52 protein-coding genes (1 of these 52 running past the window's edge) are annotated in these 57671 nt (G+C 63.3%); 29 read left to right on the top strand and 23 right to left on the bottom strand.

The annotated features are described in order from the left end of the window. A partial coding sequence (locus tag P0D87_RS29325; RefSeq protein ID WP_408637099.1) for a citrate/2-methylcitrate synthase occupies positions 1-375 on the bottom strand: 375 nt, incomplete at its 3' end. Positions 376-590: 215 nt separating this feature from the next. Here P0D87_RS29325 and prpR point away from each other — a divergent pair. Continuing rightward, on the top strand, positions 591-2561 hold the full coding sequence (gene prpR / locus P0D87_RS29330) for a propionate catabolism operon regulatory protein PrpR (RefSeq protein ID WP_053859580.1): 1971 nt from the start codon (positions 591-593) through the stop codon (positions 2559-2561). 240 nt (positions 2562-2801) lie between these two features. On the opposite strand, the gene P0D87_RS29335 is transcribed toward prpR, so the two are convergent. From P0D87_RS29335 to P0D87_RS29390, 12 genes are all read right to left on the bottom strand, one after another. Then, the gene (locus P0D87_RS29335) at positions 2802-3284 is read right to left on the bottom strand and encodes a DUF6232 family protein (RefSeq protein WP_408637100.1); all 483 of its coding nucleotides are present in this window, start codon (positions 3282-3284) and stop codon (positions 2802-2804) included. A gap of 988 nt (positions 3285-4272) precedes the next feature. Next, positions 4273-4752, bottom strand: coding sequence for a helix-turn-helix domain-containing protein (locus P0D87_RS29340; RefSeq protein ID WP_321175872.1), 480 nt, complete (start codon positions 4750-4752; stop codon positions 4273-4275). Continuing rightward, positions 4749-5900, bottom strand: a complete 1152-nt coding sequence (locus tag P0D87_RS29345; protein ID WP_053859581.1) for an NAD(P)/FAD-dependent oxidoreductase — start codon at positions 5898-5900, stop codon at positions 4749-4751. Before P0D87_RS29345 ends, P0D87_RS29340 begins: the two co-directional genes overlap by 4 nt. Beyond that, positions 5897-7276, bottom strand: coding sequence for an FAD/NAD(P)-dependent oxidoreductase (locus P0D87_RS29350; RefSeq protein ID WP_053859582.1), 1380 nt, complete (start codon positions 7274-7276; stop codon positions 5897-5899). Before P0D87_RS29350 ends, P0D87_RS29345 begins: the two co-directional genes overlap by 4 nt. Beyond that, positions 7261-7575, bottom strand: coding sequence for a (2Fe-2S)-binding protein (locus P0D87_RS29355; protein WP_053859583.1), 315 nt, complete (start codon positions 7573-7575; stop codon positions 7261-7263). Before P0D87_RS29355 ends, P0D87_RS29350 begins: the two co-directional genes overlap by 16 nt. Beyond that, on the bottom strand, positions 7572-9416 hold the full coding sequence (locus tag P0D87_RS29360; protein ID WP_053859584.1) for an ABC transporter ATP-binding protein: 1845 nt from the start codon (positions 9414-9416) through the stop codon (positions 7572-7574). The genes P0D87_RS29355 and P0D87_RS29360 overlap by 4 nt, the downstream gene beginning before the upstream one ends. Next, a complete protein-coding gene (locus P0D87_RS29365) occupies positions 9416-10396 on the bottom strand; it encodes an ABC transporter permease (protein ID WP_171800007.1) in 981 nt (326 codons plus the stop codon). Before P0D87_RS29365 ends, P0D87_RS29360 begins: the two co-directional genes overlap by 1 nt. Beyond that, positions 10393-11346 (bottom strand): ABC transporter permease, encoded by a 954-nt coding sequence (locus tag P0D87_RS29370; RefSeq protein ID WP_006049130.1) that lies wholly within the window; start codon positions 11344-11346, stop codon positions 10393-10395. The genes P0D87_RS29365 and P0D87_RS29370 overlap by 4 nt, the downstream gene beginning before the upstream one ends. A gap of 126 nt (positions 11347-11472) precedes the next feature. Next, positions 11473-13089 carry an ABC transporter substrate-binding protein gene (locus P0D87_RS29375; RefSeq protein ID WP_006049129.1) on the bottom strand — a complete coding sequence of 539 codons (1617 nt, stop codon included), beginning with the start codon at positions 13087-13089 and terminating at the stop codon, positions 11473-11475. Positions 13090-13188: 99 nt separating this feature from the next. Beyond that, positions 13189-14463 (bottom strand): NAD(P)/FAD-dependent oxidoreductase, encoded by a 1275-nt coding sequence (locus tag P0D87_RS29380; protein ID WP_053859585.1) that lies wholly within the window; start codon positions 14461-14463, stop codon positions 13189-13191. Between the two features lie 63 nt (positions 14464-14526). After that, positions 14527-15195, bottom strand: a complete 669-nt coding sequence (locus P0D87_RS29385) for a haloacid dehalogenase type II (protein ID WP_006049127.1) — start codon at positions 15193-15195, stop codon at positions 14527-14529. A 273-nt stretch (positions 15196-15468) separates the two neighbouring features. Beyond that, positions 15469-16962 carry an aldehyde dehydrogenase family protein gene (locus tag P0D87_RS29390; protein WP_053859586.1) on the bottom strand — a complete coding sequence of 498 codons (1494 nt, stop codon included), beginning with the start codon at positions 16960-16962 and terminating at the stop codon, positions 15469-15471. Between the two features lie 308 nt (positions 16963-17270). Here P0D87_RS29390 and P0D87_RS29395 point away from each other — a divergent pair, with 308 nt between their 5' ends. The 4 genes from P0D87_RS29395 (at position 17271) to P0D87_RS29410 (ending at position 21227) form a co-directional block, all read left to right on the top strand. Next, positions 17271-18137 carry a GNAT family N-acetyltransferase gene (locus P0D87_RS29395; protein WP_053860770.1) on the top strand — a complete coding sequence of 289 codons (867 nt, stop codon included), beginning with the start codon at positions 17271-17273 and terminating at the stop codon, positions 18135-18137. Between the two features lie 6 nt (positions 18138-18143). After that, positions 18144-19070, top strand: a complete 927-nt coding sequence (locus tag P0D87_RS29400; RefSeq protein WP_006049124.1) for a 2-hydroxyacid dehydrogenase — start codon at positions 18144-18146, stop codon at positions 19068-19070. Between the two features lie 184 nt (positions 19071-19254). After that, positions 19255-20676: an aspartate aminotransferase family protein gene (locus P0D87_RS29405; RefSeq protein ID WP_006049123.1), complete on the top strand. Its 1422-nt coding sequence runs from the start codon at positions 19255-19257 to the stop codon at positions 20674-20676. 53 nt (positions 20677-20729) lie between these two features. Then, positions 20730-21227, top strand: coding sequence for an Lrp/AsnC family transcriptional regulator (locus P0D87_RS29410; RefSeq protein ID WP_006049122.1), 498 nt, complete (start codon positions 20730-20732; stop codon positions 21225-21227). Positions 21228-21245: 18 nt separating this feature from the next. Here P0D87_RS29410 and P0D87_RS29415 read toward each other — a convergent pair whose 3' ends face one another. Beyond that, positions 21246-22169, bottom strand: coding sequence for a LysR substrate-binding domain-containing protein (locus tag P0D87_RS29415; RefSeq protein ID WP_029966558.1), 924 nt, complete (start codon positions 22167-22169; stop codon positions 21246-21248). 145 nt (positions 22170-22314) lie between these two features. On the opposite strand from P0D87_RS29415, the gene P0D87_RS29420 reads away from it, so the two are divergent. The 6 genes from P0D87_RS29420 to P0D87_RS29445 all read left to right on the top strand — a co-directional run bounded on the left by P0D87_RS29420 (position 22315) and on the right by P0D87_RS29445 (position 27218). Continuing rightward, positions 22315-23397: a tartrate dehydrogenase gene (locus tag P0D87_RS29420; protein ID WP_053860771.1), complete on the top strand. Its 1083-nt coding sequence runs from the start codon at positions 22315-22317 to the stop codon at positions 23395-23397. A gap of 2 nt (positions 23398-23399) precedes the next feature. Beyond that, a complete protein-coding gene (locus tag P0D87_RS29425; RefSeq protein WP_408637101.1) occupies positions 23400-24383 on the top strand; it encodes a M14 family metallopeptidase in 984 nt (327 codons plus the stop codon). Between the two features lie 40 nt (positions 24384-24423). Beyond that, positions 24424-24768 (top strand): cupin domain-containing protein, encoded by a 345-nt coding sequence (locus P0D87_RS29430; protein ID WP_053859588.1) that lies wholly within the window; start codon positions 24424-24426, stop codon positions 24766-24768. Positions 24769-25092: 324 nt separating this feature from the next. Next, positions 25093-26451 carry an MFS transporter gene (locus tag P0D87_RS29435; protein WP_053859589.1) on the top strand — a complete coding sequence of 453 codons (1359 nt, stop codon included), beginning with the start codon at positions 25093-25095 and terminating at the stop codon, positions 26449-26451. A 157-nt stretch (positions 26452-26608) separates the two neighbouring features. Further along, a complete protein-coding gene (locus P0D87_RS29440; protein WP_053859590.1) occupies positions 26609-26803 on the top strand; it encodes a hypothetical protein in 195 nt (64 codons plus the stop codon). Positions 26804-26888: 85 nt separating this feature from the next. Next, complete coding sequence (locus tag P0D87_RS29445) at positions 26889-27218, top strand: hypothetical protein (protein ID WP_006049114.1); 330 nt, start codon at positions 26889-26891, stop codon at positions 27216-27218. Positions 27219-27246: 28 nt separating this feature from the next. Here the strand turns inward: P0D87_RS29445 and P0D87_RS29450 are convergent, their stop codons facing one another. From P0D87_RS29450 to P0D87_RS29475, 6 genes are all read right to left on the bottom strand, one after another. Next, positions 27247-28410, bottom strand: a complete 1164-nt coding sequence (locus tag P0D87_RS29450) for a glycoside hydrolase family 53 protein (RefSeq protein ID WP_053859591.1) — start codon at positions 28408-28410, stop codon at positions 27247-27249. Between the two features lie 95 nt (positions 28411-28505). After that, positions 28506-30470 carry a beta-galactosidase gene (locus P0D87_RS29455; RefSeq protein WP_053859592.1) on the bottom strand — a complete coding sequence of 655 codons (1965 nt, stop codon included), beginning with the start codon at positions 30468-30470 and terminating at the stop codon, positions 28506-28508. Positions 30471-30506: 36 nt separating this feature from the next. Then, a complete protein-coding gene (locus tag P0D87_RS29460) occupies positions 30507-31358 on the bottom strand; it encodes a carbohydrate ABC transporter permease (protein ID WP_053859593.1) in 852 nt (283 codons plus the stop codon). Positions 31359-31376: 18 nt separating this feature from the next. Further along, positions 31377-32282, bottom strand: coding sequence for a carbohydrate ABC transporter permease (locus P0D87_RS29465; RefSeq protein ID WP_053859594.1), 906 nt, complete (start codon positions 32280-32282; stop codon positions 31377-31379). A 63-nt stretch (positions 32283-32345) separates the two neighbouring features. Continuing rightward, entirely contained in the window at positions 32346-33599 is a 1254-nt protein-coding gene (locus P0D87_RS29470; protein WP_006049109.1) for an ABC transporter substrate-binding protein, read from the bottom strand. Between the two features lie 126 nt (positions 33600-33725). Further along, a complete protein-coding gene (locus P0D87_RS29475; RefSeq protein ID WP_053859595.1) occupies positions 33726-34865 on the bottom strand; it encodes an ABC transporter ATP-binding protein in 1140 nt (379 codons plus the stop codon). Between the two features lie 250 nt (positions 34866-35115). Here P0D87_RS29475 and P0D87_RS29480 point away from each other — a divergent pair, with 250 nt between their 5' ends. Both P0D87_RS29480 and P0D87_RS29485 read left to right on the top strand, forming a co-directional pair. After that, positions 35116-36132, top strand: coding sequence for a LacI family DNA-binding transcriptional regulator (locus tag P0D87_RS29480; RefSeq protein WP_006049106.1), 1017 nt, complete (start codon positions 35116-35118; stop codon positions 36130-36132). Between the two features lie 274 nt (positions 36133-36406). After that, positions 36407-37879 (top strand): NAD-dependent succinate-semialdehyde dehydrogenase, encoded by a 1473-nt coding sequence (locus tag P0D87_RS29485; RefSeq protein ID WP_006049105.1) that lies wholly within the window; start codon positions 36407-36409, stop codon positions 37877-37879. An 18-nt stretch (positions 37880-37897) separates the two neighbouring features. Here P0D87_RS29485 and P0D87_RS29490 read toward each other — a convergent pair whose 3' ends face one another. Then, positions 37898-38902 (bottom strand): ABC transporter substrate-binding protein, encoded by a 1005-nt coding sequence (locus tag P0D87_RS29490; protein ID WP_053859596.1) that lies wholly within the window; start codon positions 38900-38902, stop codon positions 37898-37900. 127 nt (positions 38903-39029) lie between these two features. Beyond that, positions 39030-40499 carry an esterase-like activity of phytase family protein gene (locus tag P0D87_RS29495; RefSeq protein WP_082367241.1) on the bottom strand — a complete coding sequence of 490 codons (1470 nt, stop codon included), beginning with the start codon at positions 40497-40499 and terminating at the stop codon, positions 39030-39032. Between the two features lie 1023 nt (positions 40500-41522). On the opposite strand from P0D87_RS29495, the gene P0D87_RS29500 reads away from it, so the two are divergent. From P0D87_RS29500 to P0D87_RS29570, 15 genes are all read left to right on the top strand, one after another. Beyond that, the gene (locus P0D87_RS29500; protein ID WP_006049101.1) at positions 41523-41696 is read left to right on the top strand and encodes a Flp family type IVb pilin; all 174 of its coding nucleotides are present in this window, start codon (positions 41523-41525) and stop codon (positions 41694-41696) included. A 114-nt stretch (positions 41697-41810) separates the two neighbouring features. Then, the gene (locus P0D87_RS29505) at positions 41811-41993 is read left to right on the top strand and encodes a Flp family type IVb pilin (protein WP_006049100.1); all 183 of its coding nucleotides are present in this window, start codon (positions 41811-41813) and stop codon (positions 41991-41993) included. Positions 41994-42079: 86 nt separating this feature from the next. Further along, the gene (locus P0D87_RS29510; RefSeq protein WP_035569490.1) at positions 42080-42613 is read left to right on the top strand and encodes an A24 family peptidase; all 534 of its coding nucleotides are present in this window, start codon (positions 42080-42082) and stop codon (positions 42611-42613) included. A gap of 116 nt (positions 42614-42729) precedes the next feature. Continuing rightward, the gene (locus P0D87_RS29515; protein WP_053859598.1) at positions 42730-44130 is read left to right on the top strand and encodes a DUF8689 domain-containing protein; all 1401 of its coding nucleotides are present in this window, start codon (positions 42730-42732) and stop codon (positions 44128-44130) included. Between the two features lie 35 nt (positions 44131-44165). Further along, entirely contained in the window at positions 44166-45002 is an 837-nt protein-coding gene (gene cpaB, locus P0D87_RS29520) for a Flp pilus assembly protein CpaB (protein ID WP_053859599.1), read from the top strand. Positions 45003-45080: 78 nt separating this feature from the next. Next, the gene (locus tag P0D87_RS29525) at positions 45081-46949 is read left to right on the top strand and encodes a type II and III secretion system protein family protein (protein WP_053859600.1); all 1869 of its coding nucleotides are present in this window, start codon (positions 45081-45083) and stop codon (positions 46947-46949) included. Positions 46950-46970: 21 nt separating this feature from the next. Beyond that, on the top strand, positions 46971-47315 hold the full coding sequence (locus P0D87_RS29530; RefSeq protein WP_029966585.1) for a hypothetical protein: 345 nt from the start codon (positions 46971-46973) through the stop codon (positions 47313-47315). 72 nt (positions 47316-47387) lie between these two features. Then, positions 47388-48599: a CpaE/TadZ family protein gene (locus P0D87_RS29535; RefSeq protein WP_053859601.1), complete on the top strand. Its 1212-nt coding sequence runs from the start codon at positions 47388-47390 to the stop codon at positions 48597-48599. Between the two features lie 19 nt (positions 48600-48618). Continuing rightward, positions 48619-49986, top strand: a complete 1368-nt coding sequence (locus P0D87_RS29540) for a TadA family conjugal transfer-associated ATPase (protein WP_107710753.1) — start codon at positions 48619-48621, stop codon at positions 49984-49986. Between the two features lie 43 nt (positions 49987-50029). Beyond that, positions 50030-51013 carry a type II secretion system F family protein gene (locus tag P0D87_RS29545; RefSeq protein ID WP_006049092.1) on the top strand — a complete coding sequence of 328 codons (984 nt, stop codon included), beginning with the start codon at positions 50030-50032 and terminating at the stop codon, positions 51011-51013. 39 nt (positions 51014-51052) lie between these two features. Continuing rightward, entirely contained in the window at positions 51053-52009 is a 957-nt protein-coding gene (locus tag P0D87_RS29550) for a type II secretion system F family protein (RefSeq protein WP_053859603.1), read from the top strand. Positions 52010-52088: 79 nt separating this feature from the next. Further along, positions 52089-52592, top strand: a complete 504-nt coding sequence (locus P0D87_RS29555) for a TadE/TadG family type IV pilus assembly protein (RefSeq protein WP_006049090.1) — start codon at positions 52089-52091, stop codon at positions 52590-52592. 49 nt (positions 52593-52641) lie between these two features. Further along, the gene (locus P0D87_RS29560; RefSeq protein WP_308810925.1) at positions 52642-53724 is read left to right on the top strand and encodes a TadG family pilus assembly protein; all 1083 of its coding nucleotides are present in this window, start codon (positions 52642-52644) and stop codon (positions 53722-53724) included. Between the two features lie 180 nt (positions 53725-53904). Continuing rightward, positions 53905-54486: a DUF3005 domain-containing protein gene (locus P0D87_RS29565; protein WP_053859605.1), complete on the top strand. Its 582-nt coding sequence runs from the start codon at positions 53905-53907 to the stop codon at positions 54484-54486. Positions 54487-54612: 126 nt separating this feature from the next. After that, complete coding sequence (locus P0D87_RS29570; RefSeq protein WP_053859606.1) at positions 54613-56442, top strand: ABC transporter ATP-binding protein; 1830 nt, start codon at positions 54613-54615, stop codon at positions 56440-56442. Between the two features lie 29 nt (positions 56443-56471). Here the strand turns inward: P0D87_RS29570 and P0D87_RS29575 are convergent, their stop codons facing one another. Then, entirely contained in the window at positions 56472-56675 is a 204-nt protein-coding gene (locus P0D87_RS29575; protein ID WP_258196219.1) for a hypothetical protein, read from the bottom strand. A gap of 252 nt (positions 56676-56927) precedes the next feature. Between P0D87_RS29575 and P0D87_RS29580 the strand changes: the two genes are divergently transcribed. Next, on the top strand, positions 56928-57671 hold the 5' portion of the coding sequence (locus P0D87_RS29580) for a LysR substrate-binding domain-containing protein (protein ID WP_044020952.1). 153 nt of this gene lie beyond the right edge of the window; only the first 744 of its 897 coding nucleotides appear in the window; the start codon lies at positions 56928-56930; the stop codon falls past the right edge of the window.

A 57671-nucleotide genomic window follows, 5' to 3' on the forward strand; every position in this document is an offset into this window, starting at 1 on the left:
TTCCGGCAGCACCGTGCCGAGCACCGACACGCCGGTGCGCATCACATCCATCGGATGCGCGGCGGCGGGAATCCATTCGAGTGCGGCCTTGACGTTCGCGGGCAGGCCGCGCAACGCCTTCAACTTCGTCTTGTAGGCGGTGAGTTCGGCTTGCGTCGGCAGCTTTTCATGCACGAGCAGATAGGCGATTTCTTCGAATTCGCAATTGCCCGCGATGTCGAGAATGTCGTAGCCGCGGTAATGCAGATCGTTGCCGGTCTTGCCGACCGTGCACAGCGCCGTGTTGCCCGCGGTCACGCCGGACAGCGCGACGGATTTTTTCGGTTTGAACGCGCCGGCGTTGGTGGTGCTGGTGCTGTTGTCTGCTTCGCTCATCGTTGTCTCCGGATGCGTTAGGGATTCTCGAACGCGGCCTTAAATGCAAGGAACGGGCCATCGTCGCAGGCTTGCGCTAAGTGTCTGATTTGTCACGGCGGACCGCTTTGCGCGAAACGGCGCACGTTTCGACAATGAAATCATGAAATTTCATTTTTGAAACCGACGCGCGCATAATAGCCGGACCCTGCCACTCACCTCGCGCGAGCCGCAACTTGAGCACTCCATCGTTCGATACAGCCCGACGCCCGCGCATCTGGGCGCTCAGCATCAGCCGTCTGCGCGATCTGTTTATCGACATCGCGGGCGAATACGTGGAACGCGCGGATCTGCGCATCGTCGCCCAAGGTTTCGAAGACGCCGTGCGCGAAATCGACGCCGCCGGCGCGGGTCGTCCCGACGTCGTGATTGCGGGCGGCTCCAACGGCGCTTACCTGAAAACGCGCGTCGCGGTGCCGGTCGTGATGATCACGCCGACGGGCTTCGACGTCATGCACGCGCTCGCCCGCGCGCGCCGCGACGGCGCAAAGGTCGCGCTGGTCACGCACGGCAAAACGCCCGACGAAGTGCGCCGCTTCGTCACGGCGTTCGGGCTCGACGTGACGTTCGCCTCGCATCAATCCGCGCAGGACGCCGAAAGCGTCGTGCTGGACCTGCGCGATCGCGGTATCGACGTGGTCGTCGGCCCCGGACTCGTCACCGATCTCGCCGCGCACGCCGGCATGGGCGCGGTGTTTCTGTACTCGCGCGATTCGGTGCGCGCCGGCTTCGACACGGCGCTCGAAGTCGCGCAGGCGACGCGGCGCGAAACGATACGCCGTCAACGGCTCGACAACCTGCTGCAACACTTGCGCGATGGCGTCGTCGCGCTCGACGCCGAGGGGCGCGTCGAGGCGATGAACCAGCGTCTTGCCGCCGTGCTCGGCGTCGACGCCGCGAATGCAGCGGGCCGCGCGCTGCTCGAACTCGCGCCCGATCTCGCCGGCAGCCTGCCCGACTCCGACGGCGACGCGTTCTGCACCGTGCGCGGCGCGAGCTACGTCGTGCATCGCGGGCCGCTTGCGAGCGGCGGCGCAGCCGCGGGCACCGTGCTGACGTTTCAGGAATCGCGTGCGGTCGAACGGCTGGACCGTACGCTGCGTTCGCGTCAACGGGTACAGCAGTTCAGCGCGCGTTACCGCCTGGAAGATATGGTCGGCGCGGCGGAATCCATGCAACGCGTGCGCGCGCTCGTGCAGCGGTACGCGAGGTCGGACGCGACCGTGCTGATTCTCGGCGAAAGCGGCACAGGCAAGGAAATGGTCGCGCAGAGCATGCATCAGTTGAGCGCGCGGCGCGACTTCGCCTTCGTCGCGATCAATTGCGGCGCGTTTCCCGAGGCGTTGCTCGAAAGCGAACTGTTCGGCTACGAGGAAGGCGCGTTCACCGGCGCGCGCAAAGGCGGCAAGGCGGGGCTCATCGAAGTCGCGCACCGCGGCACCTTGTTTCTCGATGAAATCGGCGAAATGCCGTTGTCGTTGCAGAGCCGTTTGCTGCGCGTGTTGCAGGAGCGCGAAGTCGTGCGGCTCGGTTCGACGGAACCGACGCGCGTCGACATTCGCGTGGTTGCCGCGACGCACCGCGCGTTGACCGAGGGTGTCGAAGCAGGCCGCTTCCGCGCCGATCTTTACTACCGGCTCAACATTCTCAGCATTGCGCTGCCGCCGCTGCGCGAGCGTCCAACCGATCTGCTGCCGCTTGCCGCCGAACTGCTGTTGCAAGCCGCGGCGCGTGAGCCGAGGCTCGCCGCGCGCCTGCCCGACGCCGCTGCCGCCGAACGCATTCTGGCCGCGCTCGCCGAGCCGTTGCGGCGTTACGCGTGGCCGGGGAATGTGCGCGAGTTGCAGAACGTCATCGAGCGGATTGCAGTGGAGCTTGCCGAGATGGAGTCAGACGCCGACTCGCCGGCGGAGACGCAACCGCTCATCACGCGAGACATGCTGCGGACCATCGCGCCGGAAATCGTCGAACCGCAGCAACCGCGCGCTCACAAAACGGCGCTGACGTTGCGCGAACGCAGCCGTCATGTCGAAGCCGATGAAATCCGCGCCGCGCTGGCTGCGCACGACGGCGACCGCGATGCGGTGTGCGACGCGCTCGGCATCAGCAAGACGACGTTATGGCGGAAGCTGAACGGGGCGCGCTAACTTTTGCGATGCTCGCGGCGCTAGAGACCGCGTTCACCTTCCGACATCTGTCAGGAAACAATCGTTTTCTGCTGCGGGAAGGTTGGCAAGGGAAAGTGCGCAGGACCATTGTGGCTCGCCCGGCCGCGCGGGGCGCACCGTAAGAAGCGTTGACAAAGGCTGTGGGTTTGAAGTCGAGTCGCTTTTTGTCTAAACGCTTCTGCGGTTGCGATTACTCTTCCGGCTATTGCCAGTTCGACGCTACCCTCTGTAAATGATCGCCTGGTTCAATGCTGCGACTATGTCCTGAATCCACTTCCGACTTTTATGTCGAAGAACTTGTGTTTCGCCTGAGGCGGAACTAAGCACAACGTAAAACGTTGGCTTCTGCAATACAAACCACAGCACACCGGTGCTAAGGGGGATTGCCACCGACCAAATCGTCGCTTTGCCAGACAAGGCGAGTGCTGCAACAATTGCGCACAGGATTGGACCTAACCGGCTGGGCTTCTTCTGCCACATCCTGACAGCAGTGATTCCGCTCATTGCGAAAGTGCGGTTGCCAGGAAGAAGAAATCGAGCTCCAGTAACCGTTACACCTCGGTTGTTGAAGAACACACGTGTGTCGGCCTCGCTCGCCGAGCCCGTTTGCGCGTAAAGGTCGACCGGTGCACCACAGTGTGGACAGCACGCTGCCTTCTGACTGACTTCCTTGTTGCATTCCTCGCATTTGACTAGGGCCACAACTTCTCCTTGATGAATTGCGTATCTTTAAATAGGCAGATTGATTAAACAGAACTATCGAAAGAATATAAAAATAGCCGCTGTCGCGGCGGGAAAATCGTTGGGTGCCTTATGCCTTCCCGGTCTTCACGACGAGAACCTCGGTGTCCTGCTGGCAGGCACGCTTTGCCTCCAGCAGTCAGTGCATGACAGAAATCGCATAATCAACTCATTTCCCTTATGCAGTCCGAAGGATTGAAGTCGCCTTCGCTCGACTGCAAATACGCGTCCTGCGGTGCGTCGTTTGGTTTGGTCCCGATCCATCCATCTCTACGGTTTGCGCAGCGCCTTTTAATGCTGCGTGCGGCGCTTCTTCCTGGATTGCGAGCACGTCCAGATTTACTGCCAGGTAGACCGTTTCGAACTTGACTCAGGTGCGCGGCACTCAAGCCTGTCTGTTAAGCAAGTGCCTCCAACGCTCCAATAACCACCAACGGCTTCCTCGAGTTTTGGCCGCCTAGGCCCTTCCACTTTGTTGGTGCCGCAATTAGATCGCAATTCGCTAACGTTGACAATGAGCGCTTTGCTATTGGGTGGCAGGTGTTTTATGGTCTCGCCCGGCAGCGATCGGAGTTTAGATGGTGTCCTTAGGAAATTTCACCGTCACTAAGCGTAAAGCCTACCGAGCCGGTGCGCCAGCGAACGAGTTCGTGATCGACTGCTTCGGGTTCACGTCGGCGAGCCTTTGCATCAAGTCAAGTCGCAACCTTCGATTCATTTTCATGAGGATTCCTCCCAGCTGGGAGTGAAAGGTTGGGGTGACTGCATCGCTCGCGAGAGCCGGAACAGGTCGTAGGCACAAAATCTGGCACGATCTCGCACGGCGATGCCGGCCGACGAGGCAGCGCAAAAAACAATGCACCCTCAACCCTATGTGCGGACGGCGCCGGACACGCCGTTGACTCAGCCAGGTTCCGCTATCCAATCCTTGCTTGAGTTTCGACAGCGCCTAGATCGTATCGCGCGTCAGTTCGAGCGCCTGAATCCGACGCTCGGCGAGAGGATCCGTGTGCCCAAGCAGGACCGCGGACGTCTGTTCGCACTGCGCGGCGAAGTTTTCAGCGACGGCTTGTCGCCTGGCAGCGCCGTGCTTGCCCGCATTAACCGCCGCGCGCTGCTGGATGAACATGCTCGGCGTCATGCCGCAGCATCGCTTGAAATGCCGGCCAAAATGGCTCTGATCGAAGAAGCCGACCTCGGTCGCGACCACCGAACCAGGCACGCCTTCGAGCAACAGCATCTGTGCCCGCTGAATCCGCACGCCGCACAGATAGCGATACGGCGACGAGCCGTACTGCTGCCGGAACACGGTCGCAAAGCGCGACACGCTGAGCGCGGACAGCGCCGCGAGTTGCGCGAGCGTCACCGGCTCGTTGAAATGCGCTTCGATAAAAGCCCGCGCGGCGTTGAGGCTGACGGACTGTTTCATGACGTCGCGATGGGCTCTTTTGCAAAGCGCTGGATGGAGAACCTGTCGAGCGGAATCGGCGTGCTGCCCGTATCGACGAGTTCCGCCATCGTCTCGCCGACGCCCGGCCCGATCTGAAAGCCCGAACCGCTGAAGCCGAACGCGTAGAAGAGTCCGTCGACCTTGCTGCTCGGGCCGATCACCGGTTCGCTGTCAGGCAGATAACTTTCCACGCCGCTCCACACGCGGATCACATGCAACGGCGCGAGCGCGGGCACGAGCCGCCGCATCTGCGCGAGCTGGCGCACCGTGTTCTGCGGCAGCACCGACGCGCGGCTCGTCGCGGCATCGGCCGGACCCGCGGGACCGCCGCCGACGATGATATTGCCGCGCGGAATCTGCCGGAAGTAAATGCCCTCCTGCTTGATCGACGTGAACACGCCCATCGACGATTTGAAGACGTACGGCACCGGCTCCGTCACGCACATTTGCGGTCCGCTGACGACGAGCGGCGCGCTTTCGCCGAACTGTTCGGTCAGACGCGTGGCCCACGCGCCCGCGCAGATCACGAGTTGCGCCGCGCGATACACGTCGCCGCGCGCGCTTTCCACGCGAAAGCGATCGCCCTCTTTTTCGACGCGCACGATCTCCGTGTTCTCGATCACCTGCGCGCCGAGCCGCGCGGCCGCGCGTCCGAACGCGGGCGCGGCGAGCCGCGGATTCGCGTGGCCGTCGAGCGGCGAACTGGACGCCGCCAGCACTTCGCGGCTCAGAAACGGAAAACGCCGGAACAACGCGTCGCCATGCAGCACTTCGAGTTCGAGCCCGTAGGCGCGCGCGTCGATTGCATATTGGTCGAAATTCTCGACGTCCTTCTGGTGATAGCACACGCGCGTATGGCCGACCGGCAAAAATTCGACGTCCTCGCCGAGCAGTTCCGCCGAACGCTGCCAGGTGCGCAGCGCGCGATTGGCCATCGCGAGTTGCGGCAATGCGCGGCCTTGCCGCCGCACGCCGCCGAAGTTCACGCCGCTCGCCTGCTGCCCGGTCAGCCCGCGTTCCAGCAGAATCACCGAGCGATTGCGCTGGCGCAAAAAGAACGTGGTCGTCGTACCCATGATGCCGCCGCCGATCACGATGACATCCGCTTCGTTGCGAGTCGCGCTCATTGCGCTGCCTCCTCGGTGAGCGCCACTGGCAGCGGCTTGACCGGCGCCTGGCCGCGCAGGCGTCCCACGGAAGCGAGCGGCACGCACGCCGCCGCGGCAATGACTTCCGCGCCCGCATGTCCGCAATAACGCCCTTGGCAACGTCCCATGCCGACGCGCGAAAACGCCTTCGCGCGATTGGCTTCCTGCGCGCCGGTTTCGCGAACGACGCGGCGCAATTCGCCCGCCGTGATCGCTTCGCAGCGGCACACAATCGTCTCGTCCGGCAACGCGGCGGCGAATTGCGCGGGCCACGGAAACGCTTCACGCAAGCCCGCGGCAAAGCGCGAGAAGCGCGCGAGCTCGTCGCGCAAACGCTGCATATCGCCGATGCCCGCCGCTTGCACGCCGTGATCCTGCAGCGCGGCGAGCGCGGCGAGACGGCCCGAACGTTCGGCTGCGTCCGCGCCGCGCACGCGCGCGCCATCGCCCGCGAGATAGACGCCCTTGACGCTGCTGCGGCCGTCGCTGTCGATTTGCACGAGCCACTGCTGCGCGGCGTCGTCGAAGATAAAACGGCAGCCGGCGAGATCCGCGAGCTGCGTTTCCGGGCGCAAGTGATAGCCGAGCGCAACGGCGTCGCACGCGAACTCGATGCGCTTGCCGCCGGCCAATGCGACTTCGACGCCGCTCACACCCGTTTGCGGCGAACCTTTGATTTCGATGGGCTGCACGCCGCGATAAACCGGCACGCCCGCCTTCGACAACACGCGCGTCAACGCAATGCCTTTTTTCAGCGCGGCGGGAATCGCCAAGAGACGCGGCAACGCGGCGATGCGCTGCATGAACGTCGACGTATCGAGTACCGCCGCGATCTGCGCGCCGGCCTTCACGTATTGCGCGGACACGAGGTAGAGCAGCGGCCCGCTGCCCATCATCACGATGCGCGAACCGATCGCGCAGCCCTGCGATTTCAGCGCGACCTGCGCGCCGCCGAGACTATAGGTGCCCGCCTGATGCCAACCCTTGACGGGCATGAGCCGGTCGGTTGCGCCGCTGCACACGATGAGCGCGTCGAACGGCAGCGTGCCGTAACGCGTGCCGCTCACCGTATGCACCGCGTTCGCCGAAATATTCCACACCAGCGTTTCGGGCAAATAGTCGATGCTGCGTTTCAGCGCATCGAAGCCCGTATGCAACGACGCCGCGCGCTCGGCCTCCGTGCCGTACAGCGTGTCGTAGCTGCGCGAAAAGCCTTCCGGTTGACGCCGGTAGATCTGTCCGCCGTCGCGCCGGCCTTCGTCGATCACAGTCGGGCGCAGACCCGCTTCGACGCATGCCTGAGCGGCGCGCACGCCCGCCGGCCCCGCACCGATGATGACTACACGCGGGGCCATACGCCCTCCCCGGCTTCAGCGAGACTCGTGACGATCGACATGCCCGGCGCCGCCAGCGTGCTGCACGCGCGCACGCGCTCGCCTTGCGCGGTCCACACCCAGCAATCCTGGCACGCGCCCATCAGACAGAAACCGGCGCGGCGGCCGTCGCCGAATTCGGAGTCGCGCAGCGTGGTGCCGTTGGTGAGCAGCGCGACCATCAGCGTGTCGCCTTCGGCGGCCTCGCGCACTACGCCGTCGACGGTAATCGGAAAGGTCTTGCGACCGGTTTCCGCGAGCCGCACAAATCGCTGGTTCATGCCGGGATCGTCTCCAGGTTTTGCAAACGGCTCAACTCGGCCGCCGAGTGATGACAAAGAATCTCCGCGCCCGAAGGCAGTTTCTTCAGCGACGGCGGCGTCATGTTGCAGATACCGTCGATGCGCACGGGACAGCGCGAGCGGAACGAACACAGCTCGGGCACGGCGGCGCTCTCGCCCATCGCGGGCAACTTGCAGGCGGCGACGTGGCGGCGCGCATCGAGCCAGCCTGGTTTTAGTTCGGGCACTGAATCAACCAGCAAGCCCGTGTACGGGTGATACGGCGGCGCCGCGAGCACGTCGCGCTGTCCGGCTTCGACACGCTGCCCGGCGTACAGCACGATCACTTCGTCGCAGATCGCGCGCACCGTCGAAATGTCGTGGCTAATGAACATGTACGAGACGCCCAGCTCGCGCCGCAATTCCGCGAGCAGATCGAGGATCGCGGCGCCCACTACCGTATCGAGCGCGGACGTGACTTCGTCGCAGAGAATCAGCGCGGGATCGGCGGCAAGCGCGCGCGCGAGGTTCACGCGCTGCTTCTGGCCGCCCGACAGGCCCGCGGGGGTGCGCGTTGCAATCGAAGCCGGCAGCTTCACCAGATCGAGCAACGCGAGCATGCGCTTCTTCGCCGCCGCGCCACGCAGATGGTGATAAAACGCGAGCGGCCGGCCAAGAATATCCGCGATCGAATGGCTCGGATTCAGCGCGGTATCCGCGTTCTGGAACACGATCTGAATCTGCCGATACTGCTCCGGCGTGCGGCGCGATAGCTGCGCGGGCAACGGCTCGCCGTTGAACAGCACATCGCCGCGCGCACGGTCGACGAGACCCGCGACCACGCGTGCCAGCGTCGTCTTGCCCGAGCCCGATTCGCCGATCACGCCGAGCGCGCTGCCGCGAGCAATGCTGAGGCTCACGTCGTCGAGCACGCGCACGGCGGGCATGCCGTCACGGCCGATGCGTCCATAGCCCGCCGAGAGGCCGCGAATCTGCAGCAGCGGCGGCACCTGTCCCGCGCCGTCCTGCAACGCGGCCGAGGGCGCTTCCGGGCGGCGCGTCGCGGCGAGCAACTGGCGCGTGTAGGCATCCACGGGCGCATCGAGCACTTGCGCGACCGCGCCGTTTTCCTTCACCGCGCCGCCGTTCAGCACGACGATGCGGTCGGCCATCTGCGCGACGACGGCAAGATCGTGCGACACGTACACCGCCGTCGTGCCGAGTTCGCGCACCACCTTCTTGAAGGCGGCGAGCACTTCGATCTGCGTGGTGACGTCGAGCGCCGTGGTCGGCTCATCGAACACGACGACCGCCGGATCGGTGATCAACGCCATCGCCGCCATCAGACGCTGCAATTGCCCGCCGGAAACCTGATGCGGATAACGCTCGCCAATGGTATCCGGCGCGGGCAGCGCGAGCGCGCGAAACAGTGCGATCGCTTTGGCGCGCGCGGCGTCTTTCGTCATCAACTGATGCAGCAGCGCGGGCTCGGTCACCTGATCCATGATCGTGCGCGCCGGATTGAAGCCCGCCGCCGCGCTCTGCGCGACATACGCGACCGTGCGCGCGCGCAACGCGCGGCGTCCTTTGGCATCGAGCGAGAGCACTTCCACCTCGCCGATGCGCACCGAGCCGCCGCTGATCGAGCAGCCCGCGCGCGCATAGCCGAGCAGCGACAGCGCAATCGTCGTCTTGCCCGAACCGGATTCGCCGATCAGCGCGAGCACCTCGCCCTTCTTCACCGAAAAGCTGACGCCCTTGACGATCTCCGTCACCGGCCCGTGCGCCGCGCCCGCGACGACACGCAGCCCTTTCACTTCAATCATGTCCCGGTCGGCCATCATGCGTCTCCGTGGCTACGGCTGCGACGCCGCAAGTTGTCGATCAGCAGATTCATGCCGATGGTCAGCGTGGCAATCGCGACGGCCGGCATCAGCACCGCAGGCGCGCCTTCCGATAAGCCGCCGATGTTCTCGCGCACGAGCGAACCCCAATCGGCGTTCGGCGGCTGCACGCCGAGGCCGAGGAAACTCAGCCCGCTCAGCAGCAGCACGATGAACACGAAGCGCAGGCCGAAATCGGCGAGCATCGGATGGATCATGTTCGGCAATACCTCGACACGCGCGATATATAAGAGCCCTTCGCCGCGAGCCCGCGCGACCTGCACGTATTCGAGCCCCATCAGGTTCAACGCGAGCGAACGCGAGATGCGAAACGCGCCGGGAATGTAGGCGAGCGCCGCGACCGTCGTCAGCATCGGGATCGACGATCCGAATGCCGCGATCACGACGAGCGCAAGCACCTTGCTCGGAATCGAAATGAGCGCGTCGAACAGGCGGCTCAGCACTTCATCGACCCACTTGCCCGACACCGCGGCAAGCAGACCGAAGAACGTGCCGATCACGCTCGCGAGCACGGCCGCCGCGAGCGCGAGGCCGACCGTATAGCGTGCGCCGTACAGAATGCGGCTCAGCATGTCGCGGCCGAGGTAGTCGGTGCCAAGCGGATACGCCGCGCTATAACGCCCGAAAATTTCCGTCGACGTCAGCGCGCCGCCCTGGTACGGCGCGACGAGCGGCCCGACGAAGGCGACCAGCAGCCAGAACAGCACCATCACGAGGCCGAGCAGGCCGAGCACCGAAAAGCGGTGGACGAGGCGTTGCAGCGGGTTGTACTTCGCCGGTGCGCTCGTGGTTGCGGTATCGGCGGCCAGCGTTTCAGCCGCCATGTCAGCCGGTATATCGGCGACGAGTTCGTCGCGGCTCACGCCGTACAACTCGGTGCCCGCGTGAGGGACGTGGTGATCAGGTTGGCTCATCATCGACGTAGCCTCGGGTTGGATACGATTTGACACAGGTCCGCGATCAGCACGAGCGCAAGATACGCGGCGCAGAACACCATCACGCAGCCTTGCACGAGCGGCATGTCGCGGTTCGTCACGGCGTCGACCATCAGGCTCGCGAGGCCCGGATAGTTGAAGATCGACTCGACAATCACCACGCCGCCGAACAGGTACGACAGACTCAGCGCGACCGCATTCGCAATCGGCCCGATGGTGTTCGGCAGCACATGCCGCAGCACGACGCGCACGGGCGACGCGCCCTTGAGCATCGCCATTTCCACATACGACGAATTGAGCTGGTCGAGTACTGCGGCGCGCGTCATGCGAGCCATCTGCGCGACGATCACGCAGCACAGCGTCATGACGGGCATTGCATAGATGCGCAACAACGCGCCGAACGAATTCACTTCGGACAGGTAAGACAGCGCGGGCAGCCAGCGCAGCTTCACGGCGAAGATCAGCACGGCGATGGTCGCGACGAGAAACTCGGGCACGGCTACCGTCGAGAGCGTCAGCACGTTCAATGCGCGATCGAGCAGCGAGCCGCGGAACATCGCGGACGAAATGCCGATCAGCAGCGCGAGCGGCACCGAGACCACCGCGGTCAAACCGGCGAGCACCAGCGAGTTCGGCAGACGCGTCGCGATCAACTGACTAACGGGCAGATTGTTCGACATCGACGTGCCGAAGTTGCCGGTGACGATATGAAAGAGCCACTGGCCGTAGCGCTGAAGCGCCGGCTGATCGAGCCCGAACTGATGCCGCAATGCGGCGACGGCCTCGGGCGTGGCGGCCTGGCCGAGCGCCTCTTGCGCGGCGTCGCCAGGCAGCAGCCCTGTCACGCCGAACACGATGGCCGACACCAGCAGCAGCGTGAGCAGCGCGAGGCCGAGGCGCGCGGCGATGAGTCGTTGCGCGTGTGCTTTCATTGAAAGTCGCCTCCAGTTGAAGCATGCGCGCGGCGTCGCGGCGCCGCGCCAGTGCATGTATTGCGTGTATTGCGCGCAGGTGCGAAGTCGTGGCGCTCCGGCTCAATGAGCCGGAGCGCCTTCGCGTTACGCCTCTAGCCAGACGTTTTCCGCGAACGCAAAACCCATCAGACCGGCAAGCGGAATCGAACCGAGTCCCTTCAGCTTACTCGTATAGCCATCGAGCGAGCTATGAAAGAGCGGAATGCCGATGCCGCCGTTTTCATGCACGAGCACCTGCATGTCGCCGTAGATCTTCTTGCGCTTCGCGTCGTCCGGTTCGCCGCGCGCGGCGACGAGCATCTGATCGAACTTCGGGTTCTTCCAGTTGGCTTCGTTCCACGGCGCATCGGACTTGAAGAACTGCGTGAACAGCACGTCCGCGCTCGGGCGCGCATTGATGTTGCCGAAGCCGAGCGGATGCTTCATCCAGTGATTCGACCAGAAGCCGTCCGAGGGCACACGGCTCACCTGAAGGTTCAGGCCCGCGCGCGGCGCAGCCTGTTGCAGCAGCATCGCCATTTCGACGGAACCGTCGGCGGCCGGAGAGGCGAACACTTGCAGCGGCGCCGAGCCGAGCTTGGCCTTCTGGAAATAGAACTTCGCCTTGTCGGGATCGAAGCCGCGTTGCGGCAGGCCGGCGAGATAGTATTTGTTGGTCGGGTCGATCGGCTGATCATTGCCGATCGCGCCGTAGCCGCGAAACACCGAGCGGCGGATCTGTTCGCGGTCCATCAGGTACATCATGCCGCGGCGGAAATCGTCGTTGCCGGTAATGCCGCCCTCGTCGCGAACGATCAGGTCCGTGTAGCCGCCGGTCTTCGTCTCCAGCACCTTGAAACCCGGCGCGGTCTTCAGGCGTTCAGCCGAATTCGGCGTGAGGCCGTTGATCAGTTGCACGTCGCCCGACAGCAACGCGTTCACGCGCGCCGATTCGTCGCCGATACCGATCAACTCGATCTCGTCGAGATACGGCATGCCCGGCTTCCAGTACTTGTCGTTGCGCACGCCGACCGTGCGCACGCCCGGCGAGAATTCCTTGACCTTGTACGGACCTGTGCCGACGGCCGTTTTGAAATCGCTCGTGCCGTCCTTGATGATGAGGAAGTGCGACGTCGCGAGAATCACCGGCAAGTCGGCGTTCGCGCCGTCGAGTGTGATCGTCACTTCGTTCGGGCCGGTGGCCTTCACTTCCTTGATCTGATCGGCGATCGTCTTTGCCTTCGAAGCGGTGGCCGGATCCTTGTGGCGCATGATCGAATAGACGACGTCGGCGGGCGCGAGCGACTTGCCGTCGTGGAATTGCACGCCGTTGCGCAGCTTCACAACCCATACGGTCGCGTCCTTCGTCTCGATGGATTCGGCGAGCGCCATCTTTGCGCCGAGATGGGAATCGAGTTCGGTCAGGCCGTTGTAGAACATGTTGCAGCGGACGTAATCGGTGCTGAGCGCGCCCTTCGCCGGATCGAGCGTGTCGGCCGCGGAGGCCGACTGCGTCGCCACGCGAATCTTGCCGCCCTGCTTCGGCTTCGCTTGCGCGAGCGCGGAACCGCTTGCGGCCATCAGCCCGGCGCCCGTCAGCGACATCATCCCGGCCGCGGTCAGCGCGCGCAGCACGTCGCGCCGCGACGCGCCTCTCGCTGTCAATTGCTCGAGCCCGTTGTCGAGGCCAGGAGCGCCGTGGGGTGAGTTTTCCTTATTCATCGAACTTCTCCGCGAGGTAAGGCAGTTGTGGGGGCTGCGTGGGTTTGTAGTTGTCGACTGCAACAGCGGGACTTCAATAGCGAGTGCAACAGCGGGACTTCAGTAGAAGATGTCCTTGATACGGTAGTACGTGCCGACCAGCGGCAAGAACCAGGGCTTGCCGGTGTGCCCAGGAATCGCGGCCCATTCGGACTCGTCCCACGGGTTGCGCTCCGCGCGGCCGTCCATCACATCGGCCATCACCTGACCCATGTGCGTCGACATCTGCGTGCCGTGGCCGCTGTAGCCCATCGAAAAATAGATGCCGTCGTGCTGCCCGGCATGCGGCAGGCGATCGGCGCTGATGTCGACGAGACCACCCCAGCAATAGTCGATGCGCGCACTTGAGAGCATCGGAAACATCGCGGCGAGACCTTGCTGCAGGATGCGCCCGCTCTTGGCATCGGATGGCCGCTCGGACGCCGTGAAGCGCGCGCGTCCGCCGAACAGCAAGCGCGAATCGGGCGTCACGCGAAAGTAGTTGTGCATCAGCCGCGTGGTCGTGTACGCGCGCCGGTTCGGCAACGTCTGCACGAGCAAGGCGGGCGGCAGCGGCTCCGTCACGACGATGAACGAGCCAACCGGCGCAAGCCGCCGCCGATACCAGCCGAACGGTCCATGCCGCGACGGCCCGGTCGCGATCAGCACCTGCTTCGCGCGCACTTCGCCGCGCGCGGTGACGACGCGATGCGCGCCGCCGTCTTTCACGATCGACGTAACCGGCGCGTGTTCATACACCTTGGCGCCGCGCCGAACCGCCGCTTCCGCAAGCCCGACCGCGAACTTGCCCATATGCATCTGGCCGCCGTGACGATGCAGCAGCCCGCCGTAAAAACTGTCCGACTGCACTTCGCCGCGAATCCGCTCGCCGTCGATCAGTTCGATGTCGGGATCCACCGCGCGACGGATCAGATCCGCCGTCTTTTCCAGATGCGCAAAATGATGCGGCTTCGACGCGAGCTTGAGCTTGCCGGTCGCGGCGTAATCGCAGTCGATCTGTTCTTCGTCGATCAGACGCTCGACCGTATCGACCGCATCCGAATACGCGCGATAGCACGCGCTCGCACGCTCGAGGCCGAGTTGCGCGGCGAGCGCGACGAAGTCTTGCGCGACGCCCGTGTTCACCTGGCCGCCGTTGCGGCCCGACGCGCCGCCGCCCACGCGTCCCGCGTCGACCACCACGACCGACGCGCCGCGTTTGCCGAGCGCCAGAGCCGCCGACAAACCCGTGAAGCCCGCGCCGATCACCACCACATCGGCGTCACCGTCGAGCGGGCCTTCGCACGCCGACACAAAGGGCGGCGCAGTGTCGAGCCAGTAAGAGTCGAGCTTCATCCTGTGCGGGTCCATGATTGCAATCAGCGAGGCAACGTCGCGGGCGGCGGGTTCGTCGCGCGCTTACAGGCCGAGTTCGGCGGCCAGTTCCGGAATGCCCTTCACTTCGTAGTACTGGTAGTACGGCGTCGACGGTTCATGGCCGCGGTTGATGAACGCCTTGTGCTTGACGCCCATGTCGTGCACGGTCATCAGGTCGTAGCGCAGGCTCGACGACACATGCAGCACGTCTTCCGGATTGCAGCCGAGCTTGTCGAACATGTACTCGAAGCCTGGCATGCGCGGCTTGTACGACTGCGCCTGCTCGGCGGTGAACACCGCATGGAACGGCGCGCCGAGTTTGTCGACGTTGCTCTGGATCTGATCGTTCGACGCATTCGACAGAATCACGAGCTTGTACTTCTTCGCGAGCCGCGACAGACCTTCGGGCACGTCGGGATGCGGGCCCCACGTCGGCACCGCTTCATAGATCTTTTGCGCGCCGGCTTCGTTGAATTCGACGTTCATGCGCGCGCACGCACGGCGCAGCGCATTGACCACGACGTCGCGATACGGCTTCCATGCACCCAGCACTTCGTCGCGGCGATAGCCGGCGTAGAACGCGACCAGCTTTTCGAGGTCGTCGCTCTTCAGAATGTGGCCGTACAGTTCGCGCGTCATGTCCGCCATGCGGAACTTGGTCAGCGTGCCGTAGCAGTCGAAGGTGATGTATTTCGGTTCGAATTCGATCATGGTGCAGTCGTCCTATCGTGGTAAGGAACTCGGCGTCGAGCTCATTGGCGAAAAGTAAAAGCTGATTCCTGTAAAAGATTTAATCAGCGCAAAAACATAGATGTTCCTGATTCGCGCGCTGCCTGTGACACAAACCATGCGTTTTGAGGCCGTTGCGCAGCAGAGTCTGCCGTGATCCGGCGCAACCCTTAGCCGGCGTGGGTTTGCGACGTTTTGAAGGGAATCTGTCGGGCGTCGGTCAGGCTCCAGGGCGGCTGCAACACCGCCCCTGCATCACTGCCGCAAATCGATCAGCACGCTTTTGAAGCGCAGGTTCGCCTCGTAAGCCTGGCGGCCGAGATCCTTGCCGATGCCGGAGCGCTTGTAGCCGCCCGTCGGGATCATGAAGTCGGACGTGCGGCCATAGCGGTTGACCCACACGGTGCCCGCTTCCAAAGCGCGCACGAAGCGCAGCGCGCGGCCGAGATCGGCGGTATGCACGCCCGCGGCAAGCCCGTAGTCGGGATGCTGCGCGAGCGCGAGCGCTTCTTCTTCGCTGTCGAAGGTTTGCAGCGTGAGCACCGGACCGAAGACTTCCTCGCGCACCGCCTCGGACTGAGCGGTGACATCGGTGAGCAAGGTCGGCGTATAGAACGCGCCCGCCGATGCGCCGCGAACCTCGGCACGCTTGCCGCCGTGGCGCAAGGTCGCGCCCGCGTCGAGCGTGCGCCCCACGATGCTTTCGATGCGCGCCGCCTGCGGCTCGGAGATGATCGGCGAGAGCGTCGTGCCCGCGGCCCACGTCGCGCCCGGCGTCAGCTCCGCGAAAATCCTGCCGATGCGTTCGGCCAGCGGCTCGGCAAGACTGCGCTCGACCAGCAGCCGCGAGCCCGCGACGCACACCTGCCCTGCGTTGCCGGTGATCGCGCCCGCGATGCGGCGCGCCACATCGTCCAGACGCGGCGCGTCGGCGAAAACGATTTGCGGGCTTTTGCCGCCCAGTTCGAGCGTGACCGGCTTGGTGCCGCTCGCCGCGCAGGCCGCCATGATCGCGGCGCCCGTGCGCGTCGATCCGGTGAACGTGACCTTGCTGATCTTCGGATGACGCACGAGTTCGTCGCCGGTCGTGCGTCCGTCGCCCTGAATCACATTGAAGATGCCGGCGGGCACGCCGGCCTCGACAGCCAGTTCCGCGAGGCGCAGCACGGAAAACGGCGTCATCTCCGAAGGCTTGAGGACGACCGCGTTGCCCGCGGCGAGCGCCGGGGCGATCTTCCACGAAGCCATCACGAGCGGGAAATTCCACGGCGCGATGGCGCCGATCACGCCGTACGGCTCGGCGATCGTCATGCCGAGATGATCGTGGTCGGTGGCCGCGACGTCGCCGCCCAGCTTGTCGGCGAACTCCGCGTAAAAGCGGATGCCCTCGGCGGTGAACGGCACGTCCCACGACACGGCCTGGGCAACCGGCCGCGTCGAGCCGAGTGCTTCCAGGCGGCCGAGCGCGGGTGCGTCGGCTTCGACCAGATCGGCGAAGCGCCGCATGATCCTCGCGCGCTCGCGCGGCGCCATGCGCGCCCAGCCGCTCGTGCGAAACGCCTGCCAGGCGTTCTCAACCGCGCGGTCCACCATGTCCGCGTCGGCCACCGGCACGCTCGCGTAGACGACGCCGTCGGACGGGCGCGCCACATCCATGCGGCGCGTGCCCTGCCCGCTGCCTTCCACCCACTCGCCGCCGATGAAATGGCCGCTGCGAATCGCGACGTCGTCCGGATTGAAGCTGTCCATGAGAAAGTGTCCTGAGTGAGTGACGCTGGATGGAAACCGCCTGCGCGGCGCCGTCGCCGCGACGCCCGCCATAAGTAAAATCGTAGAGCCGCGCGCCTGGCATATGTCGCCGACAAAAATCGCCGCGCAGCAGAACCCGCCTGTAATGCGGGCGCATACGGCATGTTTTGCATCGAATTGCGATGCGGCCTTGCGCGGCGCGCCGGATAGAAAGATCGTCCTAGTCACACCGCGCCGTGGATGACACAGTGACGCGTAAGCCTTTAGCCATTCAGGAGCACGGCGTGCCCGATTCGAAGACAGATCCGATAGCTGATCCGATCACATACAGACGCTTCACCCTCGACGACGTTGCCGCGGCGCATGCGTTGACGGTCGAACTCAAATGGCCGCATCGCGCGGACGACTGGAAGTTCGTCGCGCAACTGGGCGTGGGTTTCGTCGCCGAAGATGCGAGCGGCGTGATCGGCACCGCGCTTTGCTGGAAGTACGGCGCGGATTGCGCGTCGCTCGGCATGGTGATCGTGTCGCCGGCGCGGCAAGGGCTCGGCATCGGCAGAAAGCTGATGGAACTGCTGCTCGAGGAACTCGGCGGCCGCATCACCTTCCTGCACGCGACCGCCGCCGGTCAGCCGCTCTATGAAAAGCTCGGCTTTCGCGCGACGGGCACGCTCGATCAGCATCAAGGCGCGGCGTTCCAGCCGCCGCTGGTGTCGTTGCCGGCGGGCGAACGCTTGCGGCCGCTAGGGTCGAGCGACACGGCACGGCTCGTCGAACTGGCCTCACAGGCAAGCGGCCTCGATCGCGGCGAAGTGCTGCCCGCGCTGCTGGAGAACGCCGATGGCATCGCGCTCGACCGCGACGGCGAACTCGTCGGCTTCGCGCTCTTTCGCCGTTTCGGACGCGGCTTTGCGATCGGCCCGGTGGTCGCGCCTGCCTCGGAAGGTTCGAGCCGCGCGAAGGCGCTGATCAGCCACTGGCTTGCGCTCAACGAAGGCGTGTTCGTGCGCGTCGACACGCCGGGCGACAGCGGCCTGACCGAATGGCTCGAACAGCTCGGGCTGCCGCGCGTGGACACGGTCGTCAGAATGGTGCGCAATGCGCAACCGCAGAGCGTGGCGGCCAACGCGACACCTTATGTGCAATACGGCATCATCAATCAGGCGATTTTCTGACCCGTCATGGCCCTACTCTATAAAGCCGACCCGGCGCGCGGCCTGCAATGGGCGAGGCTCTTCGCCGAAAAGGCGCCCGGTTTGCCGTTCCATATCTGGCCCGATCACGGCGATCCCGCTGCGATCCGCTATCTGGTGGCATGGCAGCCGCCCGAAGACCCGACCCGCACGTTTCCCAATCTGGAAGTGGTGTTCTCGGTGGGCGCGGGCGTCGATCAATTCGATCTGTCCGGCGTGCCTGAGCATGTGCCGGTTGTGCGGATGATCGAACCGGGGCTCGTCGAAGGCATGGTCGAATACGTGACGCAGGCAGCGCTCACTATTCATCGCGATCTGTTCGACTACGGGCTTCAGCAGCAACAGCAGGTATGGCGCGAACTGCCGCTGAAGCCAGCCGCGCAACGGCGCATCGGCGTGCTGGGACTCGGCGTGCTCGGCACCGCGGTATTGGAGCGGCTGCGTCTCTTCGGCTTTGCGTGCGCGGGCTGGAGCCGCTCGCCGCGCGAGATCGAGGGCGTCGAATGCTATGCGGGCGAAAGCTCGCTCGATGCTTTCCTCGCCCGCACCGACATCCTGGTTTGCCTGCTGCCGCTCACGCCGGCCACGCGCGGCCTGCTCGATGGACGCCTGTTCGCGAAGCTGCCGCGCGGCGCCTCGCTGATTCAAACGGGCCGCGGCGCGCATCTGAATCAGCAGGACTTGCTGACGGCGCTCGACAGCGGCCAATTGCAGAACGCGATTCTCGATGTGACCGATCCCGAGCCGTTGCCCGCCGGTCATCCGCTGTGGACGCATCCGCGCGTGCGCATCACGCCGCATATCGCCAGCGCGACGCGGCCCGACACCGCCGTCGACGTCGTGCTCGATAACCTGCGCCGCCATCGCGAAGGCCTGCCGATGCTCGGCCAGGTCGACCGCACGCGCGGCTATTGAGCGCTCCCGCATTCCACCGGATACGCGCGCGCCACGGCTTTTCAACGTCCGCAGCACAAAATGCTAAGGGCGTGCATCAAAACGCGTCGCGCGCGCTTTTCAGGCAATTGTTTAGGTAAGCGGACCATCGCCGTGGATCAGTAGTATGGAACCGTCAACAGCCCTTTCGCGACGAGAACCCACCATGCCGATCCAATCGCTCATTGAAGCCGACCGCCAGCACCTGATCCATCCTGTCATCAACTACCGTGCGCACGAGGCGCGCGGCGTCACGGTGCTCGAATCCGCGAGCGGCGCCTTTCTGCGCGACGCCGCGGGCAACGAACTGCTCGACGCCTTCTCCGGCTTGTGGTGTGTGAACGTGGGCTACGGCCAGCAGAGCATTGTCGAGGCCGCCACCGCGCAGATGCAGAAACTGCCCTACGCGACGAGCTATTTCCATTTCGGCTGCGAGCCGGCTATCGAACTCGCGCAAAAACTCGCGCAGGTCGCGCCGGCTTCGCTGCAACACGTGTACTTCACGCTCGGCGGCTCGGACGCGGTCGACTCGGCAATCCGCTTCATCACGCATTACTTCAATGCGACGGGCCGTCCGTCGAAGAAGCACATCATCGCGCTGCAACGCGGCTATCACGGCTCGTCGAGCATGGGCGCGGGGCTGACCGCCCTGCCCGCGTTCCACCGCAACTTCGATCTGCCGCTGCCGAACCAGCATCACCTGCCGTCGCCGTATGCGTACCGCAATAATTTCGCCGACGACGCCGCGTTGATCGCCGCCTCGGTCGCCGCGCTCGAAGCGAAGGTCGCGGAACTCGGCGCGGATAACGTCGCCGCGTTTTTCTGCGAACCGATTCAGGGCTCGGGCGGCGTGATCGTGCCGCCGGTCGGCTGGCTGAAGGCGATGCGCGAGCGTTGCCGCAAGCTGGGCATTCTGTTTGTCGCCGACGAAGTCATCACCGGCTTTGGCCGCACCGGGCCGCTGTTCGCATGTCAGGGCGAGAACGTCGAGCCGGATCTGATGACGGTCGCCAAGGGTTTGACCGCCGGCTACGCGCCGATGGGCGCCGTGCTGATGTCTGACGAAATCTATCAGGGCATCGCCGATGGCGACGCCGAGGCGATTGTCGGCCACGGCCATACGTATTCGGCGCACCCGGTGAGCGCGGCGATCGGTCTGGAAGTGCTGCGCCTTTATCACGAAGGCGGCTTGCTGGCGAACGGCGTGGCGCGCGCGCCGCGTTTCGCGCGCGGCCTTGATGCATTGCTCGCGCATCCGCTCGTGGGCGATTCGCGTCACCGCGGCCTGCTCGGCGCGCTCGAACTCGTCACCGACAAGGACACCAAGGCGCAGTTTGACCCCGCGCTGAAACTGTCGGAGCGCATTGCCGTCGCGGCCTATGAAAACCGCCTGATTTTCCGTGCGTTCGGCGACAATATTCTCGGCTTTGCGCCCGCGCTTTCGTACACGGAATCGGACTTCGACCTGATGTTCGAGCGGCTCGAGAAAACCCTGGACGACGTGCTTGCACAAGCCGACGTGCGGGCCGCGCTGCGCGGCAAAACCACGGCTAAGCACCAGGCCAAAAGTACCGCCGCTGCATGCTAGAGTAGAGGGCCGCCTGAGTCCCTTTTCTCAACCGCCGGAGCCACAACGTTACGATGAGCAGCGACTGCAAGCTAGACCGTATCGACCTGCGCATACTTTCGCAGTTGCAAAAGAAAGGCCGTATCACCAACGTCGAGCTTGCCGATGCGGTCGGCCTTTCGCCGAGCCCCTGCCTGATTCGCGTCAAGCGGCTGGAAAAGGCCGGCTACATCGTCGGCTATGGCGCGCAGATCCAGCTCGAAAAGCTCGGTGACGTGCAGATCGTGTTCACCGAAGTCACGCTCGCCGATCATCGGCGGGAAGACTTCGTGAAGTTCGTGAATGCGATTCGCGACGTAGACGAAATCGTCGAATGCCATCTGGCGAGCGGCGGCTACGATTACCTGCTGAAGTTCGTCACGCGCAGCGTGAGCCATTATCAGAGCATTATTGAAGGCTTACTGGAACGCGACATCGGCATTGAAAAGTACTTTAGCTACGTGATCATCAAGTCGCCGTTCGTGAAAAGCCACTATCCGCTCGAAACGCTGTTCTCGCAGAATCACCACTAAAGCAGTAACCACTAACGGCTAGGCGGTGTCGTCCGGCGGGTTCCACTGCGCGAATTCTTCGCTGAGAAAGTCCACGCAAACCCGCACTTTCGCCGACTGCGCGAGTCGCGCCGGATACACCGCCCACAGGTTCGCCGGCTGCGTCACCTCCGGCAACACCTGCTGCAACTGGCCGCTTTCCAGCAGCGGCCGCACGTCCCACATCGAACGCAGCACGATGCCGCGCCCGGCCAACGCCCACTGCACCGCGACCTCGCCGTGATTGGTCGACAACGGTCCCGTGACCTTGATCGACGCCGCCTCGCCGCGCACGGTCAAACGCCACAAACCGAACGGATGATCGCGCTCCTTGATCGCGAGGCACGCATGCGCCGACAGATCCGCCAGTTGACGCGGCGCGCCTTCTCGCGCGAGATAATCGGGCGACGCGCACAGCACGCGATGATTCGACGCGAGCCGCCGCGCGATCAGATGCGGCGCGATGTCGTCGCCGATGCGAATGTCGAGATCGAAACCTTCGCCGGCGACATCGACGAGACGGTCGAACAGATCGAGCCGCACGCTCAATTGCGGATAACGTTCGGAAAAGCGCGCAAGCGCGGGCGCGACGAAGCGCCGGCCGAAACCGAAGCTGCTCGAAATGCGCAGCTTGCCGCCCGGAATGCGGCGCGTGGTGGAGACGTCTTCAACGAGCTGATCGACGTCGTCGAGAATTTTTTCGGCCCACGTGTAGACGCGCTCGCCCGCCTCGGTGATCGCGACGCGGCGCGTGGACCGGTGCAGCAGGCGCGTGCCGAGCGTAGTCTCGAGCACGTTGATACGCTTGCTGACATACGCCGCGGACACCGACAGCGATTCGGCCGCCGCGCTGAAACTGGCTTTGCGCGCGACTTCGCAAAACACGCGCAGGTCGCCGAGATCGGGTGACGGGACGGCATTCATAGGTTTCTCGATGAGGCTCTGTGGCGTCCGGCTTTGTACACGAATCGTGCACAGTGGCTTAACTAAAGCGACCATTTTATGACCAAACAGCAGGAATAAAATAACTGTTATCGGATCGGTACAAGCCCTAATGGAGGAGCACAGCATGTCGAAGAAATATCGGATCGCAGTCATTCCCGGCGACGGCATCGGCGTCGAAGTCATGCCCGAGGCGCTGCGCGTGCTCGACGCGGTGAAGACGCGCTTTGGCATCGAACTCGAGTATCAGCACATCGAATGGGCGAGCTGCGACTACTACGCAAAGCACGGCCAGATGATGCCGGACGACTGGAAAGCGCAACTGCAATCGGCCGACGCCATTCTGTTCGGCGCAGTGGGCTGGCCCGACACCGTGCCCGACCACGTTTCGCTGTGGGGATCGCTGCTCAAATTCCGCCGCGAATTCGATCAGTACATCAACCTGCGTCCGGCGCGACTCTTCGCCGGCGTACCTTCGCCGCTCGCGGGCCGCAAGGCGGGCGACATCGACTTCTGGATCGTGCGCGAGAACACCGAGGGCGAGTATTCGTCGGTGGGCGGCGTGATGTTCGAAGGCACCGAGCGCGAGTTCGTGTTGCAGGAATCGGTATTCACGCGCCACGGCAGCGAGCGCGTGCTGAAGTTCGCGTTCGATCTCGCGCAGCGCCGCGAGCGCAAGAAGATCACGGTCGCGACGAAGAGCAACGGCATTGCGATCAGCATGCCGTGGTGGGACAAATGCGCGGCCGGCATTGCCGCGCAATATCCCGATGTGACGTGGGACAAGCAGCACATCGACATTCTGTGCGCGCGCTTCGTGCTGAATCCCGACCGCTTCGACGTGGTGGTCGCGACCAATCTGTTCGGCGACATTCTTTCCGACCTCGGCCCTGCATGTACCGGCACGATCGGCCTCGCGCCGTCGGGCAATCTGAATCCGGACCGCAAGTTTCCGTCGCTGTTCGAGCCGGTGCACGGCTCGGCGCCGGACATCGCCGGCAAGAACATTGCCAATCCGATTGCGATGATCTGGTCCGCCGCGATGATGCTCGACTTCCTCGGCAACCACGAAGGCAAGGAGCGCGAGGCGCACGACGCGATTCTGGCCGCCATCGAAGCAACGCTCGTTGAAGGCCCGCATACCGGCGACCTGGGCGGCAAGGCGAACACCACACAAGTCGGCGAGGCGATTGCGGCGAGGCTCGGCTGAACATGGAAACCTATCCGATCGAAGTCGCGTTTCCCGATATTTCGGTGCACGAACAATCTACGTCGGGCATTGCCTACGTTCACACGTTCGACTCCGGCGTAGACGGTCCGCACGTCATGATCAACGCGCTCACGCACGGCAATGAGGTGTGCGGCGCGATTGTTGTCGATGAACTCTTGCGCCTGAAGCTGCGCCCGCGCCGCGGACGGCTCACGCTCGCGTTCGCCAATGTCGATGCCTACCGGAGCTTCGATCCCGCGAAGCCGGACGCGGCCCGTTTCGTCGATCAGGACTTCAACCGCGTGTGGACCGCGGCGGTGCTCGACGATGCCGCGCGCAACTCGAGCGAACTCGCGCGCGCACGGGCGATGCGGCCGGTGATCGACAGCGTTGACGCGCTGCTCGATCTTCATTCGATGCACGAAAAAAGCAAGCCGCTGATCGTGGCCGGGCCGCTGCAAAAAGGCATCGACCTCGCCGTGCAGCTCGGCACGCCTGCCACCGTGATCTGCGACGAAGGCCATCCCGAAGGCCGCCGCATGCGCGACTACGAAGGCTTCGGCGACCCGGCGAGCGCAAAGAACGCGTTGCTGATCGAATGCGGGCAACACTGGGAGGCGAGCGCCGTCGCAGTGGCGCGCGACACCACCGCGCGGTTTTTGCTGCTCGCCGACGTGATCGACGAAAGCGATCTGCCGCCGGACTGGCTCGCGCCGTTGCCGCCTGTGCAGCACATCGTGCGCGTGACGCAACCGGTCGTCGCGACAAGCATGGATTTTCGTTTTGCCGGTCCTTATACCGGGCTCGAAATCTTTCCCGAAGCCGGCGCCGTGATCGGCTGGTCGAACGGCGAAGCCGTCGCCACGCCTTACGACAACTGCATGCTCGTGATGCCTTCGTTGCGGCAATTGCGCCCCGGCGTCACCGTCGTACGACTCGGCAAGGTCGAGCAGACCGTTGCGAACTCATCAACCCGCGGCCTGTGAGCAGGCTGCGTGCATTCATCGGATAAAGGCGCTGAAAGCCATGAAGGTTCAACAAATCAAACAGAGCGTGAATCTGCCGAATCTCGAGGATTGGGGCACGGCCGGCCTGCCGGGCACCACGCCGATCCGCGTGTCGGGTGTGCAGCGCGTGCTCAATAGCGCCGAGGCGATCGACACCGGCATCTTCGAATGCTCGGCCGGCACGTATCGCCGCTCGGTGAAGCAGGCGGAGGTGATGCACATTCTCGCCGGACGCGGACGCTTTACGCCGGACAATGAAGAGACGGTCCATTTCGCGGGCGGCGACACGTTGTTTTTCGAAGCGAATACTGAGGGTCTCTGGGAAGTCGAGGAGACCATGCGCAAGGTGTACGTCATTCTCTGATTTAAACCGCTGTATCTGCTCTTCAGTCTTACCCGGCGCGCGCGAGCGCGCGCCGCGGCTGCCTTCCTCCCCTTCCCCATTGTCCTTTCGACGCCAACCGGCCACAGTGTCGGGTAATCCCGCGTTGACCCTTCGTCGGTAAATTCCTTACAGTGTCGCTTGTTCGCTGAGAGAATCACAGTTCTATATACGAACAAATCAAAACTCATGGCGACAGGCACACCGTCCGCATACCATGCATGAATGAAGCGGACCGTGCGACGCGCATCGTAAGGTAAGACAAGGCTCGCTCCGACGAGCCTTTTTGCAGTCAGGAGACCCATCATGAATCGCAGCGACGCTGTGAACGTTCAGACCTTCCTCAACGAGCATCCGTTTTCGCCGTTCCAGTGGCTGGTCTTTGCCATGTGTTTCGTGATCGTCCTGCTGGATGGTTTCGACACGGCCGCCATCGGCTTCATCGCGCCGTCGCTGCTCGCGGAATGGGGCATCACCAAACCGGCGCTCGCGCCCGTGCTGAGCGCGGCGCTGTTCGGCCTCGCGTGCGGCGCACTGGCCTCCGGGCCGCTGTCCGACCGGCTCGGGCGGCGCTCGATGCTGCTCGGCTCGGTGCTGCTGTTCGGCGCCGCGTGCCTCGGCTCTGCGTTCTCGACGAGCATCGAATATCTGACGGTGCTGCGCTTCGTTACCGGCGTCGGTCTCGGCGCAGCCATGCCGAACGCGGTCACGATGATGGGCGAATACTGCCCGGACAGCCGCCGCGCGACGATCATCAATCTGATGTTTTGCGGCTTTCCGCTCGGCGCGGCATTCGGCGGCTTCCTCGCCGCGTGGATGATTCCGCACTTCGGCTGGCGCAGCGTGCTGTTGCTCGGCGGCATCGCACCGCTCGTGCTCTTCGTGCTGTTGCTGATCAGGATGCCGGAATCGGTGCGCTACATGGTCGCCAACAATCAGCCGGTCGCGCGCATTCGCGCGGCGCTCGGGCGCGTCTCGAGCACGGCCGCCGACGCAGAAGCGTTCACGATGACCGAGACCGCGCCGGCAACCGGCGGCAAGGGCGTGGCTGTCGTGCTGTCGCGCGCGTACATCGTCGGCTCGGTGATGCTGTGGATCACCTACTTCATGGGACTCGTGATTTTCTACGCGTCGATCAACTGGATGCCGATTCTGCTGAAGGACGCCGGCCTCACGCCGCAACGCGCGACGCTCATTTCCGCGTTGTTCCCGCTCGGCGGCGTGGGCGCCGTGGTGTGCGGCGTGCTGATGGACCGCTTCAACGCGAACCGGATCATCGCGGCCTGCTATGCGCTGACCGCCGTGAGCGTGTACTTCATCGGCCAGGCCGCGGGCAATGTCGGCGCGCTCGTGTTCATCGTGTTCGTCGCGGGCGTGCTGATGAACACCGCGCAATCGTCGATGCCCGCGCTCGCCGCCGCGTTCTACCCGACACAAGGCCGCGGCACGGGCGTCGCGTGGATGCTCGGCATTGGACGTTTCGGCGGCATTGCGGGCTCGTTCCTCGTGGCCGAACTGACACGCCGTCACTTCACGTTCGCCGGCATCTTTGCGACGATCGCGGTCGCCGGCATCATCGCGTGCATCGCGTTGCTGATCAAGCAGATGGCGCGGCCGTATGTGGCGAACGCGCCGGTGTCGAAGGCGGAATCGTTTGGGCATTGATTGAGGAGCCCAGCGCGCGAGAGCGCGTGCCGGTTTGCTCGCTTCGAGTTTGTTCAAAGCCGCCTTTCGAGGCGGCTTTTTTATTTGGCGGATCAACGTGCGTGAGCGGGCTCGCGGTTTGCTGAAATCATATGGACTCTCCTTTGGAGCGCACGTCATGAACCTGAATCCGATTGCCTATACGCTGCCCGCTCGTCACATTCTGTCGATGATGACAGCCACCGAATCCGACCCGCCCGCCGGCGAAAACGACGACGACCTCGACGACGAACTCGATGAGACCGGCGCCGTCACGAACAGAAGCAACGGCAAAAGCGGGACGAACACCGAAGCCGAGCCCGACAAGAAATAGCAGCAGCCAGCGACGAATCGACGCGGGCAGCTATCGCTTGCTCGCGCGTAAACTGCGGGCTTTGCGCCCAACAGGATTCGTCGTCATGAAACGCGTAGTCGTATCGGCATTGCTTGCAACGTGTCTCGCACAAGCGGCGACTCAGGCCGCGGCACAAACGGTCAGCAATCAATGCTTTGCAATCGGCGATATTGCCGGTCAGGTGGCGTCATGGCGCGCGCACAAAAAGACCAAAGCGCAGGCGCTCGATCAAGCCGCAAAGTACTATCGCGACGATGCGGACCGCCAGACCTTCGCCGCGATCATCGAGAAGATCTATGCGCCGAACGCGCCGCGCATGACACCGGATCAGGCCAGCATGGCGTTCACATCCGACTGCGTGAAGGCGCGCACGCAGCAGACGTCAGCGCGCTAACGCCTGCCGTGGGTGGCTCGATCAACGTTTAAAGTTTGCGAAACGCATCCAGCGAACTCAGCACGTTGCCGTGAAAATCGAACAACGTGTTGTTGTCCCACTGATCGCCCGCGCCGACTTTCCAGCCGACATTCGGCGTCGGAATCCATTCCGGCTCCCACCAGAACACGCCTTTGCCGTGCCCGTCGGGTATTGCCTTCACGATGTCCGCAACAGCCGCAAGAAACTGCGCCTGGCCTGCGGGCGTTTGCGGGAAAGTCGTTGAACCCGTGTTAGTCATCGCATTCGGCTCGGAGTCGCCGTCGCTCGTCGTCCACGGATACGCGGTTTCCACCACCATCACATCCTTGCCGTAGCGCGTCGCGAGATCGTTCGCATTGTTTTGCAGATCGCTCAGCGCGCCCTGCCATTGCGGGTAATACGACAGGCCGATCATGTCGAAGCTCACGCCTCGCTGGATCGCGCTGTCGAACCACCAGCGACTCGTCGCGTTGTTGCCGCCGCTGTCGATATGCAGCATGACCTTGATGCGCTCATCGACCGATTTGACCGCATCATGCCCGGCCTTCAGCAATTGCGCGAGGTTGTCCCACTGATCGTATTTGCCGAGCGGCCACAGCATGCCACCGGTGATCTCATTGCCCACTTGTACCCACTCGGGACGAACGCCGTCGCGCTTGAGCATATTGAGTACATTCGACGTGTACTCGGACAGCAACGCACAAGTCTCCGTAACGTTCTTGCCGGCCCACGCATGCGGCGGGTACTGCTTGCCCGGATCGGCCCACCAGTCGCTATAGTGAAAGTCGATCAGGATGCGCATGCCGAGCGCCGCGGCACGCCGCGCCAGCACACGCACATGCTCCGCGTTGTTGTAACCGGCGCGCGGGCTTTGATCGGCGGGAAAATAGTTCGGATTGCCAGGATCATTCCAGACCTTGATGCGAATGGAGTCGACGCCGTGACTCCTCAGAAGCAGCAGACAGTCGTGCGGCACGCCATGATCGTAGAACTTCGCGCCGTTCGCTTCGAGTTCGAGCAGCGTGGAAACGTCCGCGCCCTTTGCAAACCGGCCGCTACGTGAAGCCGTTTTGACGTCGTCAGCGGCCATTGCCGGCGTGCCGATCATCGAACCCGCGCCGGCCGCTGCCGCCGCGGACGCGAGCCATCCCAGCATTTCTCTTCTGTTCATCTGTCATCCTCCATCTATCGGATGGCGACTCGTCCTGGCTCGCCTGGTTCAGATTGAAGCTGCTCAATGCCACTACTGACTTGCTGCTCGGTACTTCATGCGTCTTTCCATGCGCAGACATCGCCGGTGCGCAGTTGCGGCTGTCCAAGCACGAACGTTGCATTGGCCGGCGCCGGAACCCGCACCTGCTGCGCGCCGAAGTTGAACGCGAACGTCAAATCCGCGCGACGCCGAATGCGCAAGCCCTCCGGCAGCAATTGCGTCGCAATGCCAGCTTCTTGCGCCGCCCGCTGCAATACCGCGCGATGCAATTCGTGCGAAAGCCAAGCCGCCACGTAACTAACGCGCCCGTGAGTGAGAATGGCGGGCCACGTGTCCGCGAATTGCGCATCGACGCGTGTTTCGCTATTAGCGCGCACATGCTCGCGCCAATGCATTGCGATACCGTCGACACCATCAATGGAAATAGCAGGTGCGAGCGATGCACGCAGCGACTCGACTTCGAGCACTTGCATCGGCAGTACACGTTGCAGCGCGCCGGGCGGCAGTTCTTGTGGAATTGCAAACGCCTCGGTCTTTGAGCCGCTGCGCGGCCCGAATACCCATTGCGCGGAACCGCGCTCGATTTGCACGACCAACGCATCGTCGATCACAGCGAGACTCGGCACAACCACGAGCCGGTATGACGACAGATCGGCCTTACTCGAAACAATGTCCACGTCGAGCCCAAGCTCGCGCAGCGACTCGTAGTAGTCGAACACGAGCGCCTGATAATCGAAGCCCTTGCCGTGACGCTGGATCTCGAACATCCACTGCGTTTCGTAATCGAATACGACCGCAGTAGCCGCCTGTGTCGGAGCGTCCAGTCGTGCGAACTCCGGGATAGAAGCAATCTCACGCGCCGCCTGTTGCACCTCCATGCCGCCCGGCGACAACTCGTTATTCGGCAGATTGAGGCCCGAATGCATCTGCTCCTGTGCATACGGGCACTGACGCCAACGGAAATACGACACCAGTTCGGCGCCGTGCGCGAACGCCTCATAGGCCCAGAGTCTGACCATGCCTTTCGCGGGCACCGGATTCCACGGCGCCCAGTTCACAGGACCAGCCTGCTGCTCCATCACCCAGAAACGCCCGCGTCCGATTGCACGGTAACGGTCGTGATCGAATGCGGATACATCGGGATGCGCAGTGCGCGCGTAACGCGCTTTCTGCTCTTCAGGCAACGCGATCGATTCGGTGCGCGCAATCGGATAGCTGTCCCACGCTGCGACATCGAGTGAATTGTTTTCGGCGAAACGATAGTGATCGAACGTGGTGAAGAAGCCCATGAAGTTATGCAGTACATCGGCCGTAGGTGCATAACGGCGCAATACATCGACTTGCTCGCGATGAAAACTCGCCACTTCGTCGGACATGAAACGGCGAAAGTCGAGAAGATGAATCGGGTTCGCGTCCGTCGGCGTGAGATTCGGCAATTCGATTGCTTCGAACGACGCGTACTCCATGCTCCAGAACACGTTGCCCCATTCACGGTTGAGCGCATCGACCGTTTCATAGCGTCGACGCAGCCATGCGTGAAAGCGTGCTAAAGCAGCCGGCGAATAGCTCGGCACGGTTTCATGACAACCGAGTTCGTTATCGGTTTGCCACGCAATGATCGACGCATGCCGTCCGTAACGCTCCGCCATTGCACTGACAATACGCAAGCACTCTCGCCGATAAATCTCACTGCAAACATCGTAATGACGGCGGGAGCCGAAATTCCAGCGCGTGCCGTCAGCGCGTACAGGCAACACGTCCGGATGCGCATCGATCAACCACTTCGGCGGCGACGCGGTAGGCGTGCCGAGCACGAGTTTCAGTCCGGCATTCGCGAGCGTGGCGACCGCTTCGTCGAGCCATTCCCATACGAATTCGCCCGCGCGCGGTTCCATCCGGCTCCACGCGAATTCAGCGATACGTACGTGCGTGATGCCGAGTTCGACCATACGCTTCGCGTCGTCGGCCCACATCGTGCGCGGCCATTGTTCGGGGTAGTAGCAAACACCAAGTTGCATGTGAAAGTCTCTTTATGAGTGACGTCGAATAGCCGGTTAGCCCTTGCTTGCACCAAAAGTCAGGCCGGCGACGAAATGCTTTTGCATCGCGAAGAACATCAATACCGAAGGCAGCGCGGCAAGCACCGAGCCGGCCGCGACCAGATTCCATGCGGTCGTCCATTGCCCCTTGAGCGCGGCGACGCCGACAGTGATCGGCGCGGCTTCATCGCCTTGTGTGAGACATAGCGCCCAGAAGTAGTCGTTCCAGACGAACGTGAACACCAGAATGCCGAGTGCGGCGAGCGCGGGACGAATCAGGGGCAACACAATGCGCCAGTAGATCGCCCATTCGCTCGCGCCTTCCACTCGTGCGGCCTCGATCATTTCAAACGGCAACTGCTTGATGAAATTGCGCAGAAAGAGCGTGCAAAAGCCAGTCTGAAATGAAACGTGAAAGATCACGAGCGCCCATACGCTATTGAAGAGGCCGAACTTCAGGGCCATGTCGCGCACCGGAATCATCAGGATCTGGATCGGTACGAAATTGCCGGCGACGAAGCCGAACAGGATCACGGTATTGCCCGGGAAACGATAGGTGGCCAATGCAAAGCCCGCCATCGACGCCAGCACGATCGCACCGAGTACTGAAGGCACCGTAATGAGCACGCTGTTCGCGAAGTAATGCAGCATCGGCGTTTGCGTAAGCGCGGTGCCGTAGTTTTCGATCAGCGCAAAATGCTTGGGCCAGGTCCAGTACTCGCCTTGCGAAAGTTCGTCGGAAGAACGAATCGACGTGACGAGTACAGCAAGCATCGGCAATAGCCAGATCAGCAATGCAATCGGCAAAGACGCTTTATATAGCGTGCGATTCAGGGGTTTCCAGCGTTGTACGGGAAGTGGATACATGACGCGTGACTCCGGTAATCAACGTTCTTCGCGCAGCATGCGGCGCAAATGGAACACGATGTAGACGAGCATGATGGCGAACAGCACGACGGCAATCGCCGCGGAATAGCCTTCGCGGTAGTACTTGATCGCCTGGTCGTACATGTAATAGGCGAGCACGGTGGAACTGTCGAAAGGACCGCCGCCGCTCATCACGGCAATCAGATCGAAGCTGCGCAGCGCGCCGATTACCGTCAACACCACCGCCATGAAAGTGGCGGGCCGCAATTGCGGCAAAATCACGTGCCACAAAAGACGCAATCCTTTTGCGCCTTCCATGCGCGCGGCCTCCACTACTTCCGGGTTAATGCCGGTGAGGCCGGTGAGATACAGCACCATGCAAAACGGCGTTTGCGGCCACAACGCGGCGAAGATAATGCCGAACGTCACGGTCTTCGGATCGCCGAGCACAGGAATGCCGTGACCGACAATCAGTCGCAGCAGGCCGAAGCCTGGGTCGTAGAACCAGCTAAACACAAGACCGACCACCACGCCCGACAGCACGAACGGCGCGAAGAAAAGCGACTTCACGACACGCATGCCGCGAATGTGCTGATTCAGATAAAGCGCGAACAGCAGGCCGAGCGGCGGGGCCAGCAGAAACAGCGCGAGCCATAGCAAGTTGTTCTTTAGCGCCGTATAGAAGGTATCCGCGTGGAATAACTCGACGTAGTTGTCGAAGCCGGCGAAGGTCTTCGGCGTCATGCCGTCCCAGTGATAAAAGCTGAGCGATATGCTGCTGATAATCGGATAAATCACGCATAGACAGAACAACGCACAGCCCGGCAACAGGAACAGCAATGCGGCGCGATGCTGATGACGGCGCGTCGTGGAGACGTGACGATGCTGGGCCGCGGGTAGGCGGCGCGCTGCGGAATGAGACATGGATCGAGCCTCGTCGAAAGTCGAAGGCGTACGCCGGCGCCGCATGGCGCCGGTGCGGTGGACTTACTTCTTGTAGATACGCTTGCGCGTCGTTTCGAGGCGCGTGAGTATCGCGTCGAGTTGCGACGGATCGCTGTAGAACTGCTGCATCGCTTTCATGCCTTCGTCGGCCATTTCTTTTTGCATGTCGCGATCGTAGAACTGTGCAATGCCGCCTTTCGTATTCGCGAGCGTCTGAAAGCCAACTTTGGAAATTGGGTCTTCCGGCTCCGCTGCCTGACTATTCGAAGGCAACTGGCCCCAGCCGCGCGCGAGATCCGCATTGATCTGCGGCTGCTCCATGAAAGCGAGCAGTTTGCGTGCGTCGGTCTTGTTCTTCGCTTTTGCCGGAATCAACAGTACATTGACGGGACCGTCTTCGGCCATTGGCACATTGGCGTCGATCACGGGGAAGCGGAAGAAGCCCGTTTGCGGCTTCACGGATGCGGGAATGCTCGCCGAGAAGAATGTGCCCATCAACATCATCGAGGCTTTGCCGCTCACGAGAAACGGTGCAATGGAATCGAGATCATAGGAGAGTGCGTTGTCGATGTAGTAGTGATCGTCGATCAAGGTTTTCCACGCGGTGTAGACCTTTTTCACGCGCGCGTCCGTGTACGGAATCTCGCCCGCCATCAGCTTCTGATGAAACTCGTTGCCGTTGATGCGCAAATCCAGATAGTCGAACCATGCGGCGAGTGTCCAGCTATCGCGAGCAGCAACTGCAATAGGCGCGACGCCACTCGCCTTCAGCTTCTTGCAGGCATCGAGAAATTCATCCCATGTCTTGGGCTCGCTTTTAACGCCCGCCTTCTCGAACAGATCCTTGCGATAGAAGAAGCCATACGCGTCATAGCCGAGCGGCGCCGCGTACTGCTTGCCCTTATAGGTCGATGCTTCCTTCACCGACGCATATTGCTGGGACCAGCCGTTCTTGTTCCAGTCCGGCGTGAGATCTTCCAGCAGGCCGCGCTGCGCGTAATAGGCCATGCGCTCGCCGTCATGCCAGGACACGACATCCGGCGGATCGGTCGCGAGCCAGCCGCCCATCTGCACCTTGTACGCTTCCTCGGTGATGTAAGTCACTTTCAGATCGACATCGGGATTGGCTTTCTTGAACTTGTCGAACGCGTCCTGCCATGTCGAGCGCTGATTGCCGCGCGCTGACACGTTGACGGTGAGCGTAGCGGCGTCGGCTGTCACGTAGCCGAGCGTGCCGGCAACGAGCGCGGCTGCAAGCGACACGCGCGCTAGACGGCGAAGGCGAAGAGCAATCATCTTTTGTCTCCTTGACTACCTTGTTGGCTGGCAGCGATTCACTGCCAACGTGGTGAACCGCTCTGTGGCGGCATCCTGCTTTAAAAATCGACTACTGTTCGGGGCAAAACATGGATCGCGGCCCGTTCACGCGGCAATGCGCTCAGGGTCGAACGTGCTACGGCGCAGCGCGATACCTTGCGCGTCGAACAGATGGCACGCCTGAGGCGGCACGTGAACGCGAATGCGCTCGCCGGAACCGATCGGCGTATCGCCCGGTGCCTTCGCGACAAGCGAGCCGCCTGCATGGTCCGCGTGAATGTAGCTGTGTTCGCCGAGTCGTTCCGATAGAACGGTTGCGCACTCAATGAACTGATCGTCACCATCGAGACGCAGATGCTCGGGGCGCACGCCAAGCGTGACCGGCTGGCCGCGCTGCAGGCGACGGCCATCCACGTAAGCGGTCAACTGCTCGTCTTGTCGAGCGAGTGTCACTGACACTTTGCCTGGCTCTATCGAGTCGACGACACCGTCGATAAAGTTCATGCGCGGCGAGCCGATAAAGCCCGCGACGAAACGCGAATTCGGGTGGTGGTACAACTCGCGCGGCGCACCGCTTTGCGCGATGCTGCCGAAGCGCTCGGCATCCGCGCCCGCATGCAGCAGCACGATTCTGTCCGCGAGGGTCATCGCTTCGACCTGATCGTGCGTGACGTACACGACGCTCGCGTCCGCAAACCGCTGATGCAGGCGCGCAATCTCAACACGCGTTTGCCCACGCAATGCGGCGTCGAGATTCGACAGCGGTTCGTCGAAGAGAAACACACCCGGCTCGCGCACGATCGCGCGGCCAATCGCAACGCGCTGACGTTGGCCGCCGGACAGCGCTTTCGGATAGCGGTCAAGCAAGCTGTCGAGTTGCAGAATGCGCGCAGCTTCGCGGACCTTGCTGTCGATCACGCTCTTCGGCTGCTTCGCGAGCTTGAGACCGAACGCCATGTTGTCGAACACCGTCATGTGCGGGAACAGCGCGTAGCTCTGGAACACCATCGCCACTCCGCGGCCGGCTGCGGGCACGTCGTTCATCAGACGGCCGCCGATGCGCAGCTCGCCCGCGCTGAGATCCTCGAGACCCGCGATCATGCGCAGCAACGTCGACTTCCCGCAGCCCGACGGGCCGAGAAACACGCAGAACTCGTGCTGCGCGACTTCGAGGTTGACGCGCCGGATCACCGGCGCGTGGTCGCCGTATGCCTTCTCCACGTCGATTAAACGAATCGTAGCCATCTTGTCTCCCCTTGATTTAACCGCTTAAATCGCGCGAAAAAATAATTCGCCGGGTCTTGCGCACACGGCATTTAATCGCTTAAATTCGAGGTCGAGCGGGAAAGCCATTGACTGTCTCCTTGTTCACCGCGGTTCGTGTGGAAGGCGGCGCTGCGGGTTATCGAAGTTGTGTTTTCCAGCAAGTTATCAACGTCGCTCGCTGCTTGCAACATTTGAAGCGCGCTCCCTGAATTTGGGATAAACGAGAAAAATGGTCACCCTGTCCGAAGTCGCGAAGCGCGCACATGTCACTGCCGCGACGGTCTCCAACGTGTTGCGCAACCGCGAGAAGGTGCGTCCGGAAACAGCGGAGCGCGTGCTGAAGGCCATCGCGGATCTCGGCTACCGGCCGAATCTGAACGCGCGCGCGTTGGCCGAGGGCCGCTCGTCGACACTCGCGTTGATGCTGTCGAACATCTCGAACCCGTTCTACCCCGAGTTCGTGCTGGCCGCCGAACGCGCGGCGCGTAAAGCCGGCCATTTCCTGATGGTCTGCAATACCGACGACGACGCCGAGATAGGCCGCGCGTATCTGAACCAGATCGCTGGCACGTTGGCGGACGGCGTGCTCGTCATGAACACGGACATCGCGATCAACGACTTGTGCGCGTCGGCCACGCATAGCGCGCCGATCCTGCTGGCGATGTGGGAGCACCCCGAGACGCCGCCCGCGCTGCCGTGCATCGCCGTGGATTTCGCACGCGCCGGCGAACTCGCCGCGCAGCATTTGCTGGAACTGGGCCATCGCGAGGTCGGGCTGCTGGTCGGCGACGGTTGCGGCGGCTTGCAGGACGCGCGCTCCAATGGTTTTCGCGCGACGATGCGCGCCGCCGGCGTGGAAGCGGATACGGCCGCGGTACTGCAGGTGCGCGACTCGATCGACGCCGGCTACACCGCGTGCATGCAGTTGATGGCCGTGCGGCCGTTCGTCACCGCGATCTTCGCGACCAACGACCTGCTCGCGATCGGCGCGGCGCAGGCCTTGATCACGCTCGGGCGCGCGGTGCCCGACGACGTGTCGGTTATCGGCATCACCGACATTCAACTCGCGCATCAGGTGCACCCCGCGCTGACCACCGTCGCGATCCAAACGGCGCAGATCGCGGAGTTATCGATCAACAGTCTGATCCGCCTGATCCAGACGCCCGAGCGGCAGCCGTCGATGGTGCTTGGGCCGCCGCCTCAACTCGTCGTGCGCGCGTCGACAGGACCGCGCCGCCGCCGCTGATTGCAGCGCTGATTGCAACGCTCCTTGCAGCGCTCTTTGCAACGCTCGCCTCCAACGGCGGGCAACGCATTCAGCAGAAAATGCTGTAGCGGCCTGAAAAAAACCATACGCACACCGTGGGCCGCTTTTTGAGGCGATTCATTGATCGCGCGACACGCGTAGCATCGATCTATCGCATCGCCGTGCATGACCGCATGCATGCCGCCGCGCCGCCCGGCGCAATGGCGAAAAACGCACGCCCGATTCCGTCAAAAGGCCACCAAGGAGCAACGCAATGTCTCTCGCATTGACGCGCAATGAACTGATCCGTCCGCTGAATTTTATCGACGGCAAATGGATCGCCGCCGCGAACGGCGCGCGCTTTCCCGTCACCAATCCTGCGACGGGCGAGACGATCGTCGAGGTCGCGAACAGCAGTGCCGCGGATGCGCGCGCCGCCACCGACGCCGCCGCTCGCGCGCTGCCCGCATGGCGCGACACGCTGCCGCGCGAGCGCGCGGAGATTCTGCGCCGCTGGCATGCGCTGATCGTCGCGAACACCGAAGATCTCGCGAAGCTGATGTCGACGGAACAAGGCAAGCCGCTCGCGGAAAGCCGCGGCGAAGTCGCTTACGGTGCGTCGTACGTCGCGTGGTTCGCCGACGAAGCCACGCGCATTTACGGCGACATCATTCCGCAGCAGCAGCGCGGCAAGCGCATGAGCGCGGTGAAGGAGCCGATCGGCATCGTGGCCGCCATCACGCCGTGGAATTTCCCGCTCGCGATGATCGCGCGCAAGATCGCGCCCGCGCTCGCGGCCGGTTGCACGGTGATTGCCAAGCCCGCCGAAGACACGCCGCTGACCGCGCTCGCACTCGCCGCGCTCGCGCAGGAAGCCGGCGTGCCCGACGGCGTGCTGAACATGCTGTCGGCTTCGCGCGAACAAGGCATTGAAGCCGTGGCCGACTGGCTCGCCGATGCCCGCGTGCGCAAGATTACATTCACCGGTTCGACACCGGTCGGCAAGCATCTTGCGCGCGAGTCCGCGGCCACGTTGAAGAAGTTGTCGCTCGAACTGGGCGGCAACGCGCCCTTCATCGTATTCGACGATGCGGACCTCGACGCGGCCGTCGCGGGACTGATGGCCGCCAAGTTTCGCAACGGCGGACAGACCTGTGTATGCCCGAATCGCGTCTACGTGCAGGCCGGCGTTTATGAACGTTTCGCCGATCTGCTCGCCAAACGCGTTGGGGCGCTGAAGGTTGCGCCCGCAACGGACGAGGGCGCGCAAATCGGCCCGATGATCAACGAGCGCGCGATCGACAAAATCGCGCGTCACGTAGAAGACGCCGTAAAACAAGGGGCAAACGTGTTGACGGGCGGCAAGCGCCTGACCGAGCTGGGCCCGAATTACTATGCGCCCACCGTGCTGACCAACGCGCAGGACGACATGCTGGTGTGCTGCGAAGAGACCTTTGGACCGGTCGCGCCGCTGTTCCGCTTCAACGACGAAGCCGAAGCGATACGTCTCGCGAACGACACGCCGTTCGGTCTTGCCGCTTACTTCTATACGCAGGACGTGCGGCGCATCAACCGCGTGGCCGCGCGGCTCGAAGCAGGCGTGATCGGCATCAACGAGGGCGCGGTGTCGAGCGAAGCCGCGCCGTTCGGCGGCGTGAAAGAATCAGGCTATGGCCGCGAAGGCTCGAAGTACGGACTCGACGATTATCTGTCGATCAAGTACCTGTGCCAAGGCGGCCTCGATTGATAAGCCGGGCGTAATGCGTCAGCCGGTGGCCGACTGCGCAATGCGCGTCTCGGAGATCGCGCGAACGTCGATGCGGCGCGGCAAAATCGCGTCCCGGCTCGCACTGTCGGCCACTTTCTGAAGCGCGGCGATATCGGCGTCGCTGACGAAATGCTGCTTGAGCGACGCGCGGCGCGTGATAGTTCTCGCCGCATCGAGCGGAGAGCGCGTCAGCGTTGCATAGATCTGCGCGTAGGCGTCCGGGTTCGCAAGCGCCCACTCGCCCGCGCGTTGCAGTCTCAACAGAACGTCGGCGATTGCCGCGCGCTTGCGCGTGTCGGCAAGCGACGCGCCCGATGCCGTGATAAAGCCAAGTCCGCTATTGATGCCCGTGCCGTCGCGCAAGATGCGCGCGCCGCGTTGCACGGCGATGCCGTAGTACGGATCGAACGTCGCCCATGCTTCGATCGAGCCTGACGCGAACGCCGCAAACCCATCCACCGGCAAGATGAAGCGCACGGTCACGTCGTCTTTCGACAAGCCTGCTTCAGCAAGCGCGCCGTATAGCTGGAATTGCGAAATGCTGCCGCGCGCCGACGAAACGAACACGGTACGCCCTTTCAGTTGCGCGACGCTGCGTATCGTCGAATCCGGCGCGATCAGAATGCCGAGTTGTGCGCCGGAGCCCACGCGCGTCGCTACGATTTTCAACGTGGGGTCGCCGACCGCTGCGGCGAGCACGGGCAAATCACCTGCGGGCGCAAGATCGACGGCGCCCGCGCGTTGCGCTTCGAAGAGCGGCGCCGCGCCCTGAAAATTAGCCCATCGATACGCATACGGCGCACCGTCGAGCACCTTGGCGGCCTCCACGAGCGCGCGCGTGCCGCCGGCCTGGTCGCCGAGTACAAGCGTGGTCGACGCGAGGTCCGCGGCCTGCGCAGAATGCGATTGAAAGAGGCTCGCCGCGGCGAATGCGGGCGCGGCGCCGAGCAGCCTGAGTGCGCGCCGCCGCGTTGAAAACGATGTGGGAACAGACACTGCGATAAGCCCTCGCGTTCGGTTGATGCGTCAGCGTACCGAGCCGCGAGAGCCAAGGGAATGAAGCGATTTTTATAACGTTATCTAGCGACGCTCTTTAGCGTCGACGGACGCGCCACGCGCGCCCATTGCGTTAATGATCGTCGTCGTCGCGCTCGGCTTCGCACACATGCTCATCGTGACCGCGCCCTTTGCCCGCCGCAGCGCCCGTCAGTTTTTGCGCGACGTAGGCCGGCAGTTCGCTCGCGTCCCATGCGAAGACGAAGAACTGATTCGGATTGGCAATGCCCGCCGGATGATTCGAATCGGTGACCGTGCCGATAAAGTCGTTGTCGTTAGCGATAAAAAGCGTGTGCTTCTTGACGCCGCCGACCACGACGTCCGGCCCAAATGCGAGCCCTTCGAGCTTCGCGGGAATGTCGTTCGCGCTGTAGCCGTGCGCAGTCAGTTGCGCGACGACATCGAGGAACAGCGTTTTTTGCACCGCATACGGCGCGAGCCCGGCTTGCCCGCTCGTGTTGCTCACGTCCTGCGCGTTCGCCAGATCGATATGGAAAACACGCTTGAAAACAGCGGTCGAATTGTCGCCGAGACCCTTGCCGTCACGCTCGTCCACCAGCAGTTCATGATCGTTCACGGCGACCACGTCGCTGATTGTCGGATACTTCGGTTTCGCGCTCGTGCCGATGTTCGTGAGCGGATACGCGAACTGCGTGGTTTTACCGCTGCGCACGTCGATCCTCACGATGCGCGTGAACGCGCCGTCCGTGCCGCCGTCCTGAATCAACGGGCTTTGCATCGCGCCGAACAGCGTCTTGCCGTCGGGCGAAATGGCGAGACCTTCCATGCCTTTGTTCGCGACGCGCCCCGTCGTGTTCTGCGCAATTTCATTGCTGCCGATCGGGCTCAGCGTGGACACCGCAAACGTGTCGGGCAGCTTGTAGGTGTCGATGCGCCGGCCACTGCGCCGATCGAAACGATAGACGTACGGACCGTATTCGTCGGAGATGAACACGCTCTCGCCGTCATTGCTCACGCGCACGCTTTCGGGATCGAAGCGCGCGTCGCGGTCGTTGGTGGACAGACGCGTGGGATCGAAATTATCCGAACGGCCGGTGAAGTAGTACGTGTGGTTACGGCTGTTGAGCGCGGGCGCGCCATCGGGCACACCCGCGGCGGCGCCCGTGCCATAGACCAGTTTGTCCGACGTATGCAGGAGCGTCGTGGCGATCAGCTTCGGCGTGAGCGAATACGGCAAGGCGGAGCCCGCTGCGTTGTGCTGCAGACGCAGGCGCAAGGTCTGGAAACGGTTGATGTACGACGCCGTGTCGTCGATGGCCGCGTTATACGACACCGCGTTCGGCCCGCGATCAGGCACCGCGACGAACGTATGGCAGCCCGCGTACGCAATGCCCGAACCGAGGCCGCCGAGCAGATTGCCCGCCACGCCGTTCTCCAGCGGCGCCGCCGTTTCCTTCGACAAGTCGCCGGTGAGGCCGCTCAACTGACCGACCGCAATGAGGTCGACCGCGGCGTGTGCGGCCGTCGCGAATAGAAGCGACGAAGCGATTGCCGTCAGTGCAAACAGTCTTGAACGAGACACGATGTCATCCTTAATGGAATGCTTGTTGTAGACGTGTCTGGCGCCGGGCCTCATCCAGAAACTTGCCGGCATGGATGTTCGCAAAACGAGAGCAATACCCGGCGCGCAGCCGTTGGCCGAGGGATGGCCGTCGGCAATATTGCGCGACGCATGTGACGCAACGGTGACGCAGCAGTGACCGCATGTGTTGTATGTGCGTGCTGCAGTCCACATGCAAAACCGCCAGCAGGTCGCGATGAATGCCGCTTTCGGCTACCTGTGTTTCAGGCTTGCAACGAATCGGTCCGAAGCGAGCCGAAAAAACCACCGCAAATTAACGGCAGCATTCACTTTCGGCTCACCTGGGTTAAATCCCTAAGTCTGGGTTTGAAGTCATGCCCATAGCCGACGAGCGCCATATTCCGCAGCGGCAACGATGACCGGCCGATGATGCAGTTCTGAGCCAAGTCGGTCAGATTTCCGCGGGCTGTCATTCGAAAGAAGGCGCTTGTCGGGCTACAAGTCCGATGGCTCCGTGAACCTGACGACGCTGGCCTACTCCTTGCCTTTACCTTTTCACGCAGCCGGCGACATGACACATGACCAGGTCGATGCCGTCGGGGGCTTCTCCGATACATGCCCGCCAACGGCACGGAGAAGAACAATCCGGCTGCGAAAGAAGAAAACAAGGAGTAGTGGAAGATGCACTCTTTCATTCGGATTCAAATGGGGTTGCAAACGCGGTTGCAGACGCGCTTGCGGTACGCAGTGCGTTTTGCGCAGCGCCTGATGGCGCTGCATGCCGAAGCGCTCTTCGACGCGATGTTCCCCGCTCTGGCTTGGCGCCAGCTCATCCCGCTGCGTGTCACGCAGCACCATCCTTTGCACACGAATCGCAGCGAGCCGCTTATGGCTCCTGCCCGGCCGCGCTCTCACCGGGCGTCCGCGCGCCATTTCCTGTAGCCCCCTGTAGTCAAGCAGCACGCAGTACCCACCGTCGTCATCCGATGACACTTAAGTTAGCCATCCTAAGGGAGATAAACCATGAAATCCATCATCAACAGCACGAAAGCATTCATTCGCGACGAAGACGGCGTGACCGCCATCGAGTACGGCCTGATGGCCGCCCTGATTGCAACGGCAATTCTCGCCGGCTACACCACGCTCGCCAATGCAGTCAGCGCCAAGTTCACCGCAATCGCGGGGAAGCTGGCTTAACCCCGAGCGATGCGACAGACGACTTGGGCCTGCCTGCCCGTCTGTCGCATCACGGCTTTTTGCAACACGCTGCCGCGCTCAACACGCCGTGGCAAGTTCAAATGGAGAGTAATGATGCAATCGTTCATCAACAGCACTGGTGCATTCATTCGCGATGAAGACGGCGTGACTGCCATCGAGTATGGCCTGATGGCCGCACTGATCGCGACGGCAATCCTCGCAGGGTACTCGACCCTCGCGACGGCGGTCAGCGACAAATTCACTGCTATCGCTGGGCACGTGACCTCAGGAACCTGAGAGGAACGGCGGGCGAACCGCCACGCTGGTTCGCCCGCCGCATCCGCGCTTGTCCTGACGGCTGCCCACACCAACGAGGCCTTGTCATGTTCATTGCCGCAACTGCACCACTACCGCCGATCATTCCGTGCGTCATTGCACTGGTGATCGCTGCCGCAAGCACAGACATCCAGTGCCGCCGCATTCCCAACGTACTCGTCGGCGCCGGTCTGCTCGGCGCGCTGCTTGTGCAGTGCTGGCTGCAAGGATTCGCGGGCGGCGTTGTGGCATGGCTCGCGGGCGCTGTCGTCGGACTGCTTCTGTTCCTGCCGCTCTATCTGCTGCGCGGAATGGCTGCGGGAGACGTCAAGCTGCTCGCGATGGTAGGCGCATGGATCGGACCCCTACTGGTTTTTGAGGCCGCACTGGCGACATGTCTGATTGGTGGCGTGTGGCTGCTGGCACTGACTGCGCGACGCCGGCAGTTCAGGAAGGCGCTGGGCAACGTGTTGAGCCTGGTCCATCCGGCGATGCGCGGCGGCGGCGCCGCTTCAATCGAGTCGGTCGGATCCGTGCCGTACGGAGTCGCGATTGCGACAGGAACCGTAGTCGTGCTGCTCGCGACGGCGGCACAGCTATAGAACGAAACGTAGAACAAAACGCACAACGAAAGTAAGCCGGCCACATGCGATCCGGCTATCAGAATCACATACCGTGCCGCACCGAAATCGGTGGCGCTGCACCCGGGGAGCGACAGATGGACCAGCACAGCACACAGCAGTCCAAGGCAGAGGGCACGACACGCCTCGATGATTCTGCCGCAACGGGCGCCGACCGGGCGCAAACGCCGGCACTTCAGCTACGCGCGCCGCGCACTGTCGCAGACACCGGCCTGCCCGCGCTTTTCATCGCGCATCTGCTACTCAAATCGATTCTGCAGAACGGCAAATCGTCGCTGGGCGATCTCATCGCGAGACACTGTCTGACGGCCGCGGTACTCGACGAAACAATCGGCTTTCTCGTGCGCGAGCATCTCGTCGAGATCGCGCATCGCGGCGCGGCCGATGTCGATATGCATCTGCGCCTCACCGAAGGCGGCCGCGAGCTCGCCGCCCACGAAGCGCGCCGCTCGACGTATTGCGGCCCCGCACCGGTCTCGCTCGAAGCGTATATGAGCGTGATCGGCGCGTACTCGGTGAAGCGCATCCACGTCGCGCAATCGGACGTGCGCGCGGCTTTCGCAGACTTCATCGGCGATATGTCGCTGCTCGATTCGGCAGTGGCCGCGTTGAATGCCGGGCGACCCGTCATGCTGTACGGCCCGGCGGGCAGCGGCAAAACCTATCTCGCCGAACGCCTCGGCAGCTTGCTGCGAGGCGCGGTGCCCGTGCCTTACGCGCTTTATGTCGCCGGCGACGTGATCCAGTTGCACGACCCGCTGATTCACAAGGACGCGGAACCCGGCGCGCTGCCCGCCGCGACGGATCGACGCTGGCGCGTGTGCGAACGGCCTATGGTGATGTCCGGCGGCGAACTGACATTGGCGATGCTCGATCTTCAGTACAACGCCAATAGCGGCTTCTATCAGGCGCCGCCGCATATGAAGGCCAACATGGGCCTCTATGTCGTCGACGACCTCGGCCGTCAGCGCGTCGCGCCAGGCGAACTGCTCAACCGCTGGATCACGCCGCTCGACCGCGGCGTCGATCAGTTCGCGCTGCAATCCGGCGCGCGCTTCGTGAGCGCATTCGACGTGTGGCCCGTCTTCTCGACCAACCTCACGCCCGCCGAACTGAACGACAACGCGTTCCTGCGCAGGCTCGGCTCGAAGATCCATATCGGCGCGCTCAGCGCTGAAGACTATCGACGCCTCTTCGAAACGCAATGCGCGGCGCTCGGTATCGAGATCGCGCCCGGCGCATTCGAGTATCTGCTGCATCAATTGCATCTGCGCAATCGCACGCCGTTTCTCGCGTGTTATCCGGCGGACCTGCTCGGCGTACTGCGCTCGTTCGCGCTGTATCACGGCGACGTGCCGGCCGTCACCGAGTATCAGCTGACGCATGCATGGCACAGCTACTTCGGCAGCGCGCCGGAGCTTGACCAGACGTATTCCTCACACAGCGGGCAATCCGACAAACGATTTGCCGGCGCTTGATCCGCAGCCGCCTAGCACCTGAAAGGAGTCTCACCATGAAAACCAGTCGCGCAATTGTGATGTTAGGGATGGCCTTGCTCGCGGGGCTCGCCGCTGTCGGCTTCGCGTCGCGATGGCTGTTGCAGACGTCGTCGTCGGCTCTGACGCCGGTTGCCGTCGCGACCGCCGAGGTGAGCCTCGGCCAGCCGCTCAATTCGACCATGATCCGCACGGTGAACTGGCCCACCGCGAGCGTGCCGCCCGGCGCGTTCAAGGACCCGAAGGCGCTGGATGGACGCGTCGTGCGCGCGAGCCTCGAACCGGGCGAACCGGTGATCGAGTCGAAGCTCGCACCGCAAGGCACGAAGGGCGGGCTGTCGGCGGTTATCGGCGAAGGCAAGCGCGCGATCACGGTGCGCGTGAACGATGTTGTCGGCGTGGCGGGTTTTGCGCTGCCCGGCAACTACGTCGACGTGATCGTCAACACTCAGGAACCCGAAGCAAAGACGGCCGATCCGCAGCAAAGCATTTCGAAGATCGTCCTCGAAAAGATTCTGGTGCTAGCGGTTGCGCAGCAAGTTAGCCGCGACGACACGCAGCCCAAAGTGGTCAACGCGGTCACGCTCGAAGTCACGCCGGACCAGGCGGAGAAGCTCGACCTCGCGCGCAGCGTCGGCAGCCTGTCGCTCGTGCTGCGCAATCAGATCGACGACCGCGCGTTGCCCACCGGCGGCGCGACCAAGTTCACGCTGCTCGGCAAGCCCGCTGCACCCGCCTCGGCACCGATTGTCGCGGCGGCGCCCACGCGCGTGAAATACACGGCGCGGCCGGCGCCGAAGCGCGACTGCGTCGGCGTACTGTCGGGCACGCAAGGTAGTCAGGAATGCTTTTAATTACACACACCATCACGCGATGCCGCAGCGTCTGACGCACGACGGTTCGCTCGCAGCGGGCTACGGGGAGACACGGAAATGAAATCGAATCGGATAAAGATCAAGCAGGGTAGCGCGATGCGCACGGCGTTGCTGACCACAACGGTATGCGCATCCCTGCTCGCCGCAAACGGCGTGCGGGCACAGGAAGCGGTAGAGAACGCGAGGGCCGGCGCGGCGCCCATGCCGCACGGTCCCGTGCAAATGACCATCAGCATGAATGCTGCGCCGGCTCAGCCGACGAGTGCGATGCAAAACGCCGCAGCGCGCGGCCCGGCATGCACACGCACGCAGAGCGAACAGAGCACGGTGGTGGTCCCCGTCGGCAAGTCCACGCTGATGCAAACCGCCGAACCCGTGCGCAACCGCACGCTCGGCAATCCGCTGATTGCGCAGGCAACCATGGTCTCGCCGAAAACGCTCTACGTGGTCGGGATGGCCGTGGGCACCACCAACATGATCGTGCAAGGCAAGAGCGGCGCGTGCGAAGTCATCAACGTCGTGGTGAACGCGGACGCCGGCGGCCTGCAAACTTCGTTATCCCAACTGATGCCCGATGAGCCGAACATCCGCGTGTCGACGGTCGCCGGCGATCTCGTGCTGGCCGGCCGCGTATCGAGCGCGCAGGCCGCGGCCCAGGCGCAGGAAATCGCCAAGGCGTATGCGCGCACCACACTGCCAAACCCGAACGGCGCTGCGAACGGAAACGGCAACGGCAAAAGCGCGACCGTGCTGAACATGATGAGCGTCGACTCGCCGCAACAGGTGATGCTCGAAGTGAAGGTCGCCGAAGTCTCGAAGACGGTCCTCAACCAGTTGGGCGCGGCGATGAACATCCAGGGCGGCTTCGGCTCGTGGAGCGGGGCGCTCATCAGCAGCCTGCTCGCGGGCGTGTCGAGCATCGTCGATGTGAACAAGGCGAACAACCGTCCGTTCAATGTCGCGATAGACGCCCAGCACGGCGACAACCTCGTGAAGATTCTCGCCGAGCCGAATCTTGTCACGCTGAGCGGACAGGAAGCGACGTTCCTCGCGGGCGGCAAGGTGTTCATTCCGATTCCGCAGAGCAACCTGAACGGCGTGTCGACCATCATCCTGCAGGAAGAGGAATTCGGCGTCGGCCTGAAGTTCACGCCGACCGTGCTCGCGGGCGGCCGCATCAACCTGAAGGTCGCGCCAGAAGTGTCGGAGCTGTCGTCGACCGGCGTCACGGTCGGCGCGACGAATACCAACAACCTCACGGTGCTGCCGCTCATCACCACGCGCCGCGCATCGACCACGGTGCAGATGAACGACGGCGAGACCTTCGCGATCGGCGGCCTCATCAAGAGCAATGCGGCGGGCACGCTGAAGGCAATACCGGGTGTCGGCGAAGTGCCGGTGCTGGGCGCGCTCTTCAGAAGCACGTCGTATCAGCAGGACCGCACCGAGCTAGTGTTCATCATCACGCCGCATCTCGTGAAGCCGCTGCAAACGGCGTCGAATCTGCCGCTGCCCACGGACCATCTGAAGACGCCTAACGAAGCCGACGTCTATCTGATGGGCAACATGGAAGGCCGCGATCCGGCCGGCAGCAAAAAGCCCGCGCCGCCGATGCCTGCCCCGGCGCCCTCGCCCGCAATGGCTCCCGCACCGTCGCAACCGCAGGCTCCGGCCACGCCGAGCGCTGCTGAACCGCCCGTCTCCGCGATGGTGCCGACGCCCGCTGCAAGCGCCGCGCCGCTGCCCGAGCCGCGAGCCGTCACGCCCGCGGATACCGGCAAGCCCGCCGACAAACCCGCCGAGAACGCCGCCGACAACGCCACCGCTCGCGCCGCACAAATAGAAGCACGAGCCGCGCAGATCGCCGCACGCGAAGCGCCGCCGTCCGACAAACCGCGCTCGCCGTCCGCACGCGCTCACAACTAATGCACTCCTCGGGAGAACGTCATGACCAATCGCATCCTCTTCTTTTCGCGCTGGACTGCACTGCTCGTGCCGGCGTGCCTCGCGCTCAACGGCTGCATGTCGACGACGCCGAACTTCGACCGGCACTTCGGCGAATCCGTGAAGAGCTTCACGGCGGCGCAGATCATCGATCCGGACGCGGCGACCAAGAATCCGTCGACGCAGGGTGTCGACGGTAAAGCCGCCGTCGGCGCGATGTCGAACTACAACGCGTCGTTCAAGGCGCCGCCCGCAACCGCTAACGCCTTCGTGATCGGCGTGGGCGGCAGCGGAGCCGGCGGCGCGGGCGGAGGCGCGGCGATGCCTGCGCCTGCGAACGGCGAATAGCCAACGTGGGCGACGCGACGGCGCGAGCCGTCGCAAGACCAACCCCGCAACGATTCCGCGGATGACAACATCATGATCAATATCCTCATCAACTCCGAGCACGCGGGCCGAATGTCCGAGATCGTTCGGCTCCTGACGGACTGCGGCAATTGCACGACGACTCGCACGCAAGGCGCGCCTTCCGCGCTGCTCGAGCGGGGCGACAGTCTCGATGCGTTCGATGTCCTGATCATCGACGCGTCGTCGCCCGAACGCGCCGGACTCGATTCGGTCAACGCGCTCGTGCATCGCTATCCGCGCCTGACGTGTTTGCTGCTGTTGCCGCAAACATCGCCCGACACGCTGATCGCCGCGATGCGCGCCGGCATCCGCGACGTGCTGAACTGGCCGCTCGACGCGCGCGCGCTCGGCGCCGCCGTGCAGCGCGCGATGGCTCCGCATGCCGGCGACGCGCGCCACGAAACGCATATGGTGTCGTTCATTTCGTGCAAGGGCGGCGCGGGCACGAGCCTGATCGCGGCCAACGTCGGCCACGCGATCGCGACGCTGCACGGCAAGCGCGTGCTGCTCGTCGATCTGAACCCGATGTTCGCGGACGCCGCGTTTCTCGTCAGCGACCAGGAACCGCCGTCAACGTTGCCGCAAATGTGCGCGCAGATCGAGCGCATCGACGCCGCGTTTCTCGATGCATCGCTCACGCACGTCACATCGGGTTTTCATGTGCTCGCGGGCGCGGGCGATCCGTTGAAGGCGCTCGAGATTCATGAAGAGCAGCTCGAATGGATTCTCGGCGTCGCGGCGCCGCGCTACGACGTCGTGCTGTTCGATCTCGGGCAAAGCATCAATGCATTGTCGATCGTCGCGCTCGATCGCAGCGCGGAGATTCACATGGTGCTGCAGGCGAGCATGCCGTATGTGCGCGCGGCGCGCCGTCTGCAGGACATGCTGGTGTCGCTCGCGTATTCGCCGGAACGGCTTCGTCTCTTGCTGAACCGGCATCGCCGTCACGACGAGCGGGCCGCGAGCGCGCTCGAACAGGTGCTCGGCAAGCGCCCTTCGCATGTGATCGCCGACGACCCGCACGCGGCGAGCGAAGCCGTGAATCTCGGCGAACCGTTGTTGAAGGTCGCGCGCAACAGCGCGCTCTCGCGCGGCGTGCAAGCGCTCGCGCAAAGCATCGTCAATCAGTCGACGGGCGTCGTGCCGCAGAAGAAACAGGGCGAGCCACTGCTCGGCCGGCTATTCGGCCGCTCGGCCACGCAGCGCCAGTCGGCGGCGTCATAACGTCAGCGAGGAGAATTTCATGTCACTACGCGAACAGATGTCGTCACAGGCGGTGCATGCGCTGCCCGACCGCCAGTCAGGCATGCGCGCGCCGTCAGGTCTCGCGCGCGCCGCCTACCAGACGCTCAAGCGCAAGGTCCACGAGGCCGTGCTCGACCGCGTCGAACTCGAACGTCTCGCGCGGCTGCCCGCCGAACAGGTTCGCCAGGAAATCGGCGGACTGATCGCGCGCATCCTCGAAGAAGACAAGGCGCCCGTCAACGATCTTGAACGTAGGCAGTTGACCACCGACATTCACGACGAGATGTTCGGCTTCGGCCCGCTCGAAGCGCTGCTGCGCGACCCGACCGTGTCGGACATTCTCGTCAACACGCACCGCACGACTTACGTCGAACGGCGCGGCCGTCTCGAGTTGACGGACGTGACCTTCTACGACGACGCGCATCTGATGAAGGTGATCGAGAAGATCGTCTCGCGCGTCGGACGGCGCATCGACGAGTCGAGTCCGATGGTCGATGCACGGCTGCCCGACGGCTCGCGCGTCAATGCGATCATTCCGCCCTCGGCCGTGGATGGACCGCTGATGTCGATCCGGCGTTTCGCCGTGAATCCGCTGCAAATGAGCGACCTGGTCGCGTCGCAAAGCCTCACGCCGCCGATGGCCGAACTGCTCGACGCGCTCACGCGTGCGAAGGTCAACGTGCTCGTCTCGGGCGGCACAGGCAGCGGCAAGACCACGTTGCTGAACATCCTGTCGGGTTTCATTCCGGAGGGCGAGCGCGTGGTGACCATCGAAGACGCGGCCGAACTGCAATTGCGCCAGCACCATGTACTGCGCCTCGAAACGCGGCCGCCGAATGTCGAAGGACGCGGCGAAGTCACGCAACGCACGCTTGTGCGCAACGCGCTACGGATGCGCCCCGATCGCATCATCCTCGGCGAAGTGCGCGGCGCCGAAGCGCTCGACATGCTCAACGCGATGAACACCGGTCACGAAGGCTCGCTCGCGACGATTCACGCGAACACGCCGCGCGACGCGTTGACGCGCCTTGAAAACATGATCAGCCTCGCCGGCCTGTCGTTGCCGCCGAAGAACCTGCGCCAGCAGATTTCGTCGGCGATCTCGGTGGTCGTGCAGGTCGCCCGCCTGACTGACGGACGCCGCAAGGTCGTCAGCATTCAGGAATTGACCGGCATGGAAGGCGAGATGGTGAACATGCAGGAGATCTTCACGTTCAAGCGAACCGGCGTCGATCAGAACGGCGCGGTGCGCGGCCACTTCTGCGCGACCGGCGTGAGACCGAAGTTCACGGAGCGGCTGCAGGCGTTCGGCATCGTGCTGCCCGATCAGCTATACGACCCAAACCGGCACTTCGACACCGCATGACGCCAGCCGCCGGCGGCACGCCGCTCACTTTTCCGAGGCTTCCATGAATCCGATCTTCTACGCCTTCGCTTTCCTGCTGTTCATTGCCGTGGTCCTCGGGATCGAGGGGATTTATCAGTGGTGGAACAGTCATCACGGGCCCGCCGCGCGACGCCTCGATCAGCGCATTCGCGCGCTGTCGGCCGGCGCGCATGCGAACGGCGAGCGCCTCTCCATCCTCAAGGAGCGCATGCTGAGCAACTCGGCGTCGGTCCATGCGCTGATGATGCGCGTGCCGCGCATCCATCTGCTCGATCGCATCATTCTTCAGTCCGGCTCGAGCCTCACGGTGGGCCGGCTCGCGACGCATAGCGTGGTGGCGCTTGTGCTCGTTCTGCTCGCAGCGAACTTCTCGCCGGTGCAGGTGCCGACGCTCGTGACCGTGCTCGCCGCCGTTGCAGCTCTCGCCTTTCCGACGCTGCGCATGCTGCGCGCTCGCCGCAAACGTCTGCGGGTTCTCGAACGCCAGTTGCCCGAAGCCGCCGACATGATCAGCCGCGCACTGCGAGCCGGGCATTCGTTCTCAAGCGCGCTCGGCATGCTCGGCAGCGAGTTCGCGGAGCCGATGGCCGGCGAGTTCCGCATCGTCTTCGACGAGATCAATTACGGCGTCACCCTCAATGAAGCGCTCCTGAATCTGGCGACGCGCGTGCCGGTAGGCGACCTGCGCTACTTCGTGATCGCGGTGCTGATCCAGCGCGAAACCGGCGGCAACCTTGCGGAGATTCTGGACAGCATCGCGTCGCTGGTGCGCGCGCGTCTGCAGTTGTTCGACAAGGTGCGGGTCCTGTCCGCCGAGGGACGTCTGTCCGGCTGGATTCTCGCGCTGTTGCCGTTTGCATCCGCTGGCGCCATGCAGGTGGTGAACCCGACTTTCTTTTCGGTGCTGTGGGAAGACCCGGCCGGGCTTCAGATCATCGAAACGATGCTTGTCTCAATGGTATTGGGAATCCTGTGGATGCGGCGCATCGTGCAGATCCGCGTGTGAACGCGGGCCCCTCGCGCACCAACGAACCGGAGAACCGTAATGGAAGCGTTCTATTCAACAAACATGCTGTTGCTTGCGGGTCTGTTTGCAGCGGCATTCTGCAGCGTCGTCGCGCTGATGTGGTGGTTGATGCCACGCGACATGCAGCGGCGCATCGAACAGGCGGGCGGCGTGTCGCTCTCACCGGAAGCGCGGCCTTCGGCCGTGTCGGGATGGGCCGAGAGAATCGCCGACATTTCGCGTCCGATCTCGCAGTTGTCGATTCCGAAGGAAGGTTGGGAAGACTCGCCGCTGCGGCTGCGTTTGATGAATGCGGGCTGGCGTTCGTCGACGGCGGCCGGGCTCTACTTCGCGGCGAAAACCGCCCTTGCGCTGCTGCTGCCTTTGCTCGGCCTCGTCGCGTTGACGCACATGCCGTCGATCAACACAGAGTACACGGTTGTCGCGCTGATTCTCGCGCTGCTTGCCGCGTTCGGCTACTACGTGCCCAACGCCGTGCTCGCACGCTGCCGCGCGCGGCGTCAGCGCAGGATTGTCGAAAGCTTTCCGGATGCGCTCGATCTGCTGACCGTCTGCGTCGAAGCGGGCCTCGGCATGGACGCCGCGCTGATGCGCGTGGCCGACGAAATGACGCTCGCCAGTCCTGAAGTCGCAAACGAACTGCAATTGATGCTGCTCGAACTGCGCTCGGGCTTCACGAAGGAAAAGGCGCTGCGCAACTTCGCGTTGCGCACGGGCGCTGAGGACATCGATACGTTTGCGTCGATGCTGGTGCAGGCGGAACGCTTCGGCACAAGCATCGGCGCTTCGCTGCGCGTGATGTCGGACACGCTGCGCACGCGCCGCAGAATGCGCGCGGAAGAACGCGCCGCGAAGATCGCATTGAAGCTGCTGTTTCCGCTGATCTTCTGCATCTTTCCGGCATTGATGACGGTGCTGATCGGACCGGCCTTCATTCACATCTACCGCGTGCTGTTGCCGACGATGGGAAGCTGATGGTCAGCGGTATTGAGGCATAGAACGCGGCGCTCACCAATCGGATGACCGAACGAGCAGCGCCCAGAGGGGAATAGAAATGAGCCACACAACGAGACCGTTCGCCGGGCATGCCGCATCGAAAAGTTCGGCTGCATCACGTCATGCGCCTGCGCTGCACGCGTCGGGCCGGCGACGATCGCGCCGTCAGGCAGGCGTGGCCGCAGTGGAATTCGCGTTGATCCTGCCGCTGTTGCTGCTGCTCATTTTCGGAACCGTCGAACTGGGGATTGCGCTTTACGACAAGGCGGTGATTACGAATGCCAGTCGCGAAGGAGCCCGTGCGGGGATTGTGCTCAAGAGCCCGAAGCCTACCAGCGCGGACATTAAAAACGTCGTCCAGAACTACACGTCTTCCTTTCTCGTGACATTCGGAACGGCCAACACGCCGACAGTCACGCAGACAGGTCAGGGCGGCGCCTTTGGTACGCCACTCTCGGTGACGGTTTCCTATCAGTATGCCGGGCTAGGACTGGGCGCAATGCTATCCGCGGTGACGGGGCCGATCACGCTGACCGCCACCACGGTCATGAACAACGAATAAGGGGACTGTCATGCGCACGGGAAAAAGCAGACGGAAACAGGAAGGGGCAGTGGCCGTCACTGTCGCGCTTTGCATGCTATTCCTGTTGGGGATTGCAGCTCTTGCCATCGACATCGGCAATCTGCTGGTTGCACGCAGCCAGCTTCAGAATGCGGCTGACGCCGCGGCGATGGCCGGCGCCGGATGCCTGATGCGGCGCACGGAATGCGGGAACACCACTGCCACGCAGCCGGATTGGATCACGGCATCCGCAAAGGCGTCGTCGTTTTCGACGTCGACCGCGACAAACCAGGTGCAAGCGGCCTACGTAAAAGCCAGTACGGTAGCGACCGGCTACTGGAACGCCACGGGGACGCCATACGGTCTCGAGTCGCTGCCGTTCACACCCGGCGCGTCCGACCTGCCGGCGGTTCAGGTGACCATTCACAAAGACGGATCGAACGCGAACGGAGCAGTGCCGGTGTTTTTCGGCAGCGTGCTTGGCGTCCAGATTCTGAAAGCCAGTGCGGTGGCGACGGCGGTGCTTTCCACGCCCGGTAATGTGGGCCCTGGCGGATTGTTTCCGTTGGCCATGTCCAAGTGCCTATATGACAACTACTGGAACGCGGCCACCAGTTCCCCGAAGTTGTCGCCGAACAATAATACGTTGCCTGGGACAAGCGTTGCACAACAACAGGGCCAACCTTACTTCTTTCAGATCGGATCGAGTTATCACTACGGCGCCTGTGAGTCGGGACAGTGGACCACGTTTAATGTCAATGACCAGAGTGCCAGCTATGCCAGAGGACTCTTGACGAGTGGCAACAGTACGACTTTCTCCATTGGGGCTTCACCGGGTACGTGGATCCAGAGCGGCACGGAAAATACGCTCTTTAAGGGCGCGGGCGACTGTAGTGCCGCCGGCAATGGGCAGTGCGCGTGGGCGACCGTGGCGGTGGTGAACGATCCGGCGACCAGCGGATTTCAGCCCGTCGTGGCGTTCGCCTGCGTGCACATTCTGGATGCGAAGAATGGCTCGAGTCCCTACGTTCTCGTGCAGATGTCGAACGACATGAGCCATTGCCGCACGCCCAACTCGGGAGGAGTGGGACCGAATTACGGCGCCTACACTCCCCCAAGGCTGGTGCAGTAGGAGTGACACGTTTGCAGCGAACCCACCTGCCGGGAACGTTCGCTGCGGAGATCAATCAGGAACCCGCGTTCGCGACGGCGCAAGCCGCCCGCGAACCCCAGGCGCCAGTCACTTTTTTCAACGCTTCATGTAAGGCTTTCACGGGCGCTTTGGCGTGTCACTAACGGCAGGAGTATCGATATGCAAAACGCGGAACAGAATCCCACCCAGAAGCAGCAGAACGAGATGGCCGCAAAAAGTCCGGCGCGAACGCCCGCAACCGGCACGGCTTCTCCCGACGCCCGCACCCAGGCGAAGGAGTTCGGCAGCACGAGCAACGCCGGCGCGGCCGAGCCGACGGGACGCACGAACAACGCGGCGAATCTGCCGCCCATCGATCTCGATGCAATCACCACCGATTCTCCCGATCCGGTGCAACGCGCGAAGAGCCGCACGGTTTCCGTCGACGCCGCGAACACCGCTTCGACCGACAACACCGTCGACACCGACGGCAAGAGTCTCGAAGCCGCCAAAGAACAGTCGTCGTGGCACGACAACGTGATTTCATCGAACGCGACGCTCGAGAACAATGTGCCGGCACCGGCGGCAGGACTTGGCGGCATCGACAGCCGCCCCGGCGGCAATTTTCCTCTCGTCGCGCCGCGCGACGGCTGGCGCGTCAGCTATCACGGCACGGTGTATATCGAGCGAAGAAACGGCTCGTTGGCGGAGCACGTCATTCAGTTCGACGCAACGGGCGCGATCGACGATACCGCCAGGTAAGCGCACGACTCACGCCCCGCCCCAAGGCATGCCCCTTGCGCAACTCCTTCGCCGGACACATGGAACCCTTTCCCGCATGGAAGGAAAACCTGTCGCCTGCCGGCGCGCAAGTTCGGGAAGGGCACCATGGAACTCGTCGACCACAGCGATCGGGGCCGCGCGAGCCGCGTGCGCGGGCGGCGGCATTCGCGCGTTCTGTCGCGCTACGCCGGCCGGCCGATTCGTCTCATCTGGCGCTACATCGCGCGCCGTAAAACGGCTCACGCCATCGTGCTCGCGAGTGTCGTCGCCGCGGTCGGCTTCGCGCTGGCGTCGCAATACGGCATCCGCAATCTGATCGACGCACTGCCTCAGGGACGCGCGCATCCGCAGACGGTCGCGTATGCGTTCGCCGTGCTCGTCGGGCTCATTTTTGCGGACAACCTGATGTGGCGCGTCGCCGGCTGGGTCTCCTCGCGCGCGTTCGTGCGCGTGACGGGCGACATTCGCCAGGACATGTTCGACTATCTGATGGGCCACGCGCCGACCTTCTTCGCGGACAAGCAACCGGGCGTGCTGTCGAGCCGCGTGTCGGCCACGGCGAACGCGGTCTACGTAATCGAAAACACGGTGGCGTGGACCGCATTGCCGCCGACGCTCACCGTGATCGGCGCGATCGTCATGGTCGCAACCGTAAGCCTGCCGACGAGCATCGCGCTCGTCGCCATCTCCGCGCTGCTCACCGCGTGTCTGTTCTGGCTCGCGCGCAAAGGCACCTCGCGGCATGAGGCGTTCGCGAGCCAGGCCGCTTCGGTGGACGGCGAACTCGTCGACGTGATCGGCAATATGGGCCTGGTGCGCGCGTTCAGCGCGGTGCCCGCGGAGTTGCGGCGCTTCGACGGCCATCTCGAAGCCGAAGCCGTGGCACGCAGGCGCAGTCTGTTGTATCTGGAGAAGCTGCGTCTCGTGCACGCGTTCGCGACTGCGTTGCTGTCGGCGGCGCTGCTCGGCTGGACGATCTGGCTGTGGACGCAAGGCCGCGCGACCACCGGCGATGTGGTTCTCGTCGGCTCACTAGGCTTTGCGATTCTGCACGGTTCGCGCGATGTCGCCGTGGCATTCGTCGATTTGACGCAGCACGTGGCGCGTCTCGCGGAAGCATCGCAAACCTTGCTGACGCCTCATGCGATGCCCGAAGCGCCGAAAGCGATACCGCTGATCGTGCGCGAGGCGACCGTCGACTTCGACAACGTTTCGTTCGCTTATCCGGGGCGCAGGCGTGTATTGAGCGACCTCACACTGCATATCGAAGCAGGCGAGCGCGTGGGACTGGTCGGGCCGTCCGGCGCGGGCAAGTCGACGGTGCTCGCGCTGCTTCAGCGCTTCTACGATCCCGCCAACGGATGCGTGCGCATTTCGGATCAAGACATCTCTTACGTGACGTTGCAGAGTCTGCAGGCGGCGATTTCCGTCGTGCCTCAGGACGTCACGCTGTTTCATCGCTCGCTGCTCGATAACATCCGCTACGGCTGTCCCGATGCAACGGAAGCCGACGTGAAGCGCGCGTGCGAGGACGCGAGCTGCATGGACTTCATCGCCGCATTGCCGGACGGCCTGAACACGATAGCGGGCGATCGCGGCACGAAGCTGTCCGGCGGACAGCGTCAACGCATTGCGATTGCGCGCGCGATCCTGAAGGACTCGCCGATCCTGCTGCTCGACGAGGCAACGTCCGCGCTCGACACCGCATCGGAGATCGTCATTCAGGCCGCGCTCGAACGCCTCATGAAAAATCGCACGGTGATTGCGATCGCGCATCGACTGTCGACGTTGCAGTCGTTCGACCGGATCATCGTGATGAATCGCGGCCGCGTCGTTCAGGAAGGCACGCCCGCGAAACTGGCGATGGTGCCGGGCATCTATCGCGATACGCTTGCGCGCCATAACCGCCGGACACCCGCGCCTACGATGAATTGACTGCCGCGCATCGGGGCTCGCGGCGCGCATTAATCGCCGATGCGTTCGCCCTCTGTCCTGATCAACTCGATCAGGCGTTTCGCAGGCATCCGGTAACTGGTCTGCTGCTGCACGCCCCATTCGGAACGCTCGGTTTCCACGAGCAGAACGAACTCGCCGTCCGGGCTCGCTTCGAGATGCTGCATGTTGAGCATTTCCTCGCCGGCAACGTCTTTTTCGTGCCCCAACGTCATGACACCCTTCGCGCCGCATCCCATGTCACGCCTCCATGCCCGAGGTTCGGCTTGCCGCCCGCATCGACCCGAACTGAAGGCAGCAAAGCGCGTACCGGCGAGGCACTTTCCGACGATTGACGGATAATCGCGGCTGCGCTCGCGCACTTGCTGCACCGCACGAGGCGCTTCATGGTTTACCGCACTACTGCCCTCGTGTGGCCGGGGTCAGCATCGGGAACACTTCACAACGAACAGCGAACCAGACTTCACATGCGCATTCCGCCCGTCAAAGCCATCATCGCTTTCGAGAGCGTGGCCCGCACCGGGAGCGTCAACCGCGCGTCGGAAGAACTCGGCCTGACTGCTTCGGCGGTGAGCCATCAGATCAGCAATCTCGAGTCGGTCATCGGCCAGGCGCTGTTCTATCGCTCGGGCCGCGGCCTCGTGCTGACACCGACGGGCGAGCGCTATCTATCCGACGTGACCGGTTCTCTCGCGGATCTGAGCCGCGCGACCGAACGCGCATCGAGCCGCACCGAGGTCGAGATTCTGCGCGTGCATTCGAGCCCGAGTTTCGGGCTCATGTGGCTGCTGCCGCGGCTCGCATCGTTTCAGGAAGCCAATGGCGATATCCAGTTGAATCTCGCCTGCTCGTATGAAGACGTGTCGTTCACGAGCGGCTATTACGACATCGACATACGGCACGGCTACGCGAACTGGCGCGATCTCGAAGTCCGCACGCTGCGCAACGAATTCATCGCGCCGCTCGCGTCGCCCGCTTATCTGCGCAACCATCCGGTCAACGCGCCGGAAGATCTGCTTGCGCATCGGCTGATCTACTCCGAGACACCGCTCGTTCAGTGGAAGCAATGGTTCGGGCGCACCGGCGTGCCGGCCGCGCATAAGACCTTCGATTTCTCGTTCGACCGCTCGTATATGTCGCTCGAAACGGCGGCGCTCGGCCTCGGCATCGCGCTCGAAAGTCTGATGCTCGCGTCGGTTCGCATCCGCGAA

Source organism: Paraburkholderia sp. RL17-368-BIF-A (genome assembly GCF_046054045.1).
In the GTDB taxonomy this organism is placed as follows: domain Bacteria; phylum Pseudomonadota; class Gammaproteobacteria; order Burkholderiales; family Burkholderiaceae; genus Paraburkholderia; species Paraburkholderia graminis.

Excerpts from the sequence above, each read along its gene's own strand:
- P0D87_RS29340 (WP_321175872.1), bottom strand. The coding sequence starts at position 4,752 with ATGAAACAGTCCGTCAGCCTCAACGCCGCGCGGGCTTTTATCGAAGCG.
- P0D87_RS29345 (WP_053859581.1), bottom strand. The coding sequence starts at position 5,900 with ATGAGCGCGACTCGCAACGAAGCGGATGTCATCGTGATCGGCGGCGGC.
- P0D87_RS29350 (WP_053859582.1), bottom strand. The coding sequence starts at position 7,276 with ATGGCCCCGCGTGTAGTCATCATCGGTGCGGGGCCGGCGGGCGTGCGC.
- P0D87_RS29355 (WP_053859583.1), bottom strand. The coding sequence starts at position 7,575 with ATGAACCAGCGATTTGTGCGGCTCGCGGAAACCGGTCGCAAGACCTTT.
- P0D87_RS29360 (WP_053859584.1), bottom strand. The coding sequence starts at position 9,416 with ATGGCCGACCGGGACATGATTGAAGTGAAAGGGCTGCGTGTCGTCGCG.
- P0D87_RS29365 (WP_171800007.1), bottom strand. The coding sequence starts at position 10,396 with ATGATGAGCCAACCTGATCACCACGTCCCTCACGCGGGCACCGAGTTG.
- P0D87_RS29370 (WP_006049130.1), bottom strand. The coding sequence starts at position 11,346 with ATGAAAGCACACGCGCAACGACTCATCGCCGCGCGCCTCGGCCTCGCG.
- P0D87_RS29375 (WP_006049129.1), bottom strand. The coding sequence starts at position 13,089 with ATGAATAAGGAAAACTCACCCCACGGCGCTCCTGGCCTCGACAACGGG.
- P0D87_RS29380 (WP_053859585.1), bottom strand. The coding sequence starts at position 14,463 with ATGAAGCTCGACTCTTACTGGCTCGACACTGCGCCGCCCTTTGTGTCG.
- P0D87_RS29385 (WP_006049127.1), bottom strand. The coding sequence starts at position 15,195 with ATGATCGAATTCGAACCGAAATACATCACCTTCGACTGCTACGGCACG.
- P0D87_RS29390 (WP_053859586.1), bottom strand. The coding sequence starts at position 16,962 with ATGGACAGCTTCAATCCGGACGACGTCGCGATTCGCAGCGGCCATTTC.
- P0D87_RS29400 (WP_006049124.1), top strand. The coding sequence starts at position 18,144 with ATGGCCCTACTCTATAAAGCCGACCCGGCGCGCGGCCTGCAATGGGCG.
- P0D87_RS29405 (WP_006049123.1), top strand. The coding sequence starts at position 19,255 with ATGCCGATCCAATCGCTCATTGAAGCCGACCGCCAGCACCTGATCCAT.
- P0D87_RS29410 (WP_006049122.1), top strand. The coding sequence starts at position 20,730 with ATGAGCAGCGACTGCAAGCTAGACCGTATCGACCTGCGCATACTTTCG.
- P0D87_RS29415 (WP_029966558.1), bottom strand. The coding sequence starts at position 22,169 with ATGAATGCCGTCCCGTCACCCGATCTCGGCGACCTGCGCGTGTTTTGC.
- P0D87_RS29420 (WP_053860771.1), top strand. The coding sequence starts at position 22,315 with ATGTCGAAGAAATATCGGATCGCAGTCATTCCCGGCGACGGCATCGGC.
- P0D87_RS29425 (WP_408637101.1), top strand. The coding sequence starts at position 23,400 with ATGGAAACCTATCCGATCGAAGTCGCGTTTCCCGATATTTCGGTGCAC.
- P0D87_RS29430 (WP_053859588.1), top strand. The coding sequence starts at position 24,424 with ATGAAGGTTCAACAAATCAAACAGAGCGTGAATCTGCCGAATCTCGAG.
- P0D87_RS29435 (WP_053859589.1), top strand. The coding sequence starts at position 25,093 with ATGAATCGCAGCGACGCTGTGAACGTTCAGACCTTCCTCAACGAGCAT.
- P0D87_RS29440 (WP_053859590.1), top strand. The coding sequence starts at position 26,609 with ATGAACCTGAATCCGATTGCCTATACGCTGCCCGCTCGTCACATTCTG.
- P0D87_RS29445 (WP_006049114.1), top strand. The coding sequence starts at position 26,889 with ATGAAACGCGTAGTCGTATCGGCATTGCTTGCAACGTGTCTCGCACAA.
- P0D87_RS29450 (WP_053859591.1), bottom strand. The coding sequence starts at position 28,410 with ATGAACAGAAGAGAAATGCTGGGATGGCTCGCGTCCGCGGCGGCAGCG.
- P0D87_RS29455 (WP_053859592.1), bottom strand. The coding sequence starts at position 30,470 with ATGCAACTTGGTGTTTGCTACTACCCCGAACAATGGCCGCGCACGATG.
- P0D87_RS29460 (WP_053859593.1), bottom strand. The coding sequence starts at position 31,358 with ATGTATCCACTTCCCGTACAACGCTGGAAACCCCTGAATCGCACGCTA.
- P0D87_RS29465 (WP_053859594.1), bottom strand. The coding sequence starts at position 32,282 with ATGTCTCATTCCGCAGCGCGCCGCCTACCCGCGGCCCAGCATCGTCAC.
- P0D87_RS29470 (WP_006049109.1), bottom strand. The coding sequence starts at position 33,599 with ATGATTGCTCTTCGCCTTCGCCGTCTAGCGCGCGTGTCGCTTGCAGCC.
- P0D87_RS29475 (WP_053859595.1), bottom strand. The coding sequence starts at position 34,865 with ATGGCTACGATTCGTTTAATCGACGTGGAGAAGGCATACGGCGACCAC.
- P0D87_RS29480 (WP_006049106.1), top strand. The coding sequence starts at position 35,116 with ATGGTCACCCTGTCCGAAGTCGCGAAGCGCGCACATGTCACTGCCGCG.
- P0D87_RS29485 (WP_006049105.1), top strand. The coding sequence starts at position 36,407 with ATGTCTCTCGCATTGACGCGCAATGAACTGATCCGTCCGCTGAATTTT.
- P0D87_RS29500 (WP_006049101.1), top strand. The coding sequence starts at position 41,523 with ATGAAATCCATCATCAACAGCACGAAAGCATTCATTCGCGACGAAGAC.
- P0D87_RS29505 (WP_006049100.1), top strand. The coding sequence starts at position 41,811 with ATGCAATCGTTCATCAACAGCACTGGTGCATTCATTCGCGATGAAGAC.
- P0D87_RS29510 (WP_035569490.1), top strand. The coding sequence starts at position 42,080 with ATGTTCATTGCCGCAACTGCACCACTACCGCCGATCATTCCGTGCGTC.
- P0D87_RS29515 (WP_053859598.1), top strand. The coding sequence starts at position 42,730 with ATGGACCAGCACAGCACACAGCAGTCCAAGGCAGAGGGCACGACACGC.
- cpaB (WP_053859599.1), top strand. The coding sequence starts at position 44,166 with ATGAAAACCAGTCGCGCAATTGTGATGTTAGGGATGGCCTTGCTCGCG.
- P0D87_RS29525 (WP_053859600.1), top strand. The coding sequence starts at position 45,081 with ATGAAATCGAATCGGATAAAGATCAAGCAGGGTAGCGCGATGCGCACG.
- P0D87_RS29530 (WP_029966585.1), top strand. The coding sequence starts at position 46,971 with ATGACCAATCGCATCCTCTTCTTTTCGCGCTGGACTGCACTGCTCGTG.
- P0D87_RS29535 (WP_053859601.1), top strand. The coding sequence starts at position 47,388 with ATGATCAATATCCTCATCAACTCCGAGCACGCGGGCCGAATGTCCGAG.
- P0D87_RS29540 (WP_107710753.1), top strand. The coding sequence starts at position 48,619 with ATGTCACTACGCGAACAGATGTCGTCACAGGCGGTGCATGCGCTGCCC.
- P0D87_RS29545 (WP_006049092.1), top strand. The coding sequence starts at position 50,030 with ATGAATCCGATCTTCTACGCCTTCGCTTTCCTGCTGTTCATTGCCGTG.
- P0D87_RS29550 (WP_053859603.1), top strand. The coding sequence starts at position 51,053 with ATGGAAGCGTTCTATTCAACAAACATGCTGTTGCTTGCGGGTCTGTTT.
- P0D87_RS29555 (WP_006049090.1), top strand. The coding sequence starts at position 52,089 with ATGAGCCACACAACGAGACCGTTCGCCGGGCATGCCGCATCGAAAAGT.
- P0D87_RS29565 (WP_053859605.1), top strand. The coding sequence starts at position 53,905 with ATGCAAAACGCGGAACAGAATCCCACCCAGAAGCAGCAGAACGAGATG.
- P0D87_RS29570 (WP_053859606.1), top strand. The coding sequence starts at position 54,613 with ATGGAACTCGTCGACCACAGCGATCGGGGCCGCGCGAGCCGCGTGCGC.
- P0D87_RS29575 (WP_258196219.1), bottom strand. The coding sequence starts at position 56,675 with ATGACGTTGGGGCACGAAAAAGACGTTGCCGGCGAGGAAATGCTCAAC.